53 protein-coding genes, 1 tRNA gene and 2 pseudogenes (1 of these 56 cut by a window edge) are annotated in these 55,712 nt (G+C 69.1%); 36 read left to right on the forward strand and 20 right to left on the reverse strand.

Annotated features, from left to right (window positions below; genetic code table 11):
• Nucleotides 1–114: 114 nt before the first annotated feature.
• Complete coding sequence (locus AB0M01_RS13390) at nt 115–945, forward strand: phosphotransferase (RefSeq protein ID WP_363668894.1); 831 nt, start codon at nt 115–117, stop codon at nt 943–945.
• Between the two features lie 17 nt (nt 946–962).
• Here the strand turns inward: AB0M01_RS13390 and AB0M01_RS13395 are convergent, their stop codons facing one another.
• Nucleotides 963–2,138: an MFS transporter gene (locus AB0M01_RS13395; RefSeq protein ID WP_363668896.1), complete on the reverse strand. Its 1,176-nt coding sequence runs from the start codon at nt 2,136–2,138 to the stop codon at nt 963–965.
• A gap of 90 nt (nt 2,139–2,228) precedes the next feature.
• Nucleotides 2,229–3,131, reverse strand: a complete 903-nt coding sequence (locus AB0M01_RS13400) for a hypothetical protein (protein WP_363668898.1) — start codon at nt 3,129–3,131, stop codon at nt 2,229–2,231.
• 186 nt (nt 3,132–3,317) lie between these two features.
• On the opposite strand from AB0M01_RS13400, the gene AB0M01_RS13405 reads away from it, so the two are divergent.
• A complete protein-coding gene (locus AB0M01_RS13405; protein ID WP_363668900.1) occupies nt 3,318–3,929 on the forward strand; it encodes a papain-like cysteine protease family protein in 612 nt (203 codons plus the stop codon).
• A 2-nt stretch (nt 3,930–3,931) separates the two neighbouring features.
• Nucleotides 3,932–4,663, forward strand: a complete 732-nt coding sequence (locus AB0M01_RS13410; RefSeq protein WP_363668902.1) for a hypothetical protein — start codon at nt 3,932–3,934, stop codon at nt 4,661–4,663.
• Nucleotides 4,664–4,775: 112 nt separating this feature from the next.
• On the opposite strand, the gene xylA is transcribed toward AB0M01_RS13410, so the two are convergent.
• The 4 genes from xylA to AB0M01_RS13430 are packed head-to-tail and all read right to left on the reverse strand — an operon-like array spanning nt 4,776 to nt 9,096.
• Complete coding sequence (gene xylA, locus AB0M01_RS13415) at nt 4,776–5,933, reverse strand: xylose isomerase (protein WP_363668904.1); 1,158 nt, start codon at nt 5,931–5,933, stop codon at nt 4,776–4,778.
• Between the two features lie 22 nt (nt 5,934–5,955).
• Nucleotides 5,956–6,843, reverse strand: a complete 888-nt coding sequence (locus AB0M01_RS13420) for a carbohydrate ABC transporter permease (RefSeq protein WP_363668906.1) — start codon at nt 6,841–6,843, stop codon at nt 5,956–5,958.
• 1 nt (nt 6,844) lies between these two features.
• Nucleotides 6,845–7,750, reverse strand: a complete 906-nt coding sequence (locus AB0M01_RS13425; protein ID WP_363668908.1) for a sugar ABC transporter permease — start codon at nt 7,748–7,750, stop codon at nt 6,845–6,847.
• Entirely contained in the window at nt 7,747–9,096 is a 1,350-nt protein-coding gene (locus AB0M01_RS13430; RefSeq protein ID WP_363668910.1) for an extracellular solute-binding protein, read from the reverse strand. Before AB0M01_RS13430 ends, AB0M01_RS13425 begins: the two co-directional genes overlap by 4 nt.
• 206 nt (nt 9,097–9,302) lie before the next feature.
• Between AB0M01_RS13430 and AB0M01_RS13435 the strand changes: the two genes are divergently transcribed.
• Both AB0M01_RS13435 and AB0M01_RS13440 read left to right on the forward strand, forming a co-directional pair.
• Nucleotides 9,303–11,678 (forward strand): glycoside hydrolase family 3 N-terminal domain-containing protein, encoded by a 2,376-nt coding sequence (locus AB0M01_RS13435; RefSeq protein ID WP_363668913.1) that lies wholly within the window; start codon nt 9,303–9,305, stop codon nt 11,676–11,678.
• Between the two features lie 4 nt (nt 11,679–11,682).
• Nucleotides 11,683–12,732 carry a LacI family DNA-binding transcriptional regulator gene (locus AB0M01_RS13440; RefSeq protein ID WP_363668915.1) on the forward strand — a complete coding sequence of 350 codons (1,050 nt, stop codon included), beginning with the start codon at nt 11,683–11,685 and terminating at the stop codon, nt 12,730–12,732.
• A 58-nt stretch (nt 12,733–12,790) separates the two neighbouring features.
• Here the strand turns inward: AB0M01_RS13440 and AB0M01_RS13445 are convergent, their stop codons facing one another.
• Nucleotides 12,791–13,801: a substrate-binding domain-containing protein gene (locus AB0M01_RS13445; RefSeq protein ID WP_363668917.1), complete on the reverse strand. Its 1,011-nt coding sequence runs from the start codon at nt 13,799–13,801 to the stop codon at nt 12,791–12,793.
• A gap of 115 nt (nt 13,802–13,916) precedes the next feature.
• On the opposite strand from AB0M01_RS13445, the gene AB0M01_RS13450 reads away from it, so the two are divergent.
• From AB0M01_RS13450 to AB0M01_RS13460, 3 genes are all read left to right on the forward strand, one after another.
• On the forward strand, nt 13,917–16,274 hold the full coding sequence (locus tag AB0M01_RS13450) for a polysaccharide lyase 8 family protein (RefSeq protein WP_363668919.1): 2,358 nt from the start codon (nt 13,917–13,919) through the stop codon (nt 16,272–16,274).
• 107 nt (nt 16,275–16,381) lie between these two features.
• On the forward strand, nt 16,382–16,894 hold the full coding sequence (locus AB0M01_RS13455; RefSeq protein WP_363668921.1) for a CBS domain-containing protein: 513 nt from the start codon (nt 16,382–16,384) through the stop codon (nt 16,892–16,894).
• A 3-nt stretch (nt 16,895–16,897) separates the two neighbouring features.
• On the forward strand, nt 16,898–18,184 hold the full coding sequence (locus tag AB0M01_RS13460; protein ID WP_363668923.1) for an ArsB/NhaD family transporter: 1,287 nt from the start codon (nt 16,898–16,900) through the stop codon (nt 18,182–18,184).
• Here the strand turns inward: AB0M01_RS13460 and AB0M01_RS13465 are convergent.
• Nucleotides 18,157–18,567, reverse strand: coding sequence for a hypothetical protein (locus tag AB0M01_RS13465; RefSeq protein WP_363668925.1), 411 nt, complete (start codon nt 18,565–18,567; stop codon nt 18,157–18,159). The two genes, AB0M01_RS13460 and AB0M01_RS13465, sit on opposite strands and share 28 nt — an antisense overlap.
• A 170-nt stretch (nt 18,568–18,737) precedes the next feature.
• Here AB0M01_RS13465 and AB0M01_RS13470 point away from each other — a divergent pair, with 170 nt between their 5' ends.
• The 3 genes from AB0M01_RS13470 (at nt 18,738) to AB0M01_RS13480 (ending at nt 21,271) form a co-directional block, all read left to right on the forward strand.
• The gene (locus tag AB0M01_RS13470) at nt 18,738–19,691 is read left to right on the forward strand and encodes a histidine kinase (RefSeq protein WP_363668927.1); all 954 of its coding nucleotides are present in this window, start codon (nt 18,738–18,740) and stop codon (nt 19,689–19,691) included.
• On the forward strand, nt 19,688–20,332 hold the full coding sequence (locus AB0M01_RS13475) for a response regulator transcription factor (protein ID WP_363668929.1): 645 nt from the start codon (nt 19,688–19,690) through the stop codon (nt 20,330–20,332). Before AB0M01_RS13470 ends, AB0M01_RS13475 begins: the two co-directional genes overlap by 4 nt.
• 162 nt (nt 20,333–20,494) lie before the next feature.
• Complete coding sequence (locus AB0M01_RS13480) at nt 20,495–21,271, forward strand: phytanoyl-CoA dioxygenase family protein (RefSeq protein ID WP_363668931.1); 777 nt, start codon at nt 20,495–20,497, stop codon at nt 21,269–21,271.
• 354 nt (nt 21,272–21,625) lie between these two features.
• On the opposite strand, the gene AB0M01_RS13485 is transcribed toward AB0M01_RS13480, so the two are convergent.
• Entirely contained in the window at nt 21,626–22,129 is a 504-nt protein-coding gene (locus AB0M01_RS13485) for a TraR/DksA C4-type zinc finger protein (RefSeq protein WP_363668933.1), read from the reverse strand.
• A gap of 28 nt (nt 22,130–22,157) precedes the next feature.
• Here AB0M01_RS13485 and AB0M01_RS13490 point away from each other — a divergent pair, with 28 nt between their 5' ends.
• Complete coding sequence (locus AB0M01_RS13490; RefSeq protein ID WP_363668937.1) at nt 22,158–22,463, forward strand: NIPSNAP family protein; 306 nt, start codon at nt 22,158–22,160, stop codon at nt 22,461–22,463.
• A 60-nt stretch (nt 22,464–22,523) separates the two neighbouring features.
• Here AB0M01_RS13490 and AB0M01_RS13495 read toward each other — a convergent pair whose 3' ends face one another.
• On the reverse strand, nt 22,524–22,727 hold the full coding sequence (locus AB0M01_RS13495; RefSeq protein WP_363668939.1) for an antitoxin: 204 nt from the start codon (nt 22,725–22,727) through the stop codon (nt 22,524–22,526).
• Nucleotides 22,728–22,912: 185 nt separating this feature from the next.
• Nucleotides 22,913–23,857, reverse strand: coding sequence for a class A beta-lactamase (gene bla, locus AB0M01_RS13500; protein ID WP_363668941.1), 945 nt, complete (start codon nt 23,855–23,857; stop codon nt 22,913–22,915).
• An 83-nt stretch (nt 23,858–23,940) separates the two neighbouring features.
• Here bla and AB0M01_RS13505 point away from each other — a divergent pair, with 83 nt between their 5' ends.
• The 4 genes from AB0M01_RS13505 to AB0M01_RS13520 all read left to right on the forward strand — a co-directional run bounded on the left by AB0M01_RS13505 (nt 23,941) and on the right by AB0M01_RS13520 (nt 26,383).
• Nucleotides 23,941–24,822: a LysR family transcriptional regulator gene (locus AB0M01_RS13505; RefSeq protein WP_363668943.1), complete on the forward strand. Its 882-nt coding sequence runs from the start codon at nt 23,941–23,943 to the stop codon at nt 24,820–24,822.
• Nucleotides 24,819–25,697 (forward strand): serine hydrolase, encoded by an 879-nt coding sequence (locus tag AB0M01_RS13510; RefSeq protein ID WP_363668945.1) that lies wholly within the window; start codon nt 24,819–24,821, stop codon nt 25,695–25,697. The genes AB0M01_RS13505 and AB0M01_RS13510 overlap by 4 nt, the downstream gene beginning before the upstream one ends.
• A gap of 12 nt (nt 25,698–25,709) precedes the next feature.
• Entirely contained in the window at nt 25,710–26,135 is a 426-nt protein-coding gene (locus AB0M01_RS13515; protein WP_363668947.1) for a hypothetical protein, read from the forward strand.
• 162 nt (nt 26,136–26,297) lie between these two features.
• Nucleotides 26,298–26,383: transfer RNA gene (locus AB0M01_RS13520), tRNA-Leu, on the forward strand.
• Here the strand turns inward: AB0M01_RS13520 and AB0M01_RS13525 are convergent.
• Both AB0M01_RS13525 and AB0M01_RS13530 read right to left on the reverse strand, forming a co-directional pair.
• Nucleotides 26,365–27,471 (reverse strand): recombinase family protein, encoded by a 1,107-nt coding sequence (locus AB0M01_RS13525; RefSeq protein WP_363668949.1) that lies wholly within the window; start codon nt 27,469–27,471, stop codon nt 26,365–26,367. The genes AB0M01_RS13520 and AB0M01_RS13525 overlap by 19 nt on opposite strands.
• Before the next feature lie 125 nt (nt 27,472–27,596).
• Nucleotides 27,597–28,160: pseudogene (locus tag AB0M01_RS13530) on the reverse strand (recombinase family protein); the annotation flags it as partial.
• A gap of 152 nt (nt 28,161–28,312) precedes the next feature.
• On the opposite strand from AB0M01_RS13530, the gene AB0M01_RS13535 reads away from it, so the two are divergent.
• Nucleotides 28,313–29,173 (forward strand): hypothetical protein, encoded by an 861-nt coding sequence (locus AB0M01_RS13535; protein WP_363668951.1) that lies wholly within the window; start codon nt 28,313–28,315, stop codon nt 29,171–29,173.
• A gap of 6 nt (nt 29,174–29,179) precedes the next feature.
• On the opposite strand, the gene AB0M01_RS13540 is transcribed toward AB0M01_RS13535, so the two are convergent.
• Nucleotides 29,180–29,575 carry a hypothetical protein gene (locus AB0M01_RS13540; protein ID WP_363668953.1) on the reverse strand — a complete coding sequence of 132 codons (396 nt, stop codon included), beginning with the start codon at nt 29,573–29,575 and terminating at the stop codon, nt 29,180–29,182.
• Between the two features lie 234 nt (nt 29,576–29,809).
• Here AB0M01_RS13540 and AB0M01_RS13545 point away from each other — a divergent pair.
• From AB0M01_RS13545 to AB0M01_RS13560, 4 genes and pseudogenes are all read left to right on the forward strand, one after another.
• Nucleotides 29,810–30,235, forward strand: a pseudogene (locus AB0M01_RS13545) (ferritin-like domain-containing protein); the annotation flags it as partial.
• Nucleotides 30,236–30,432: 197 nt separating this feature from the next.
• Nucleotides 30,433–30,903: a hypothetical protein gene (locus AB0M01_RS13550; RefSeq protein ID WP_363668955.1), complete on the forward strand. Its 471-nt coding sequence runs from the start codon at nt 30,433–30,435 to the stop codon at nt 30,901–30,903.
• 255 nt (nt 30,904–31,158) lie between these two features.
• Nucleotides 31,159–31,911 carry a hypothetical protein gene (locus tag AB0M01_RS13555; protein ID WP_363668957.1) on the forward strand — a complete coding sequence of 251 codons (753 nt, stop codon included), beginning with the start codon at nt 31,159–31,161 and terminating at the stop codon, nt 31,909–31,911.
• A gap of 237 nt (nt 31,912–32,148) precedes the next feature.
• On the forward strand, nt 32,149–32,307 hold the full coding sequence (locus tag AB0M01_RS13560) for a hypothetical protein (RefSeq protein ID WP_363668959.1): 159 nt from the start codon (nt 32,149–32,151) through the stop codon (nt 32,305–32,307).
• A gap of 116 nt (nt 32,308–32,423) precedes the next feature.
• On the opposite strand, the gene AB0M01_RS13565 is transcribed toward AB0M01_RS13560, so the two are convergent.
• The 3 genes from AB0M01_RS13565 to AB0M01_RS13575 form a co-directional block, all read right to left on the reverse strand.
• Nucleotides 32,424–36,146, reverse strand: coding sequence for a LuxR C-terminal-related transcriptional regulator (locus AB0M01_RS13565; RefSeq protein ID WP_363668961.1), 3,723 nt, complete (start codon nt 36,144–36,146; stop codon nt 32,424–32,426).
• A gap of 636 nt (nt 36,147–36,782) precedes the next feature.
• Complete coding sequence (locus tag AB0M01_RS13570; protein ID WP_363668963.1) at nt 36,783–38,141, reverse strand: ATPase domain-containing protein; 1,359 nt, start codon at nt 38,139–38,141, stop codon at nt 36,783–36,785.
• Between the two features lie 11 nt (nt 38,142–38,152).
• Nucleotides 38,153–38,803: a response regulator gene (locus tag AB0M01_RS13575; protein ID WP_363668965.1), complete on the reverse strand. Its 651-nt coding sequence runs from the start codon at nt 38,801–38,803 to the stop codon at nt 38,153–38,155.
• 304 nt (nt 38,804–39,107) lie between these two features.
• Here AB0M01_RS13575 and AB0M01_RS13580 point away from each other — a divergent pair, with 304 nt between their 5' ends.
• The 12 genes from AB0M01_RS13580 (at nt 39,108) to AB0M01_RS13635 (ending at nt 50,704) form a co-directional block, all read left to right on the forward strand.
• Nucleotides 39,108–39,557 (forward strand): hypothetical protein, encoded by a 450-nt coding sequence (locus AB0M01_RS13580; protein WP_363668967.1) that lies wholly within the window; start codon nt 39,108–39,110, stop codon nt 39,555–39,557.
• 5 nt (nt 39,558–39,562) lie between these two features.
• The gene (locus AB0M01_RS13585; protein WP_363668969.1) at nt 39,563–40,003 is read left to right on the forward strand and encodes a DUF1931 family protein; all 441 of its coding nucleotides are present in this window, start codon (nt 39,563–39,565) and stop codon (nt 40,001–40,003) included.
• Between the two features lie 14 nt (nt 40,004–40,017).
• Nucleotides 40,018–41,361 (forward strand): neutral zinc metallopeptidase, encoded by a 1,344-nt coding sequence (locus AB0M01_RS13590; protein WP_363668971.1) that lies wholly within the window; start codon nt 40,018–40,020, stop codon nt 41,359–41,361.
• A 73-nt stretch (nt 41,362–41,434) separates the two neighbouring features.
• Entirely contained in the window at nt 41,435–41,923 is a 489-nt protein-coding gene (locus tag AB0M01_RS13595) for a general stress protein (protein WP_363668973.1), read from the forward strand.
• A gap of 130 nt (nt 41,924–42,053) precedes the next feature.
• Nucleotides 42,054–43,946 carry a molecular chaperone DnaK gene (gene dnaK, locus AB0M01_RS13600; protein WP_363668975.1) on the forward strand — a complete coding sequence of 631 codons (1,893 nt, stop codon included), beginning with the start codon at nt 42,054–42,056 and terminating at the stop codon, nt 43,944–43,946.
• Nucleotides 43,947–43,951: 5 nt separating this feature from the next.
• Complete coding sequence (locus tag AB0M01_RS13605; RefSeq protein ID WP_363668977.1) at nt 43,952–44,506, forward strand: nucleotide exchange factor GrpE; 555 nt, start codon at nt 43,952–43,954, stop codon at nt 44,504–44,506.
• Nucleotides 44,506–45,456 (forward strand): DnaJ C-terminal domain-containing protein, encoded by a 951-nt coding sequence (locus tag AB0M01_RS13610; protein WP_363668979.1) that lies wholly within the window; start codon nt 44,506–44,508, stop codon nt 45,454–45,456. Before AB0M01_RS13605 ends, AB0M01_RS13610 begins: the two co-directional genes overlap by 1 nt.
• The gene (locus AB0M01_RS13615) at nt 45,453–45,761 is read left to right on the forward strand and encodes a chaperone modulator CbpM (protein ID WP_363668981.1); all 309 of its coding nucleotides are present in this window, start codon (nt 45,453–45,455) and stop codon (nt 45,759–45,761) included. The genes AB0M01_RS13610 and AB0M01_RS13615 overlap by 4 nt, the downstream gene beginning before the upstream one ends.
• Entirely contained in the window at nt 45,752–48,379 is a 2,628-nt protein-coding gene (clpB, locus tag AB0M01_RS13620; RefSeq protein WP_363668983.1) for an ATP-dependent chaperone ClpB, read from the forward strand. Before AB0M01_RS13615 ends, clpB begins: the two co-directional genes overlap by 10 nt.
• The gene (gene trxA, locus AB0M01_RS13625) at nt 48,376–48,810 is read left to right on the forward strand and encodes a thioredoxin (protein WP_363668985.1); all 435 of its coding nucleotides are present in this window, start codon (nt 48,376–48,378) and stop codon (nt 48,808–48,810) included. Before clpB ends, trxA begins: the two co-directional genes overlap by 4 nt.
• Nucleotides 48,807–49,070: a UBP-type zinc finger domain-containing protein gene (locus AB0M01_RS13630; protein WP_363668987.1), complete on the forward strand. Its 264-nt coding sequence runs from the start codon at nt 48,807–48,809 to the stop codon at nt 49,068–49,070. Before trxA ends, AB0M01_RS13630 begins: the two co-directional genes overlap by 4 nt.
• Nucleotides 49,067–50,704 carry an FAD-dependent oxidoreductase gene (locus tag AB0M01_RS13635; RefSeq protein WP_363668989.1) on the forward strand — a complete coding sequence of 546 codons (1,638 nt, stop codon included), beginning with the start codon at nt 49,067–49,069 and terminating at the stop codon, nt 50,702–50,704. Before AB0M01_RS13630 ends, AB0M01_RS13635 begins: the two co-directional genes overlap by 4 nt.
• 38 nt (nt 50,705–50,742) lie before the next feature.
• Here AB0M01_RS13635 and AB0M01_RS13640 read toward each other — a convergent pair whose 3' ends face one another.
• Nucleotides 50,743–51,552 (reverse strand): sigma-70 family RNA polymerase sigma factor, encoded by an 810-nt coding sequence (locus AB0M01_RS13640; RefSeq protein WP_363668991.1) that lies wholly within the window; start codon nt 51,550–51,552, stop codon nt 50,743–50,745.
• Nucleotides 51,553–51,807: 255 nt separating this feature from the next.
• Between AB0M01_RS13640 and AB0M01_RS13645 the strand changes: the two genes are divergently transcribed.
• Both AB0M01_RS13645 and AB0M01_RS13650 read left to right on the forward strand, forming a co-directional pair.
• A complete protein-coding gene (locus AB0M01_RS13645; RefSeq protein ID WP_363668993.1) occupies nt 51,808–52,488 on the forward strand; it encodes a BON domain-containing protein in 681 nt (226 codons plus the stop codon).
• A gap of 29 nt (nt 52,489–52,517) precedes the next feature.
• Nucleotides 52,518–53,126 (forward strand): manganese catalase family protein, encoded by a 609-nt coding sequence (locus AB0M01_RS13650; protein ID WP_363668995.1) that lies wholly within the window; start codon nt 52,518–52,520, stop codon nt 53,124–53,126.
• Between the two features lie 67 nt (nt 53,127–53,193).
• Here AB0M01_RS13650 and AB0M01_RS13655 read toward each other — a convergent pair whose 3' ends face one another.
• Entirely contained in the window at nt 53,194–54,120 is a 927-nt protein-coding gene (locus AB0M01_RS13655) for a hypothetical protein (protein ID WP_363668997.1), read from the reverse strand.
• A gap of 113 nt (nt 54,121–54,233) precedes the next feature.
• On the opposite strand from AB0M01_RS13655, the gene AB0M01_RS13660 reads away from it, so the two are divergent.
• On the forward strand, nt 54,234–55,289 hold the full coding sequence (locus AB0M01_RS13660; RefSeq protein ID WP_363668999.1) for a LuxR C-terminal-related transcriptional regulator: 1,056 nt from the start codon (nt 54,234–54,236) through the stop codon (nt 55,287–55,289).
• Here the strand turns inward: AB0M01_RS13660 and AB0M01_RS13665 are convergent.
• A protein-coding gene (locus AB0M01_RS13665) for a type 1 glutamine amidotransferase domain-containing protein (protein WP_363669001.1) crosses the window boundary here: on the reverse strand, nt 55,276–55,712 show its 3' portion. It continues 148 nt past the right edge of the window; the window shows 437 of its 585 coding nt (coding positions 149–585); its start codon lies off the right edge, out of view; the stop codon is at nt 55,276–55,278. The two genes, AB0M01_RS13660 and AB0M01_RS13665, sit on opposite strands and share 14 nt — an antisense overlap.

A 55,712-nucleotide genomic window follows, 5' to 3' on the forward strand; every position in this document is an offset into this window, starting at 1 on the left:
AACCACACCCAGATGGTTGTGTTCGCCGCCGGGGGCCCCAAACCGCCCCCCCGGCTACCCCGATCCCTTAGAAAAGACATCGATCTCCGTGGTGGTTGCGGGCAGGATGGCTGGATGGGTGAGTGGGAGCGAGTGGAACGGCTGGACTCCGCGTGGGCGGCTGCGGAGGTTGCTCGGCTGACCGGGGTGGAGCTGGTTGTCGAAGGGCCTTGCCGGGGTGGTGAGGTCGGCGCCGCCTTTGTGCGGTGGCCGGACGGGCATCGATCGGTGTTGAAGTGGCGGCCGGGGATTCGGGTGGCGGAGCTCGAGCGTGGGCCGCTCGCGGTGGTCGAGGTGTTGCGGGCCGTGGGGTACCCGGCGCCGCGGACCGAGCTGGTGGTGCAGGTCGGCGATGCCGTGGTGACCGTGCAGGAGTTGATGCCTGGGGCAACCATCAAGCGATGGGACGACGAGCTGCTCGATCAAGTTCTCGAGCTGAACGCCTTGCAGGCGGGAGTGCTGGCGGGCACCGAGATTCCGGCGTTGCCGTTGTACCTGCACAGTGACGGGCCCGGGTTCTGCCTGCACGAGCCGCTCAGGCAGCGCGATGCGCGGACGGCCGCGCTGGAGCGCCGGATCGCGGCGGTCGAAGTCGAGACGCTGGCGGGCGACGATGCCGTGCACGTGGACTTCCACCCCGGGAACCTGCTGCAGACCGACGGGAAGCTCACCGGCGTGATCGACTGGGACGGCGCCGGGCGGGGGCATCGCGGCTTCGATCTGGTGACGCTGCGGTTCGGGATCAAGGAGAGCAAGCGGCTCGACGGCCTTCTCGACGAGCTTCCGTACGACGTACTGCAGGCCGCGTGGGCAACGATGAGCCTGCGGATGGTGGATTGGGCGATCCGGCACTTCCCGCCCGGCGAGGTCGACTACTGGGTCGACCTCGCCGAGCAGCGGATCTGAGAGCACCCCACGCGAGATCAGACGGCGGCGAGCTCCGACGCCGCAGGAGAGTGCCGCCGATCGAGCGCACCCGAGATCAGCGCCAGCACCAATGCACCCGCAGCCATCGCAGCCCCGGCCCAGTTCGTCGCCGCGTAGCCGTACCCGGCCGCGATCACCAGCCCGCCGAGCCAGGCCGCCAGCGCGTTCCCCAGGTTGAACGCCCCGATGTTCACCGCGGATGCGACGGTCGGCGCGGACGACGCGCTCGCCAGCGTCCGCAGCTGCAGTGGCGGTGTGGTGGAGAACGCGAACCCGCCGAGCAGGAACAGCGTGATGATCGCCGGCACCGCCCAGTGCGCTGTGAACCCAAAGACCACCAGCACCAGCGCCAGCGCGCCGAGCGAGGTGTAGAGCGTCGGCATCAGCGCGCGGTCGGCGTACCGGCCGCCGAGCAGGTTCCCGAAGACCATCCCGATCCCGAACAGGACCAGCAACCACGAGATCGCCCCCTCCGGCAGCCCGGCCTCCTCGGTCATCATCGGCGCGACGTAGGTGAACGACGCGAACACGCCGCCGAACCCGAGCACCGTCGTCCCGACCGCGAGCCACACCTTCGCGCTCCGGAACACCGCGAACTCGGCCCGCAGGTTCCCGCCTGCCGGACGCGCGATCTCGGGGACCAGCGCCGCGATCCCGATCAGCCCGAGCACGCCGAGCCCGGCGACCACCCAGAACGTCGCGCGCCAGCCGAGCCCCTGGCCGATGAACGTGCCCATCGGGACGCCGAGCACGTTCGCCACGGTCAGCCCGGTGAACATCAGCGCGATCGCGCTCGCCTTCTTCTCCGGCTTCACCAGGTCGGACGCGACCACCGCACCGACCCCGAAGAACGCGCCGTGGCAGAGCGCGGTGACGATCCGCCCGGCCATCATCACGCCGTACGACGGCGCGACCGCGGACAGCACGTTGCCCGCGACGAAGATCGCCATCAGCAACAGCAGCAGCTGTTTGCGGCGCATCCGGTTCCCCAGGGTCGTCATCGGCAGCGCGCCCACCGCGACGCTCAGCGCGTACCCGGTGATCAGCCAGCCGGCCGCCGGGATGGACACGCCGAACTCGGTCGCCACCTCCGGCAGCAACCCGGCGATCACGAACTCCGTGGTCCCGATCCCGAACGCGCCGATGGCCAGCGCGAGCAGAGCGAGCGGCATGACAAGGCCTCCTGATGACTACGACGATTACCAGCGCCGACAATACTTGCACACGCCGACTAAAACCAAACGCCGCCTATCAGGAAGGGGTCAGTCCCACTCCCAAGCGATCCCGATCAGCCCCGGATCGGTGGTCGGGGCGACGACGTGGACCCGCCCGTCCGGGCTCATCATCAGGTCCTGGTGCACGAGATCGGGCCCGGTCGAGTGCCGCCGCCGGAACTCGGTGACCCGGACCGGCATCGCGTCGGGGTCGAACTGGACCTCGAGCACGTGGTGCGTCCCCGGCCACTCGTGGAAGCGGTAGTACTGCGTCGACGGCATCCCGCTGCGGTCCTCGATCGCGTAGTGCACGACCGCGGTGTCGCCGGGGTGCAGCGTGCGGTCGAGCAGCAGCTCACCGAGGATCGCGCCCGCGTCGGGGTCGCGCGCGACGCGGCCGGTCCGGCAGCCGGTCAGGCCGTTCGGCTTGATCAGCGCGACGTCGCAGCCCGGTTCGCCCTGGTGGACGATGATCTGGCGGTCCACCTCCTTGATCGCGACGACGGTCTGCAGCACGCGCTTCGACCGCAGGCTGCGGTCCGCGCCGATGACGATCTCCTCGACTACCGTGACGCTGCGCAGGCGCCCGTGGGCGTCACCGCGGACGACCTCCAGCAGCCGGGTCAGCGTCGCCGCGTAGTCGACCACGGCGTACGGGCGGTGCGTGACCGCGGTCTCCGGGCGCGCGGGCGGGATCCGTACGGCGAGCCAGCCGGCCGGCAGCTCGAGAAGCTCCTCCAGCGCCGTCACCACGGCCAGTGACCCGGCGCGGGGGAGTCGCCGGCCGCTCTGCCAGGTGCTCAGCGTGGCGATGCCGACGTGCAGCCCCCGCTCGGCCAGCCGGGCCTGGATCCGGTTCAGCGCGAGCCCGCGGTCGGCGATCGCGATCCGCAGCGCGTCGGCGAACGGCGTCTCGGGTCCGATGTCCGGTACGTGAAAACGCGTCTGCATCCAGTCCGACCCTCCTGGGCAGCGAGTGTAAACGTTCACAGTCCGCGACCGCAGCACCGCGTACGGTGCTGTTCACCCCGTGGACCGCGTTCACACCGTGTACGCCGGGCCGCCCGGACCGCTTGCTCCGGTGTGAGCAGGTGATCACGATGAGTGGCCTCACCCCGCCCCAGAGAAGGAGGCCCCATGAGGAGGGTCAGCACGCACCGCCGCTGGTCATGGCTCGTGGCAACGATCGCCGGGTTGGCACCGCTCGTCCCGATCACGGCGGCGGCCGCCGCGCCGGTCCCGGTCGCCCCTGTCGCGCAGCAGGTCGCCGCCAGCCGCTACCTCGACGTGAACGGCCAGGCCCAGGAGAAGTCGAACTGGTGCTGGGCCGCGACCGGCAACAGCATCGCCAAGTACTACGGCAAGACCTACTCGCAGAACCAGTTCTGCAACATGGCCTTCGGCTACAACCAGAACGCCGCCTGCCCGAACGACCAGGCCACGCTGGCCAACGACCAGCGCGCGTTCCGGACGATCGGGATCAGCCAGGGCAGCTACGTCAGCAGCACGCTGAGCTTCGCCACCCTGCAGACCGAGATCAACGCCAACCGCCCGGTGATGACGCGGATCGGCTGGAAGTCCGGCGGCGGTCACATGATGGACATCATCGGGTACGACTCGTCGAACTCCACGATCGAGTACTACAACCCGTGGGGCTCGGACCCGCGCTACAACACCTCGACCTACAACTGGTACCTGAACAACTCGCAGTTCCAGTGGACGCACTCCCTCTACCGGATCGGAGCCTGAGGATGAGGAAGCTTCGGTGGGTGGGCGCGCTGGTCGGCGGACTGGTGCTCGCGGCAACAGCAGCCGGTACGGCGGGCGCTGCTGCGCCCGGTCCGGACCTGGCGGCGGCGAAGGCGGCGGCGCACTCGGCGCAGGCCGGTCAGCTGATCGCGAAGGCGGCGCAGCGGTTGCCGCAGGCCGCGGCGAAGGCCGGCACGGTGGTGCAGCAGGACGCCGTACCGGTGTACGCGCTGAACCCGGACTTCGTTGCGGGCAAGTCGGGTGAGGTGGCCTCGCTCTGGTACGTCGCGACGTCGGCGTCGAAGGGCGGGGCGGCGATGACCGTCTACACCGCGCCGGACGCGAGCGGGACCTGGTCGGCGGTGAACGTTGCCAGCGGCAACACTGAGTCGAGGATGGCGGGCGCGGCGAAGGGCGCTCAGCTGTTCACCGAGCCGCAGATCGGAGCCTGGTACGCGCTCTCTGGCGATCAGGTCCGTGCGTTGAACTCGTCGGCGACCGAGGCGATCGGCAGCAAGCCGGTCAGCCTGGGCACCTACCAGCAGAAGGTCGCCGATCGGTACGCCGACAAGCAGCCCGGCAGCCAGTACGACGCTCGAGGCACCGCGGGCGGGTACGACGTGACGACCGAAAGCAACTCGACGGTCAACCTCCCGCTGCTCGTCGGAGGCGGCGCGGCCGTCGTCATCCTCGGTGCCTACACGCTGGCGGTCTACCGGCGCCGGCACGCCTGATCCTCCCCTGAACCCCGGCGAGTCCGCGCCGGGGGAGTGCAAAAGACCGGGCCCCGCGGCAGCGCCGCGGGGCCCGGTCGGGTGGAGGGAGGGTCCACTCGAAGCACCAGGGTCAGGACCTGGTGCCGTACAGGTGCTCGATCGCGAGCTGGTCGAGCTGCTCGAACGCCATCCCACGGCGCCCGGCCTCCTCCGGGTCGAAGTCCTCGGCGCGCAGCGTCGCCAACGACTCCCCGGCCGCGAGCGTCGGCTGCGCGAGCTGGTCCAGCCGCGCGTCGAGCAGCGCCTGCTGCACCTCCGGGTCGTTGCGGAAGGCACGGACCTTCGCGCGCAGGATCAGGTAGTTCCGCATGCACCCGGCCGCCGAAGCCCAGACCCCGTCCAGGTCCTCGGTCCGCGGCGGCTTGAAGTCGAAGTGCCGGGGCCCGTCGTACCCGCCGTGCTCCAGTACGTCGACCGTCCAGAACGCACCGCGCGCGTTCCCGGCGCCGAAGCGCAGGTCCTGGTCGTAGCGCGGCCCGTTCTGCCCGTTCAGGTCGGCGTGGAACAGCTTCCCGTGCCACAGCGCCTGCGCGATGCCGTGCGCGTAGTTGAGCCCGGCCATCTCCTCGTGCCCGACCTCGGGGTTCAGCCCGACCCGCTCGGAGTGCTCCAGCGACTCGATGAACGCCAGCGCGTGCCCGATCGTCGGGAGCAGGATGTCACCGCGCGGCTCGTTCGGCTTCGGCTCGATCGCGAACCGGATGTCGTAGCCCTGCTCGACGGCGTACGAGCCGAGGATGTCGAAGGCCTCCTTGTACCGGTCCAGCGCCGCCCGCACGTCCTTGGCGGCCCCCGACTCGGCGCCCTCGCGACCGCCCCACGCGACGAACGTCTCCGCGCCGAGCTCGGCCGCCAGGTCGAGCTGGTCAGCGGTCTTCCGGATCGCGTACCGGCGTACGTCCCGGTCGTTGTTGGTGAAACCGCCGTCGCGGAAGACCGGGTGCGAGAACAGGTTGGTGGTCACCATCGGGACCTTCAGCCCGGTCTCCTCCAGCGCGGCCCGGAACGGCTTCAGGTGTGCGTCGCGCTCGGCCGCCGTACTGCCGAACGGGAAGACGTCGTTGTCGTGGAAGGTGATGCCGTAGGCACCGAGGTCGCTGAGCTTGTGCACCGCCTCGGCCGGGTCCAGCACCGGGCGGACCTCGCCGCCGAACACGTCGACGCCCTGCCAGCCGACCGTCCACAGCCCGAACGAGAACTTGTCATCCCGGGTGGGCTCGAAATCCATGGTGTTCCTCTCAGAAGGTGGGTTAGCGGCTGAAGCCCGCGGTCAGACCGCTGAGCAGCTGCCGGCGACCGATCGCGTACAGGATCACGATCGGCAACGTGGTCAGGACGACGGAGGCGAGCACCGCCGGCACGTTGACGGAGTACTGGCCCTGGAAGGTCCACAGCGCCAGCGGAAGGGGACGTTTGTCGGGGCTCTGGGTCAGGATCAGTGGCAGCAGGAAGCCGTTCCAGACCCCGAGGCCGTTGTAGATGGCAACGGTGACCAGCGCCGGCCGGGTCAGCGGCAGCGCCAGGCTGCGTAGCATGCCCCACTCGCTGGCGCCGTCGACGCGCATCGACTCGAACAGCTCCTTGGGCACGTCGCGGATGAAGTTGGTCAGCACCAGCACCGACAGCGGGATCGAGAACGCGATCGACGGCAGGATGATCGCCAGCAGGCTGTCGTACAGGTGCATCTTGATGATCAGCAGGTAGACCGGGATGATCGTCGCCTGCAGCGGGATCGCCAGCCCCATCAGGAACAACCCGTTCACCCCGGCCAGGAACCGGCTGCCGGCGCCACGGACGATCGCGTACGCCGCCATGAAGGCGATCGCGACCGCCGGGACGATCGTGCCGGCGGTGATGATCACGCTGTTCAGGAAGTACCGCGGGAAGTCCGACGCGATCACCAGCCGGTAGTTCTCCAGGGTCGGCTCGGCCGGGATCGCGAACGGGTTCTGGCTGAAGAACGCGCTCTGGTCCTTGAACGAGGAGACCACGATCCAGTAGACCGGCACGATCACGATCGCCAGCCACACCCACCCGGCGATCCCGCCGAGCCAGTTCAGCCGGAGCAGCTTGCGCCCGTACGACGTACTGCCGCTGACCGGCCGAGCCGTGGCCCGGGTGCTCGTCACCACCGCCATCTCACGCACCTTCCTGCTGGCTGGCCGTCGTGCTGCCGCCGAGCCGGCGCAGGATCAGGGCCAGCGCGAGTCCGATCAGCACCAGCAGGACCGCGATGACGCTCGCCGGTCCCATCAGGTTGGCCTGGAATCCCCGTTTGTACATGTCGAGCGCGAGCACCCGGGTCGCGTCGCCCGGACCGCCCGCGGTGAGCACGAAGATCAGGTCGAAGAAGGTCAGCGACCCGACCACCATCAGCGTCGACGACGTGATGATCGTGTACTTCAGCTGCGGCACCGTGATCGAGAAGAACTGCCGGACCCGCCCGGCGCCGTCGATCGCGGCCGCTTCGTACATCGTGGTCGGGATCTGCCGGACGCCGCCCTGGTAGATCAGCGAGTGGAACGGGATGAACTGCCAGGAGACGACGAAGATCACCACGCCGAGCGCGAGGTTGTCCTTGCCGAGCCAGTCCTGGGTGAGGAAGCCGATGTGCAGGCCGGCGCCGAGACCGAAGTTCGGGTCGAGCAGCGCCTTGTAGGTGATCGCGATCGCGGCCGAGCTGAGCAGCAGCGGCACGAAGTACAGGACGGCGAGGAACGCGCGGTAGCGCTGCCGGCCGGCCAGGAAGACGCCGAGCAGCAGGCTCAGCGGGGTCTGCACGAGCCAGGACAGGATCATGATCTCGAACGTCACGAACAGCGCGTGCGGCAGGCCGGGATCGCTGAGCACCGTGCGCCAGTTCGACAGACCGGCCGGGTTGATCGCGCCGAGGCCGTCCCACTGGGTGAAGCTCAGCACCAGCACGCCGACCAGCGGCACGACCCCGAAGACCGCGAACATCAGCAGCGCGGGCAGCACCATCCACACGACCGGACCGCTCCGCCCGACCTTGCGCGCGGAGGCCGGGGGAGCGGCTGTGGTCACTTCCCGATCACCGCGTTCATGCTGTCGGCGAACTGCTGCGGGCTGATCGAGAGCTGGAAGAGCTTGGCGATGTTGTCCAGCAGCGCCTCGGCCTGGGTCGGGCTGAGCGCCTGGTCCCACGACTGCCCGAAGTACTTGGCCTTGCTGGAGGTGTCGTAGACGAACTTCAGCCACTCGGCGTCGTTCTTGTCGGTCACCGAGGCGAGCTTGGCCTCGGCGCTCTTGACCACCGGGATGTTGCCGGCGCCGACCCAGGCGTCGACGGAGGCGTCGTCCAGGGTGTTGTTGGCCAGGAACTTCTTCGCCGTCTCCTTGTCCTGGTCGCTGGCCTTGGACGAGATCGACAGGTACGCCGCCGGGTTGCCGACCGAGTTGCTCGGGTCGCCCTTGCCGCCCTCGACCGGCGGGAAGTTCATGTAGCCCAGGTGGCCACCGGTGACGAAGTCGCCGCCGTCGGCCTTCATCCCGCCGTAGGTCCAGGCTCCGTGCAGCATCATCGCGGCCCGGCCGGTGTAGAGCAGCGCCTGGTCGGCGTTGGAGTCGGCGGTGATCGAGGAGAAGCCCTTGATGAAGCCGTTGGCCTTGACCAGTTTCTGGACCTCCTCGAGCGCCTTCAGCGACGACGGGTCGGACCAGGCGTTCGGCTTGCCGTCGAAGATGTTCTGGAACACCTCGCTGCCGCCGATCCGGTCGTAGAGGAACTCCAGCCACATCATGTTGGTCCAGCGCGACTGGCCGCCGAGCGAGAACGGCGCGATCTTGGCCTCGTTGAACTTCGGGACCAGGTTCATGATGTCGCCCCACGACTTCGGCGGCTCGGCCCCGACCTTCTCGAACACCTTCTTGTTGTAGAACAGCACGATCGGCGTGGTCGCCTCGACCGGCATCGCGTAGATCTTGCCGTTCACGGTCGCGGCCCCGAAGGCGGACGGGAAGATTCCGTTCTTCAGCTCGGCGTTCTGGCCGAACCAGCTGGTCAGGTCCTCGACCTGGTTGGCGTCGACGTAGCTCTTCAGGCCACCGCCGCCCCAGCCCCAGATCAACGTCGGGCCCTGGCCGGCGCCGATCGCGGTCTTGATCTTCTGCTTGAACGCGTCGTTCTGGAACTGGTTGGTCTTGATCTGCGAGCCTGAGTTCGCGTCGTTGAACCGCTTGACCTGCGCGCCCCGGATGCCTTCCTGCGGCTGGCCGGTGAGGAACCAGTACGTCGTGGTGCCGGCTGCGCCGTCACTGCTTCCGGTCGCGCCGCCGGAGCTCTGCGGACCGGAGGTGCCGCAGGCGGCCAGCCCGGCCGCGACGGCGCCGGCGCCGGTCAGACGGAGGAACGTACGCCGAGAAGTCGTCATGGGATCCACCCTGATCTCCGAAATCCTGGCCGCGATGACTTCACGGCGGTTAAGACTGTGTTTCGTAACGTAGGTTTCGGTGATGTGGCTGTCAAGGTCTTGAAACTTTCGACTTTCAGGCTGCAATCTTAGCGATACATGCCGATCGAAACAGCGAAATGTTTCGAGATCTGCACCGACTTTGATCGATCAAGAAGGAGACTTTCGTGGCAGCTCGAGACGATCGGCCGTGGCTGGACACTGCGCTCACGGCGGAGGAGCGAGCCGGGCTGCTGCTGGCGGCGATGACGCTGCCGGAGAAGGTCGCGCAGCTCGGCAGCCGCTGGATCGGCAACGACATGGCCGCGGCGCAGGAGCTCCCGGCCGAGGAGACGCTGAACAACGTGGCGCCGATGCAGGACGTGTTCGCCGAGGGCGGCGCGGTCTCGCTGGAGGACGCGAGCCGCAACGGGCTCGGTCACCTGACGCGGGTCTGGGGCAGCGTCCCGCTGACCGCCGCGGAGGGCGCGGCCGAGGTCGTCCGGCAGCACCGGATCGTGCTCGAGGGTTCGCGGCTCGGCGTACCGGCGCTGGTGCACGAGGAGTGCCTGACCGGGTTCACGACGTACGGCGCGACCGTCTACCCGACGGCGCTGGCCTGGGGTGCGACGTTCGATCCCGAGCTCGTCGAGCGGATGGCGAGTGCGATCGGGCGCGACCTGGCCGCGGCGGGGGTGCACCAGGGGTTGTCGCCGGTGCTCGATGTCGTGCGCGACTACCGGTGGGGTCGCGTCGAGGAGTCGATCGGGGAGGACCCGTACCTGGTTGCGATGGTCGGGTCGGCGTACGTGCGCGGGCTGCAGAGCTCCGGGGTCGTTGCCACGCTCAAGCATTTCGCCGGGTACTCGGCGTCGCGGGCCGGGCGCAACCACGGGCCGGTGTCGATCGGGCGCCGGGAGCTGCTCGACGTCATCCTGCCGACGTTCGAGACCGCGATCGCGACCGGTGGCGCGGGGTCGGTGATGACGTCGTACTCCGACCTCGACGGGCTGCCGGCGGGGGCGGATCCGTGGCTGTTCACGGAGCTGCTGCGCGAGGAGTGGGGGTTCGACGGGACGGTCGTGTCGGACTACTGGGCGGTGCCGTTCCTGGCGACGATGCATCGGGTTGCGGAGGACACCGACGCGGCCGGGGTGCTGGCGCTGACGGCTGGTACTGATGTCGAGCTGCCGGACACGATCGGGTTCGGCGAGGGGCTGATCAAGCGGGTCGAGTCTGGTGAGGTGCCGGAAGAGCTGATCGATCGCGCGGCTCGGCGGCTGCTGGTGCAGAAGGTGAAGCTCGGGCTGCTCGATCCGGAGTGGACGCCGGAGGGGTCGGTGCGGGCGGTCGAGCTGAACTCCGCTGAGAATCGTGAGTTGGCGCGGGAGGTCGCCGAGCGGTCTGTGGTCCTGCTGGACGCGGGTACGGCGCTGCCGCTTGGATCGTTCGCTGGAAAGGTCGCGGTGGTCGGACCCTGCGCGGCCGAGCCCAAGTCGTTCATGGGTTGCTACGCGTTCCCCAACCACGTGCTCCCGCGCTACCCGGAACGTGCCCTCGGCATCGAGGTCCCCTCGGCACTCGATGCCCTGCGCAACGAGTTCCCGGATGCGGAGTTGCTGCACGCCCCTGGTTGCGAGGTGCAGGGCAACGATCGGTCCGGCTTCGCTGCCGCGGTCGAGGCCGCGCGTGACGCCGACCTCTGCGTGGCGTACGTCGGTGACCTGTCCGGCCTGTTCGGTCACGGCTCGTCCGGCGAGGGCTGCGACGCCGAGGACCTGCGGCTGCCCGGCGTACAGGCTGAGCTGCTGGAGCAGTTGCTCGACACCGGTACGCCGGTGGTCGTGGTGGTTGTCTCGGGCCGTCCGTACGCGCTGGGCGATTTCGCGGATCGTGTTGCCGGGCTCGTGCAGGCGTTCATGCCCGGGCAGGAAGGTGGCGCGGCGGTCGCTGGTGTGCTGAGTGGGCGCGTGATGCCCGGCGGCAAGCTGCCGGTGCAGATCCCGCGGCACGTCGGTGGGCAGCCCGGTACCTACCTGCAGCCCGCGCTCGGGAGCGCGGAGAGCGCGGGGATCAGCGGGCTGGAGACCGTGCCGCTGTTCCCGTTCGGCTTCGGGGCGTCGTACACGAGCTTCTCGGTGGGGGAGCTGCGGCTGAGCGACACCGAGATCCCGACCGACGGCGAGCTGACCGCGACCGTCCGGGTCCGCAACACCGGCGAGCGGGCCGGTGACGAGGTCGTGCAGCTCTACCTGCACGACCTGGTCGCTCAGGTCGCGCGGCCGCTGAAGCTGCTGATCGGGTTCGCGCGGGTGTCGCTCGAGCCGGGTGCTGCCGTCGACGTGACGTTCCGGGTCGACGCCGACCGGACGGCGTACACGGGACCGGACCTGCGCCGGATCGTCGAGGCCGGCGACATCGAGCTGCTCGCCGGAACCTCCTCGATCGACCTGCCCGCGCGGGGTACCGTGCGGGTCACGGGGGCGACCCGGGTGATGGGGCACGATCGTACGATGGTCACCCCCGTCGGCCTGACGCCCGTCAGCGCAGCAGGAGGAGAGTGAGCAGGTGCCGTCGTTGAGAGGCCGGGTCACGCTGGCCACCGTCGCGGCCTCCGCCGGGGTCTCGGTCGCGACGGTCTCCAAGGTGCTCAACGGACGCAGCGACGTCTCCGAGTCGACCCGCGCGAGGGTGCAGGAGGTGCTCCGCGAGCACGAGTACGTCGGCCGCCGGCCCGAGCCCGCGGTCGAGCGCGCGGCGGTCGAGCTGTTCTACCAGGGTGTGCTCAACAGCTACTCGCTCGAGGTGATCCAGGGCGTCGTCGAGGCCGGCCAGGCGGCCGAGGTCGACGTGGTGGTGAGCGCGCACCCGCAGCGGGCGCAGGGACGGACCACGTCGACGCCCGGCCGCGCGGCGCCGTGGATCCGGGAGATGACGGCCAACGGACGGCGCGCGGTCATCGGGATCACCTCGGAGCTGACCGCGGCCGACGTGGCCGCGCTCTCGCGGGCCCGGTTGCCGCTCGTCGTGGTCGACCCGATGAACGTCGTACAGCCTGAGGTGACGAGCGTCGGGTCGACGAACTTCGCGGGTGGGATGGCGGCGACGCAGCACCTGCTGTCGCTCGGGCACCGGCGGATCGCCTATCTGGGTGGGCCGCCGACGTCGGGGTGCAATCAGGCGCGTCTCAGTGGGTACCGCGGTGCGATGGATGCGGCCGGAGCTGCGGTGCCGAAGGAGTACGTGTGGCTGCGGGAGTTCCTGTACGACGACGGGCTTGCGGGTGGGGCTGCGTTGCTCGATCTGCCGGAGCCGCCTACGGCGATCTTCGCTGGCAGCGACGAGGTGGCGCTCGGCGCGATGGAGGCCGCGCGAGCGCGGGGGTTGCGGGTGCCGGAGGACTTGAGTGTGGTCGGGTTTGACGACACGCAGGTGGCGCGGTTGGCTTCGCCGCAGCTGACGACGGTGCGGCAGCCGATCCGGGAGATGGGTGCGGTGGCGCTGCGGACGGCGTTGCAGTTGGCGGCGGGGGAGAAGGTGGACTCGCATCACGTGGAGCTGGCGACGCAGCTGATCGTGCGGGACTCGGCGACGGAGCCTGCGCGGGTCAGCTCGTAGGCGCGCGAGCTGGAGGGCGCGAGTCGGAGGCTGCGAGCCGGAGTCGCCGGGCCGCCTTCTAGCGCGGCGCGGGGCCGGTCGACTCGCGGATGATCAGTCGCGGGACGAGCGAGATCTGCTGACGCGGCGCCTCCGGATCCTTCAACCGCGCCCGGAGCACGTTCACCGCGAGCCGCCCGACCTCCGACTTCGCCGGCGACACCGCGGTCAGCGGTACGTCGGACAGATCCGCGACCTCGTCGTCGTAGCTGATCACCGACAGGTCCTTCGGGACCTGAATGCCCCGCGTGAGCGCCGCGGTGAGCAGCAGGTTCGCCTCCCGGTCGGCGAAGCAGATCACCCCGGTGATGCCCTCCGCGACCAGATCGTCCAGGAAGCGATCGGCATCCGCGGTGGTCCAGCGCTCGGCCGACCTGGTCAGGGCGACGTCGTCCTTCAGCCCGGCGTACACCTGCGGGGCTGTGTGCGGACCGGTCCGTTCGAGGTACCCGATCCGCGTGTGGCCGAGCTGCCGCAGATGATGTACGGCGGCGCGCGCCCCGGCCGCGTGGTTGGAGCCGACGAACTCGTGCACGGTCGCCGGATCTTCGAGCCCGCGCTCGACCAGTACGACCGGAAGCTCGAAGTCGTCCACTGGCTCATCCGGTGCGACGATCAGACCGGCGACGCCCGCAGTCACCAGGCTCTCCAGCGCTCTGCGCTCCTCCGCCTGGTCCCACTCCGTGCTGCGCAGCATCATCTGCCCGCCGTGCTCGGCGAGCTCGCGCTCGATGCCGACGATGATCCGCGGGAAGTAGTACGTCATCGACGGCACCGCGACGCCGACCAGCGGCCCGACCACCTGATCCGCGATGTACATTCCGGAGCCCTGCCGGCGGTACACCAGTCCGTCCTGGACGAGCAGGTCGACAGCACGCCGTACGGTGTTGAGGCTGACGCCCTGCTCGTCAGCGAGCTGCTGCTCGGTCGGCAGCTTGCCACCCGGCCAGCGCAGACCGGCGATGCCGCGGCGCAGCTCGTTGGCGAGGTGCCGCGCCTTCTGTCCGCGCGCGATCGGCTCTGTGGTCACGGAGGCGAGCCTAGCGGCGCCGTACCGGAAAGTCATTAGAATGAATCTCTTGCCAAAGAGTATGACCAGGGCCAGACTCATTCGACAGTGATCCCGCCGACCCCGAGGAGACACTGTGCGACGCCGGACCTTCCTGACCCTCTCGACCGCCACCGCCGCGGTCACCACGCTGAACCTGTCGACCGCCTCCGCCGCCTCGGCCTCCGCCTTCGCGGTGACGGCCGCCCCCGCCGACTTCGCCGCGCTGCGGACCAAGTGGGCGACCGCCCTCACCGGCCGGGACGTCATCGACCCCGCCGACCCCGACTTCAAGGCCGCCCTCGGCCGCATCGACACCGCGGTCGCGTCCTCGCTCACCAAGCTCGACCGGTCCACCGGGCGGAAGCTCGTCTTCACCGACCAGCCGCTGACCGCCGATCCGTCGGTCGCGAACACCTACGTGCGGCTCGAGCAGATGGCGACCGCGTGGGCGACGCCTGGTTCGGCGTACCACCAAGCGCCGGCGCTGCTGGCCGACGTACTGGCTGCTCTGGAGTCGATGAACACCCTGATCTACAAGGCCGGATTCGTTGAGTTCGGCAACTGGTGGTCGTGGGAGATCGGCGCGACCCGGCCGCTCGCGTCGACGATGGTCTTGCTGTACGACGAGATCCCGGCCGAGGCGCGGGCCCGGTACTGCGCGGCGATCGACCACTTCGTCCCTGACCCGTACTACATGTTTCCGCCCGCGCGACGCGCTCTCTCGACGGGCGCGAACCGCGTCGACCTGTGCCAGGCGATCATCGTGCGCGCGCTCGTCACCGAGGACGAGGCGATGCTCGTGCACGCTCGCGACGGCCTGAGCGACACCTGGCAGTACGTGACGACCGGCGACGGGTTCTACCGTGACGGCTCGTTCGTGCAGCACACGTGGGTCGCCTACACCGGGACCTACGGGCATGTGCTGCTGAGCGGGATCGGCCGGCTGCTCGGGCTGCTGGCCGGGTCGCCGTGGGAGGTGACGGACCCGAAGCGGCAGATCCTGTTCGACTCGGTCGCGAAGGCGTACCTGCCGGTGGTGCACGACCTGCGGATGACCGACTTCGTCCGCGGCCGCGCGGTGTCGCGCTCGAACGCGTCCGACCACGACGACGGGTACACGGCGGCCGAGGCGATCCTGCGGCTGGCCGGCGGGGTCGACGCGGCGCTGGCCGCGCAGTGGCGGTCGGCCGTCGCCGGGTGGGTGCAGCGCGACACCTACGGGAACATGTTGACCGGAGCAACGATCCCGCGGGTGGCGCTGGTGAAGTCGCTCGCCGGCGTGACGCCGTCGGCCGAACCGGACGGCCACACGCTGTTCGCGAGCATGGACCGGTCGATCCACCGGCGTCGTGGTTGGGCGTACGCGATCTCGATGGCGAGCAAGCGGATCGCGTACTACGAGGCCGGCAACGGCGAGAACGATCAGGGTTACCACACAGGCTCGGGCATGACGTACCTGTACGACCGCGACAACGGCCAGTACGCCGACGCGTTCTGGCCGACGGTCGACCGCTACCGGCTGCCCGGCATCACGGTCGACAAGCTCCCGCTGCCGCCGAAGGCCGGCGGCGAGTGGGGCGCGGCGCGACCCACTACCTCGTGGGTCGGCGGCTCCACGCTCGCCGGCTACGCCGCCGTCGGCCAGGACTTCGAGGGCCCGGTGTCGCCACTGCGCGGCCGCAAGTCGTGGTTCTGCCTCGACGAGTACGTCGTCGCGCTCGGCGCCGGAATCACCGGCTCTTCGGGCCATCCGGTCGAGACCGTCGTCGAGAACCGCAACCTCCACGCCGCCGGCACCAACCGCCTGATCGTCGACGGCCGAGTCGAGGTCCCCTCATTGGGTGATAAGGCCTCCATCAACCGCGCCCGCTGGGCCCACCTCGAAGGAGTCGGCGGCTACGTGTTCCCCGGAGGGAGCGCTCTCCAGGTTCTCCGCGAGTCCCGCACCGGCTCCTGGCGCGACGTGAACACCGGCGGCGCGACGACGCCGATCACCCGCCGCTACCTGACGCTGTACGTCGACCACGGCGTCGACCCGGTCGACGCGTCGTACAGCTACCTGGTGGCTCCCGGCGCCACGCCCGCCCGCACCCAACAACTCGCCCGCTCCACCAGCGTCCGAGTCCTCGCCAACACCTCCGACGTACAGGCGGTCGCCGACACCAACCTCCTGCTGGCCAACTTCTGGCAGCCCACCCACGTCGCCAACCTCTTCGCCGACACCCCGCTCTCCGTCATCCAGCACCGCCGCGGCCGAGACCTCGAGATCGCGCTCTCCGACCCAACCCAACTGGCCAGCACCATCCGCCTCCGCGTGCTTCTCCCAGGTGCCCGCGTCGTGCGCGCCGACGAGGGCATCACCACCCGCCGCACGCTGGTGGGCCTGGAGATCACGGCAGCAGTCACCGGAGCGGCGGGCGCCACGCGAACACTCACGGTCCGCCTGCCGTAGATGGGGTCTGGACCCCATGGTCCAGCAGCAGGCACCCGACAAGACTCGTCGGACAAGGTTTGTTGCCGTCGGCCTCCACACCGGCGGGACGAGAGTCGAGGTGACTGATGTCCGCACCGCTGGTGATCGACGGGAAACGGGACGGTGTCATGCAGGCAGGTGATATCGCTGTCGGGGTGCCGACCGTGACCGTGAGCGATCCGGTGGCCAAGGCGGTGCGGATGATGGCGGTCGGGCGACTTCCGGGGCTGATCGTCGTGGACGACCGATCCCGGCCAACCGCCGTGCTGCCGGGCTCGCAAGTACTACGGCTGGCGATCCCCGGATCCTTCCAGGAGGACCCGATGCTCGCGCGGACGGTCGACGAGGCGAGCGCCGACTCGTTCTGGCGCGAGCTCGGCGGCCTCACCGTTGGCGACTGCTTGCCTCGCCAGCCGTTGCGCCCAGCAACAGTCTCCCCGGACGCGACGTTGCTGGAGATCGCCGCGCTGATCGCCCGCCTGCGCAGCCCGCTGGTCGCGGTCGTCGGGGCGGACGGCGTACTGCTGGGTGCGATCACGCTGGAGCGATTACTGACCAGCTTGGCGGTGACAGGTCCCGGCGAACCGCCGCCGGTCTGACCTGTGCGGCCGTACGTAGCGCTGGCGATCTTCGCGATCGCCTTCTTCTTCATCGCCACCGAGAAGGCGAACAAGGTCAAGGTCGTCCTGCTGGCGGCCGCCGCGATGGTCCTGCTCGGGCTTGCCCCGGGCTCGGAGGTGTTCTTCTCCGAGCACGAGGGGATCGACTGGAACGTCATCTTCCTGCTGCTTGGGATGATGATCATCGTCGGGATCATCAAGCAGACCGGCGTCTTCGACTACCTTGGTATCTGGGCCGCCAAGCGTTCCCGCGGCGAGCCGTACCGCCTGATGGTGATGCTGATGGTGATCACCGCGATCGCCTCGCCGTTCCTCGACAACGTCACCACGATCATGCTGGTCGCGCCGGTCACGGTGGTCGTCTGCGACCGGCTGCGGATCCCCGCCCAGCCGTACCTGATCGCCGAGGTGCTCGCCTCGAACATCGGCGGCGCCGCGACCCTGATCGGTGACCCGCCGAACATCATCATCGGCAGCCGCGCCGGCCTGACCTTCAACGACTTCCTGGTGCACATGGCACCGATCGTCGTTGTCGTGTTCGTTGCCTTCGTCATCCTGACCCGGTTCCTGTTCCGCAGGTCGTTCCAGTACAACCCTGCCGAGGTCGCCGCGGTGATGGCGCTGCAGGAGCGCCGCGCGATCAAGGACGGCCCGCTGCTGGTTCGTTGCCTGATCGTCCTGTCTCTCGTCGTCGCGGGCTTCGCCCTGCACTCGGTGCTGCACCTGGAGCCGTCGATCGTCGCGCTCGTCGGCGCCGGCGCGATGGTGCTGGTCTCGAAGGTCGACGTACCGGAGGTGCTGCGCGAGGTCGAGTGGTCGACGCTGGTCTTCTTCATGGGCCTGTTCGTGATGGTCGCCGGGCTCGTCCACACCGGCGTGATCGAGACGATCGGCCGCTGGGCGGTCGAGCAGGTCGGCGACAACTACCTGGTCGCGGCGACGGCGCTGCTGTTCGGCTCCGGCGTACTGGGTGCGTTCTTCGACAACATCCCGTACGTCGCGACGATGACGCCCGTGGTCGAGGGAGTCGTTGCCGAGGCGCCCGATCCGCAGACGGGGGAGTCGCTGTGGTGGGCATTTGCCCTCGGCGCCGACTTCGGCGGCAACGGTACGGCGGTTGCCGCCAGCGCCAATGTGGTTGCTCTCGGCATCGCGTCGCGGACCGGGCACCACATCACGTTCTGGCAGTTCACCCGGTACGGGATCGTCGTGACCGCGCTGAGCATCGCGATGGCGTGGGTCTACGTCTGGCTCCGGTACTTCGCGTGAGGCGCGATGATCCCGTCGAGGATCAGTTCCTCGACGACAACGCCGTCCTCGGTGTGCCAAGTGGTTTCCTGCAGACTCATCAGCTCGTTGAAGTCCATACCTGCGACTTCCTGGAGAACCTGGTTGTGCACGCGGGCGACCGCCGTACCGATCGGGTCAACCGGTGCGGGACCGACCACCCGCAGGACAGCTGTCACGAGCAGCTCGACCTCGACGCCGTCGCGGGTCACCGCGACCACTCCGATCGGCACCCGCCGCTGACCGCGGCGCCGGCGTCGCAAGACCGCCCCGATCAATGCGGTCGCCCCGAGCGCCCCCGCGATCACCGCGCGATCCGTCCCGTCGGCCGGCGGCAAGCTGACGATGAGGGAGTAGACACCCACCGCTCGCTCCTTCCGCTGTGTACGCGGTTGGTGCGGCGGGACGGCCGGAGTCCTGGGCCGTCCGCCGCACCTCCAGTCTCCCCAAGCGCCCGAGGCAAGACCATGAGTGCTACCACCCACCTCCGGCGGGCTGCGTGGACACAACCGGCGCACTGGGCGAAGGTGGAGCGATGACGTCTGGGATGCGGTTACCCCTCTACTGGCGCGTCTGTCTGATCAACGGACTGCTGTTCGTGGTCGGCACGATGGCGCTCGCCTTCCTGCCGGTCACCGTCTCCGCGCGCGTCCTCGTCTCCGAGGCGATCGTGCTCGTCCTCGGCCTGGCGGCGATCGTCGGCCTCAACTCGCTGCTGCTCCGCACCAGCCTCGCGCCGCTCGACCGCCTGGTCCGCACGATGGACGAGGTCGACCTGCAACGCCCCGGCCACCGCCTCCCGGAGGGGCGCAGTGGCGTCACCACCAAGCTCATCCACAGCTTCAACGCGATGCTCACCCGCCTGGAGACCGAGCGCAGCACCAGCAACGCCAAGGCGCTCGCCGCCCAGGAGGCCGAGCGGCACCGGATCGCGCAGGAGTTGCACGATCAGATCGGGCAGAGCTTGACCGCCGTACTGCTCGGACTCAAGCGCCTGTCCGACCGCGTCCCCGACGACCTCGCCGAGGAGTTCCGGATGATCCAGGAGACGACCAGGACCGGCCTCGACGAGGTCCGCGAGGTCGCGCGCCGCCTGCGGCCCGGTGTACTGGAGGACCTTGGGCTGCACAACGCCCTGGCTGCGCTCGCGACCGAGTTCTCCTCGCACGGGATGCGCGTTCGCCGCGTGTTCTCGCCCGGCCTGCCGGCGCTCGCCCCGGAGACGGAGCTCGTCGTCTACCGGGTGGCGCAGGAGGCGCTGACCAACGCCGCCCGTCACTCGTCCGCGACCGAGGCCGAGATCGCCCTCCGCCGCCAGGGCCGGTACGTCGTGCTCTCGGTCGAGGACAACGGTCGCGGCGGCCGCGGCCCGATCGCGGAGGGCGCGGGCATCCGGGGAATGCGAGAACGCGCTCTCCTGGTTTCCGGCGAGATCTCGGTCGGCCCGGGGCCGCGCGGGGGAGTGCGGGTGGAGCTGAAGGTCACGTGATCCGGATCCTGCTCGCCGACGACCACGCGCTCGTCCGCCGGGGAGTCCGGCTGATCCTCGACAGCGAACCCGACCTGACCGTGGTCGCCGAGGCCGGCGACGGCGCGGAAGCGGTCGAGATCGCGCGCACGACGCCGATCGATCTCGCCGTACTCGACGTCGCGATGCCGCGGATGACCGGGCTGCAGGCTGCGGTCGAACTGTCCCGCCGCCGGGAACCGCCGCGGATCCTGATGCTGTCGATGTACGACCACGAGCAGTACTTCTTCGCGGCCCTGAAGGCCGGCGCCTCCGGCTACGTGCTGAAGTCGGTCGCGGACCGTGATCTCGTCGACGCCTGCCGGGCCGCCGGTCGCGGCGAGTCGTTCCTGTACCCGGGCGTGATGAGCACGCTCGTCCGCGACTACCTCGACCGCGTACGCCGGGGCGAGCGGCTCCCCGGCCAGGTGCTGACGCCGCGCGAGGACGAGGTGGTGAAGCTGATCGCCGAGGGGCACTCGTCGAAGGAGATCGCCGTGGCGCTCACGATCAGCATCAAGACCGTCGAGCGGCACCGCGCGAACATCCTGCAGAAGCTCGGCATGCGGGATCGTACGGAGCTGACGAGGTACGCGATCCGCGCGGGGCTGATCGAGCCCTGAGCGGACCGCGCTCGAGATCGCCGGAGAGCGCTCCCTCCGGCGCTCCTGTGGTCGGCGGCGCCGGCCGCCGACACCGGACCGGTCGCGGGCGGGCCGTCGTACCGGCAAGCTTGGACGCACCGCGGAAATCCTTTTCCCATCCTGTGCTGAGAGGACCGACCGATGCTCGAGCCTGTCGTCGACAAAGGCCCGCTGACCGACACCGACCGCTTCATCTTCGAGTCGTGGGGCTACTTCCTGATCCCGAACGTGCTGACCAAGGCCGAGGCCGCCGAGGCGTACGACGTCTCAGAGCGGCTGCACACGAGCCGGGAACGCGAGTTCGGCCAGATCGGCCGGACGTACGAGAACGAGCCGGTCCTGGAGCGGCTGATCGATCATCCCGACGTCCTGCCGAAGGTCCAGGGCCTGCTCGGTGACCGGTTCGTGCTGCAGGCCGGCTGGAACACCATGCAGCCCGCGCACGCAGGCAACGGCCGCTGGCACCAGGACGGTTCGTCGGCGTTCGACTTCAAAGACCTCGGGTACCCGGTACCGCTGCTGCAGATGCGCGTGTCGTACCTGCTCACCGACCAGACCGTGCCGGGGATGGGGAACATGGAGCTGATCCCCGGCAGCCACCGGTCGCGCGTCGACCTGCCGGCGTCGATCCGGGAGGTGAACGACGACATCGCGATCGGCCACGTGGTGTGCGCTGAGGCGGGGTCGGCGCTGGTGTTCCACAACGGAGTGTGGCACCGGACGTTCCGGCACGACGGCGATGTCGATCGGTACACGACGCACTACGTCTACAGCCCGCCGTGGGTGCGCGCGGCCGATCGGTTGAGCAACGACCAGGAGTTCCTGGAGCGTACGACGCCGCTGCGGCGGGCGCTGATGGGGGAGTTCGCTCGCCCGGACGCGCCGTTCGGGGCGAACTACGACCCGCTGCCGATCTGAGTGGATGCCGGCCGCGGGTTCACCAGTCCGCAAGTGCGGACGGCAGCTCGGGCGGACCGGCGGCGGCCGGTGCGGTCAGGCGAGGTCGAGCACGCCGTCCACGCCGGCGGGGCCTCCGGCACCCGGTGTGACGGCCCGCCGAGGAGGTCGCCGAGCTGCAGAGCCAGCCGATCGCAGTCGTCGTGTTCGTCCGCGTTCGGCGCGCCGACCACCTCAGGCCCGGCGGCGAGGTGGTCGGTTCGCGGCGTCGCGTCCTGCTTGGGCGCGCGACCGCCTCGGGTCGGGCGGTGTGGTCGGTCGCGGCGTCGCGTCCTCCTTCGGTGTGCCACCGGCTCGGGCATTGCGGCGCGGGGGTCAGGTCGCGCAGTTGATGCACGTTGTCGCCGTCGGCCTGGCTGCCAGTCGCTCGGCCGCGATCGGCTGTCCGCAAACGCGGCACACGCCGTACTCACCGGTCTTCACTCGCGCAAGCGCCTCATCCAGCTCGGTGAGGCGCTTGCGCGCGTCCTCCAGCAGCGTCGCGGTCTGGGACCGTTCGAACGCGATCGTCGACCCCTCCGGATCGTGCTCGTCGTCGGTGGAGACCAGCCGGGCCGCCTCCACGATCGCCTCGAGATCACGGGAGAGCGCGATCTCGCGTTCTCGCGTGATCTCGCGCTCGGCGGCGAGCAGCTCGCTCGGCTCCGGCTCCACCGCGGCGCTCGGCTGACGCTCCACCGCAGCGGGCAGCTCGCTCGGCCCCGGCTCCACCGCGGCGCTCGGCTGACGCTCCACCGCAGCAGGCAGCTCACTTGGCTCCGGCTCCACCGCGGCGCTCGGCTGACGCTCCACCGCAGCAGGCAGCTCGCTTGGCTCCACCGCACCTCCTCGTCAGTACTGTGCGCCCATGATCACCTGCGTCGTCGAATACGTCATCGACCCGGCCAAGATCGCGCAGTTCGAGGAGTTCGCGCAGCGCTGGATCGAGCTGGTCAACCGCCACGGCGGCACCCACCACGGGTACTTCCTGCCGTCGGAGGGTTCCTCCGACAAGGCGATGGCTCTGTTCAGCTTCCCGAGCTTCGCGGCGTACGAGGAGTACCGGCAGCTGTTCGGTGTCGACCCCGACTTCGTCGCCGCCGACCGGATCCGCGACGAGTCGGGCTGCGTGCTGCGCTACGACCGCTCGTTCATGCGCCCGCTGCTGCCCTGACCCGAACAGGCGGACGGGCCGCCGGCATGACGCCGACGGCCCGTCCGAGAGGTGGTCCGGTTACTGGATGTCGTCGTCCTGACCGTCCAGTCCGTCCAGCTTGTCCTTGGCGAAGTCGGTGCCCTTGTCGATCTTGTCACCGTGCTCGCCGCCGGTCTTCTCGTTGGCCATGTCACCGGCCTTGTCGAGACCGTCGCTGACCTTGTCGCCGTGGTCGTCGACCGCGCCGGTGGCCTTGTCCTTGAGGTTGTCGAAAACGCCCATGTCGCCGGACTTCCTTTCCTGAAGGTTGTCGCGCCTCACGGTCCATCGCCCCCTCCGCAGGGCACGTGACCGAGGCACTTTCTGACAGGTCGTACGCCGCACTGGTGCCCATCGCGCTCGTTGCCAAACGCCCGTACATGGTTGCCTGATCACCTTGTCTGGTGGGCAGATTGTTGCCTGCGCACTCAAGAAAAGGTGGACGCGACAACCTTCGCGGCGGCCGCGACGAAACGGTTGTCCGGTTCGGCGTCCGGGGCGTTGCGGTGCGAGAACACCGCGATTACCAGCGGCGCCCGCCCCGGCGGCCAGATCACCGCGATGTCGTTGCGGCCGCCGTAGGTGCCCGCGGTGCCGGTCTTGTCGCCGATCACCCAGCCCTTCGGGAACCCGGCGCGGATCAGCTCGGCCCCGGTCGTGTTCGCCTTCAGCCAGGCGGTCAGCTGTGCGCGCTCCGGCGCGTCGAGCGCGTCGCCGAGCACGAACGCGCGCAGATCCTTCGCGAACGCGCGTGCCGTACTGGTGTCGCGGGTGTCCTTCGGGTCCCACTCGCTCAGCGCCGGCTCGACGCGTTCCATCCGGGTGACGTCGTCGCCGAGGTCGCGCAGTACGCCGTCCAGCGCCTTCGGCCCGCCGAGCTCGGCGAACAGCAGGTTCGCCGCGGCGTTGTCGCTGTACCGGATCGCGGCGTCGCAGAGCGCCGCGAGCGTCATCCCGGTCCCGACGTGCTTCTCGGTGATGGGGGAGTTGGGCAACAGATCTGCCGCGGAGTAGCGGACCAGCTTGTTCATCCCGGCGAGCTTGCGTTGGCGTAGAACGGCGCCGGAGGCAAGCGCTTTGAACGTCGAGGCGTAGGCGAACCGCAGATCGGGGTTGTAGGCAACTTCCTGTCCGTTGCCGGTGTCAACGGCGTACACGCCGAGGCGACCGCCGAACTGCTGCTCGAGCGCGCGGAACTGCGCGGCGTACGGCGCACTGATGGTTGTCGTCGGCGGCGCGCCAGTTGTGATCGCCGGCGGCGTGCTGGCTGTGGTCGGCGGTGGTGCTTCCGGCGCCGTCGTCTCCTTGGCGGTTCCGCACCCCGCGACCGCGAGCGCGACCATGACCGCAACGACCCCACGCTGTCTTCGCATGTGACCACTCCACCCGCCCGGACCCATGCACGTCCAATGCGCGAACGGGCGTTCCGATGCCGATCCGGCATAGCATCGACCGGGTGGATCTTTTGGGAGCCTGCCGAGCGTTCGTCAGCGTCAGCGACCGGGGAAGCTTCACGATCGGCGCCGCCGCGCTGCGGATGTCGCAGTCCGTCGTCTCGCGCCGTGTCGCCGCCCTGGAGGACCGGTACGGCGAACGCCTCTTCGAGCGCACTCCACGGCACGCTGTGCTGACCCCGTTCGGGCAGGATCTCCTCCCGGCGGCGCGCGAGCTGATCCGGGCGGCCGACGTACTGGATCATGCGGCGGAGGTTGCCAAGCGGCGGCCGTGGCGGCTCGCCGTACCGACGACCTGCGCGACGGCGGAGCTGGCGCATCTGATCGCCGAGGCTCTTCGCCACGACGTAGTACTGGAGGTGCAGCCGGCCCTCGACCGCGCGCACCTGCTGCAGACCCAACAAGTCCAGGCGGCGCTGCTACCCGCGCACCCCGACGAGTCGCACTGGTCCATACCGCTGGGCCTGGCCGGTGACCTGACCGTCAAGCGCGTCCACATCGCCAGCCTCCGCCCGAACCGCGGTACGTCCGGGGCCCGGCGCATCTGGATCCAGCCCGAGGACGACGTACCGCACATCCGTGACCCGTTGACCCGGCTGCGCGACGCCGCCGGCCTCCGGCCCACTCAGGTCGCGGTCGCCGCCGACCTCACCACCGCCGCGGCGCACACGCTCGGTTCGTGCGACCTGCTGCTCTGCTCCCAGGCGCAGGCCGACGAACTGGGCCTCACCTGGCGCCCGATCGGCGACCTCACCCTCGCCCGCGGTCTGACTCTGACCCCAGCGCCGGGCGTCGATGCCGGCCTCTTCCACACCCACTTGTCCGACGCGGCGGCCCGCTGCCTGGGAGCCGCGGGAACGCGCTCTCTCGGAGCCCGCCGATGACCGAATCCCTGATCCGTTCGCTCCGCCAGAACCTCGCTGACGGGGGACTCGAGGCGAGCATCCTCGTCCGCGACCTCCAGACCGGCGCCGAGCTGGGCATCGATCCCGACGTGCAGCTCCCGTCGGCCTCCCTGGTCAAGATCCCGCTCGCGCTGGCGACCCTCAACCGCATCCACCACCACGAGCTCGACGGTTCCCAGCCGGTCGACATCGCCCCCGGTCGCATCACCGCGCCCGGCCCGACCGGCCTCAGCCGCTTCCGGCACCCCGCCCGGATCGCGATCGACGACCTCGTCTACCTCAGCACCTGCCTCAGCGACGGCACTGCCGCCGACGCACTCTTCGCGCTCACCTCACCGGCGTACGTCACCGAACTCCTGCACACCTGGGGCCTCGAGGGCATCTCTGTCCGCCACCCGCTGCGCGACCTCACCGACACCCCCGCCGACCGGCTCACCGAACCCGCGCTCGCCCATCACCTGGCGATAGATGCCGCCAGCAACATTCCCCAGCTCGACCCCGACCGGGCCAGCTCCGGCAGCGCCCGCGCGTACACGAATCTCCTCGAAGCCCTCTGGACCCCGTCCGCGATCCCCGCTCCTGTCGCGGCAAGCGTTCGCACCCTGATGTCCCACAACCTGCACCGCCAGCGCCTCACTCCCGACTTCCGCTCCGACGCCACCACCTGGTCCTCAAAGACCGGCACCCTGCTCAACCTCCGCCACGAGATCGGCGTCGCCACCCACCCCGACGGCTCGTCGTACGCCGTGGCCGTCCTGACGCGTTCCACCGTCCCCGCCGCCACGCAACCCGCTGCCGACGCCCTGATGTCGACCACCGCCCGCACCCTCCACGACCACCTCCGCCAGCACTGAGAGAGTGTCCGCATGAGACTCCCGTTGCGCGTGGTCCTCTGGCTCTACATCGCGTTCAACCTGCTGCAGGCCGTGGTCCTCACCTTCGACCCCGCCCTCACCGACCGCGCCTACCGCGGCGGCGAGATGACCCCCACCCGCCACTTCCAGTGGTACGCCGTCGCCGGCTACCACGTCCTGATCATCGCCGTCACGATCATCACGATGACGCTCCAGCGAGCCACCGACCGCCGCAAGTTCATCATCGTCAACGCCCTGATGTACCTGCTCTGGGACGCCACCTCCCAACTGGTCTACTGGGGCCCCGAGATCGGCATGGCCACCACCGACCTGATCACCAACGCCGGCGTCAGCATCGTCACCGCGGCCGTCCTCTTCGCGGTCGCTTACTTCGACCGGGACCCGGTGTCGACGCCCGCGACCCCAGTCGGCCCGTAGTCGAAATCCCGCCGTACAGAAGCCGCCCAACCCCTCGATCCCACCCGCCCCACCAGCCCCAATCCACCCCTCGCGACACCCCCGACCCCCCGATGTGAATTTCCCCCACAACCTTTGCTACTGTTCTCCGGTCGGCGCCGCTGAGAAGCGGCCAGACCACCTGTCCGGGTGGCGGAATAGGCAGACGCGCTAGCTTGAGGTGCTAGTGCCCTTTACGGGGCGTGGGGGTTCAAGTCCCCCCTCGGACACCGACCTTAACCACACGCGGGCTGATGGAGACATCAGCCCGTTTTTCTTTGTCGTCGTAGGTGATCGCCAGCCCGAGCGCCTTGTAGAGCTCGGCCAGGTCTTCCCGATCGGCGCTGTCCAGCACGCGGGCCATGTCACCCAGCTCGGCGATCATCTTCGTCACATCGCCGGCCGTCAGCCGCTGGGCCGGCTGAATCGCGGCCATCGCCGCCTCAGCCGCCCGCTTGTCCAGGGCAGCGGCGTTGTACTGACTCGTCAACCCGTCCGGATCCCAACCGGCCTCCAGCGCGCGCTGTAACCGCTTCATCGTCGCTTCCGCCTCAGCGATCCGCCGACGAGCCTCAGCCGCCTGCGCCGCGCTCTCGTCCTCCTCTTCGGCTCCGACGAGAGCATCCACGGTGTCCGCCAGGTGCGCAGGACTGAACAGCCGAGCGATCCACTTGTTCACCGGCCGCGTGAGGTGGTCCTCGCGGACGTACACGGTCGGCGGGTGCTCGAGTGCCACCTTGGCCTCCGGCAATAGGCTCCGAGCGGCACACCGGTAGAAGATCGCGTGACTCCTCGGAGCAGCCTCCATCTTCCGACCACACCGCGAGCACCGAATCGTCGACCGGAAGACACAGACCCGCTTCTCAGCGACCCGGGTGCGCTCGCGCTTCGAGAAGTTCGTAGGCCCGGCTCCACGCCGCGACCGCATCACCAGCTGGACGCGGGTGAAGTCCTCGACCGAGACGATGGCGGGGTGAGCAGGCTCCCGCGACCGTACGATCTTGGCCTGCGCCGACCGCCGGAACCGCACGACGTGGCCGGCCGCGACATCATCCGGGTCAAGCAGCTCCTCGACCTTCTGCCATCGCCCGTAGATCGCGTATCCGGTGTAGCGGGGGTTGTCCAAAATCGCCCGCACCGTGCTGTGCTGCCAGCCGTCCATCTTGCGATGCCGGTTCTGCGACGGCGTGTGCGCCGACGGACACGGCACACGCTCAAAGTTGAGCACCGCGGCGATCGCTTTGATCCCCAGCCCCTCCAGATACAGCCCGAAGATCCGCTCCACCACTGGCGCCGCGATTTCATCGATCGCCAGCACCCGCAGCCGGTACCCCTCCTGCGCCTTCCGCGGATCGGATGCGGCCCCGCGTCGACCACGACGTACCCGTACGGCGCGCGCCCACCCTGGTGCTTCCCATCGATCAGCACCTGTGCAGCCATCGCGGCCCGAGTCCGCTTCTGCACATGCTGCCGCTCACTCTTCGACAACCCACCGGTGATCGTCATCGCCATGTCGTGCACCGTGTTCTCAGGGTCGAACCGACCCCCAAGGCTCGGAATCCACAACGAAGCCCCGAACCGATCGAACTTCGGCCACGTCAGGCTGAACTGGTTTCCGAACCAGCACCGAGTCGCCTCACCGACGACCAGCCCATCCCACTGCCGCCGCGGATCCTTCAGCGCCGCCAGTACCAACGAGGCCTGCGTCCGCCGTTCCCAGGGCAGCGACCGAGACTCCCCGATATCGAAGTACTCCGCAACGATCGTGCCGCCCAACGGCTCGACAAACCGCTGCGCCTCACCCAACTGCCAAGCGTGCGAAGTCCGCGGATCCTGGTTGTCCTCGGTCGAGCACCGCCCATAGAACGCCAGCCGCCCGACCCCTTCCCCAACCGCCGGCGCCGCCTCGATGGCCTCCAGCCCCAACAGATCATCCAGCGTCTGCCACTGCCCGCCGTCCCCGTCGCTCAAGATCCGCTGCCCTCCGTCCACCTTGCCGTCCCGCACGTCTGCCGGACTCCCAACTTCCTACAACAATCCGGCACAGCACGCGAGCCGCCTGTGGACAAAGCGCAGGGACCTGCTCTGGCAGTCGCACATCGAGATGTGCTCCGTCGCCGTCAGGTGCCAGGTGCCCCTCCGATCTGAGGTTGAGTTCCATGACTCTTCAACGTCTGGGCGTCCGGGGCATCGAGCGGTGGGATTCGCCGTGGCTTGCCGACGGGCCGCCCCTGCATGCCATACCCTGCGAGACTGAAGAGGTGAGCAATCGGTGGCAGCGAGCCGTGAGGATGATTGTCGGCGGAGCCCTCGTGGCCGCTGTAGGCGCGGCGCTGAGGGGTATCGCACGAAGGCCACGCCCACTGGAACCTGCTGGTTCGTCCCAGCATCCGATCGAAGTGAGTCGGGACTCAGAGGTTGAAGCTCTCGCCGCGCTGTACACCGCAGAGCGTGCGGATGCGACAGGGCTGTCCAGCCAGGCTGTCAACGAGCTGTCAATGGGGCTTGCCTACATCGCCGCAACGCTGGTCCTGCTCTCTGGTAAGGCGGCGGAGAAAGCGTCTGCCTGGGTCGTGGCATTTGCGCCCCTGCCAGTCTGTTTTCTGGCTGCGCATTGGCTCAGCCTCAGTATCGCGACCGGTGCGCGGACACAATCTGCTCATCGTCTCGAAGGTCTCCTGTTCGCGCGCATCGGCGCCGATGAAAAGGAGGCGCTTGCCTCCGAAAAGATCGGAGTCGAGGCGACCGAGCCGATCTTGAACGTCGGAGTTGCCAACTGGTTTGTCAAGCCTGGAATTGTTCTGCCGCAGCTCGGACTGCTCGGCCTTCTGGCCGCGCATGGTTGGGTGATGCTGAATCGCGCTGCCGCGCTTCCTGGAAATGGCACGAACCCGGTTCGTGCCGGCCTGATTACCTACGCGGTAGTTTTCACGGTTCTGGTGATGATGACCGTCACGTTACTGGTCAGACACAGTCGCGACACGGAGGCTGCGCAAGAAGGTAAGCGTGTGCAGAACTGATGTCGACTAGTTCGGTTTCTCGATTTCGTTCAGGAAGCTGGTCGCGAGCTCAATCCACTCGTCAGGTCGAGCACCCTCGACCCAAATCTCGAGGTATTCAGCCGGTGATAGTCCAATCGGGGTCTGCGGGAGGGGGTCTGTTGCATGGCTGTAGAACGGGGATGTGCGCTTGAGCTGCCAAAGCATTTCTCGAGCTTGTGATGTCGAACCGTGACCGCCTACCTTGAACTGCGGAAAAACGCCAGGTTCCGCCTGCTGCTGAGGTAGCCAGTCCCGCCAGACACGGTAGAACGGCAACTCCCAGTCGAGGTGCCTCCAGCGCCACGGCCCGCGGAATCCGCTGGCGACCAGGCCGCCCATGAAACCTTCGGCGGTGTTGCGGAGGCGCTGTTGCTTGTTCACTTCAGCACGGTATCGCCAGCGGTGGACATTCTGCGGAATGAGACCCGTTCGACGTCAGGCGTCGGACAAGCTGAGTCGAGGGCTCGTCTCGACTCCGGCGTTCGCAGCGGCTGACGTCGATGGGTGGCTATCGCGCCACCGACCACTTCGGCGAGGTCCGCAACCAGTGCGACGAGCTCGGCTTGGCCCCACAGACCGGGTTGATCAAGCCGGGGGCAGAAGTTCGACGCCTGCGCCAACGAGAACAACTTCCTGCTGGCGGCGTACGTGTTCGAGGACGTCGGTGTCACGGCGTACATGGGCGCTGCTCCGCTGATCTCGAACAAGACCTACCTGGAGGCGGCGGCCGGGATCCTCGCGGTTGAGGCGTACCACGCGGCGAACATCCGGACGAGTCTGGTCGCGGCGGGCCTGGAGGTCCCCTCGGTGGCCATCTCCAACGCCCGCGACAGCCTCGACGGCAAGACCGACCTCGACCAGGGCGTCACCTTCAAGGGCAAGACCAACATCGTCCCGACCGACGCGAACGGCATCGCGTTCAGCCGCGGCGCCGACCAGGTCCTGAACGTCGTCTACCTGACCCCGAAGAAGGCCACCAAGGGCGGCTTCTTCCCGGCCGGCGTGAACGGCTCGATCAACACCAGCCGCGCCAACGGCTGACCTACGTAGTGAACGGCTGAGCACCGACTCGCACAGTCGGTGCTCAGCCGCGTGGCCACTGGGCGCTCGTGACGGTCGGTGTGCAGGCGATTGTGCAGAGTGCGGTAGCGTGGCCGCGAACGGTTCTTCGGACCGTTCGAAGCAGCCGTTCAAGCCACTGGGCGGCGCGGCGATGGATAACCCTCTGGGTGTGTCTCATGCAGTTGAGTGGTCAACAGTCCGGCTCTGTCGGTGCCGGCAGCGAGGACCGTACGGCGATCGCAACGCAGATCTGCGATGAACTGGGCGCGGAGTTGTCCGATCTCGCGAGCGCCTTCGTCGGTCAGTGCCACGACACGGTGGAGATTGTTGCCGAGGTCATCAGCAGCCATCTGCTGTCCGACCATCACCAGGCGTCGTTGTCCGTACGGCGCGCCGCCCTGTCGCGTGACCTGTACCGGCGGTGTCGCAGCTCCGAGGATCGCGTTGCCCAACATCAGGGTGAGATCGCGCTGGCGCTGATTCGGTCCGGGCGGTTGACCTATCGTGAGGTCGCCGGGGTGATGGAGCTTCCGGAGTGGACCGTGGCGGCAATGCTGCGCGCGGTCCTGATGTCGGGGAGCACACACCGAACGGGCGGGCATCTGGCCGTGAACGCATCCTCCGCGACAGGGCACGGGTTCAGCTGAGCTGTGTCGTCAGGCCCATCCGAACCGTCGGCGGCCTCGAACAGGCAATGTCGCTCGTGGTCTGATGATCCTGCGAGTGACCCCGGTCGTGGTCGCGGAGTCCTGACACGAGGCTCGGCGGCCGCGACCGGTGTCGATGGCCTCTTTCAGCGACCCGACCTGTCTCGCTTCTTCAGGTTCAAGGCAGGACTCCTGGATTCAGGATTTCCGGTTCTTCGGGATCGCTCCAGAGCGCCGGTCTCCACCGCGGGGCGGATGATAGAAGCCCACGCGGAGGCCGTCCGGTTCTACCGCGGGGAGCTGCTCATGAGGCGCAACCACTGGGCGAAGGCGCGTCTGCAGGTTCGTGGACTTGGGCAGGTGCTGGAGCCGGGTTCTCGGTGGAAGGTGGGGTACGCACCGGAAGCGTGGTCGCACCTCATCGAGCACATGCGGGAGAAAGGATTCGAAGACCGCGAGCTGGTCGAGTCCGGGTTGGCTGTACTCACGCGCAACGGCTACCTGATCGATCGGTTCCGCGATCGGATCATCAGAGGGTGCTGGTCGGCAAGAAGTTCATCGACGCTAAATGAGTGTTGCCCTGGGCACCGGAAAGTGCCCGCCACCCCGGCGCACCAGGCGCAGGCGGGTCCGGTGCGGCCGGGCGGGGAGCCTCGCTTTCGCCCGGCCGCCTGGAGATGCCGATGCATGGTGATGGCGGTGTCTCGGGTCAGTGACCATTCGTGGTGCCGGCTCGTTGGCAGTGTGCGGTTCAGTCTCGAGCTGCGACCTGTGAACAGATGTCAGGACGTGCACATGAGCGTCTCGAGAGTGATCCCCGTGATGACGGCCAGGTGGCGCAGGCCGCGCCGCCGGTGCACCCAGTGCCTCACGGCGGTGCCGCGATGGAGCCCCGAGTACCGCTGGATCGAGTTGAGTGGTCAACCGGTCGACGCCCAGCACATTCTGTGCGCCGGCTGCGCGGACGACAGCTTGGAGATCGTCGTTCACCCGATGAGGAGGCGCTGAGGGTCATCGGCCGGGATCGAGACTGCCCGCCAGAGCCCTGCTGACTCGCGCTGATGCGAACCCCGCTGGTCAGCGAGGCCGGACCGGTGCACGCGAGTCTGGATAACCGGGCCGTAGGGCGCAGCTCACCAGACCGAACTGGCCTGGGCGTCGGCTATAACCTCCTGGATGCGCGACTATTTGAGATTCAAGGCTCCTTGGTGGCTCCTCGTGGTGTGGGGTGGTGGCGTGTGCTTCGTGTTGAGTCTGATCGGCAGAGCGCTGCTGCCGTCGTACTTTCCGTCCTCGGTCTGGGGCTCGGTGATCTTCAGCGTCCTCGTCGGTCCGTGCATCGCCCTGTCGATCCGTGCACCGTTCAGCCCTCGCGGAGGCTCGGGCAAGTCCGACGAGAGCTGACACGAGTCGGACTGCCCTGTCGGTAGATTCGGTGAGATACGTACCGAGGGGCAGAAGATCGTGAGTGACGCAGGCTGCGTTTGCTGTCGATCGTCCCGGTTTCTGCGGTGGCTCGATCAGGTGTCGGTGATCGGCTCGTGCTCGACCACGATGCGGGTCAGTTCGACGCGGGACCTGATGTCGAGCTTGTGGAAGGAGTGCCGAAGATGGGATTCCACCGTGTGCGGGGACAGTGAGAGCTCGTCGGCGATCATCCGGTTGGTGAGGCCGTCGGCGACCATTCGGACGACTCGCAACTCGGCTGCGGTGAGAGCGTTCCAGCCGGATGAAGGTCGTGAGGCGATGTGGCCGCCCGGCTTGCGTGTCGCCTCCAGCTCGGCTCGTACCCGCTGGGCGTGGGGGAGCGCGCCGGCCCGGTCGTAGTCGGCCACGGCCAGAGTGAGCTGGGCCGTCGCTTCCGGCAGATACTCGTTCCGCCGAAGCGCTCGCGCGGCGTCCTCAGCGGCCAGCGCGCGCGTGAGCGGCCGGGCGCTGGCGCGGAATGACTCAGAGGCAGCGACGAGGCGGTCGGTGTCGCCGTCGAGCAGTCCCTTTGCCTGGAGGGCAGCGGCTGCCAGCGAGGTCACTCCCGGGTTGGTCTCGCTCAGGTACTCGACCAGGTCGGTGGCGACGGCCGCCCGACGGCGGTCGCCGGCTCGCAGTGCGATGGACACCAACCGAGGGCCGACCATCGGGTTCATCGCGAGCAGCTCGATTCGCCCGGGCGACGTTTCGTACAGGTCACGAGCCAGGTCGAGGACATGACCGGATCCGTCGCCCGATCCTTCGGCGGTCGTCGTGGAGGCCCAGGCGAGTGCTGCGCGCGCGAAGGGATCTCCGCGACCAGCCAGTGCGAGTCCACGGCGCAGATGACCACGCGCTGCCTCGAACTGTCCACTGAAGGCAGTTGCTTCCGCGAGGATCGCGGAGAGCTTCGTCACCTCGACCTCCGAGCCGAGACTGTCCGCTGCCCGAAGACCGATGCCGCCTTCGGTGATGGCCTCGTCGAGGGCGCCCTGGTACAGGTTGAGCGCAGCTCGGCAAGCATGACCGGAGACCGCCGAGGTGGTTCTTCCGTACTGCTCGACCTGATGTGTCACGGCAGCCAGGGCGGCCGACGCCTCGTCCAGACGATCGAGCGCGATCAAGGTGCGTCCGCGAGACCACAACGGTTCCAGTTCCTGCGGCCCGGCGGGGGAGCTGGACGCCGAGAGCACGAACCGGTCGATGAGTTCGAGCGAGGCCTCCAGGCGTCCCAGCATCCGTTCAGCAGCCCCCATCGACGCCAACGCCTGCCGCTTGGCCGTGGCTGCCCTCGTCATCGCCTCCGCGGATGCGGTGGCACCCGCAGCGCTGTGCGCTTCCGAGGCGGCTCGGAGAGCAGTGCCGGGGTTGCCTTCGAACAGTTGGGCTGTTGCCTCGACGACGAGGAGATGGGCCCGGGTCGCGGTGTCGGCGATCGGGAGGTCGAGCGCGATCCGGGCCTGCCGCAGTGCTTCACCGGACCGGCCGTCGACCCCCAGTGCCTCGGCGACCTGGGAACGCAACCGGACCTCGAGGTCGATCGGGTGTGCTGCCCGGAGCGCGGTCTCGCCCAGCACCACCGCCTCCTGAGCACGGCCCGCCCGCACCAGCGCTTCGAGCGTGTCCAGGGTCCGGTGCGGTCGGTCAGGGGCGTCCGAAGGCATCAGCTCCACCGCGCGCAGCAGGAGGTCGGCGGCCGTCCCCGGCCTGCCGGCAGCCACCCTGCTCGCGGCGTGAACGATCGCTTGCACCGGATTCGCGGTGTCTTCCTCGGCACCGGTGATGAGATGAGCCACGACCTCGGCGGCGTCGCCACCGGTCGTGAGGAGGGCAGCCGCGGCTTCACGGTGCAGCAGTGCGCGAGCGCTCACCGGTATCGCGGCGTACACCGCCTCACGGACCACTGCGTGCCGAAAGCCGAGCCGATCGCCCTTCTCGACGAGCCACTCGGTCTCGAGAGCCTCGTGGACAGCGGGCAGCAACTGGGCGACGGTCCGGCGCAGGACCTCAGCGACACAACTCACGTCGAACGACATACCGAACGTCGACGCCACCTCGATGAACTCACGGGTCAGCGGACACACTGCCGTCAGACCGGTGCTGAACCGTTGGTACAGGTGTCCGGAGGTGCCGCTCGGCAGGAACCGGGCGTCGGTGGTGTCGATCACGAGGTCGTCGCGATCGGCCATGGATCGGAGCAGTTCGGTCACCAGATAGGGGTTGCCGGAACACTTGGCCAGGACGGCCAACAGGGCATCGTCCGGTGCCCTCCCGAGCAGATCCTCCACCAGATCGCGAACCGCGCCGGCCGTCAGAGGTTCCAGGTCGAAGCTGGTCGCACCCTCGGCGGCGAGCGCGGAAAACATGCTGCGCAGGACGGGGGTGGAGGGGGTGGGCCTTCGGGTCAGCAGCCACATCACCGGGCTGTCGTTCATCCGCTGGACGACCTCCTGGATGCCGAGCAGCGTGAGCGGGTCCGCCCGGTGAAGGTCGTCGAGACTGACCAGCACCGGATTGCGCCGGGCGCTGTCCTGGAGTGCGACCGTCAGTTCTTCGGACAGGCGCTCCGGGTCGCGGGACGGCCGGCCGGCGGTCTCGAACGTCGGGTCGCCTCCGTGCGACTGCCGGCTCCTGGACATGGCGTCCCGGAGAGGGGCCAAGGGCAACAAACAGTTCGACTCGTCGGTCCGGCCGGCCGCAACGTCCATCCCGGCGCCGCCGGCCATCCTGGCCGCCGCGCCCAGCAGTTCGCTCTTGCCCAGACCCGCGCCCCCTTCGATCAGGCCGACGCTGCTCCGGCCCGCTGTGGTTGCCGTGATCAACTGTCTGAGACCGCGCAGCTCGCTCTGGCGTCCCCGCAGTGAGGTGGAGGACGGACTGCTCGTACTGGTGTCGATGCCGGTGCTTGTCATGGTCGGTGACATCTGGCCTTTCTGTCCAGGTGGTCGTGACGGTGAGGGTGCGGATGGCGGACCCGGCGTGGGCGAACCGCCCCGCTCGTGTTCCGTGGCGAGCCGGGTCAACTCCACGCGAGAGGTGATGCCGAGCTTGCGGTAGACCTTGCGCAGATGAAACGAAACGGTGTGCGGGGAGAGGAACATCCGCTCGGCGGCCTGCCGGTTGGACAGACCGTGGGCCACCAGATCGGCGACCGTCCGCTCCGAATCGGTGAGTCGGGCCCAGCGATCGTCGTGGCGAGAGGCCCGAACGGTCCCGCTGAAGGACCGACTCGCCGCGGGCGCCGGACCAACGGGGCCCCAGCCGTTGTCCATGGCCTGTCGGCGCAAGGGCGTGGAGACCGCCTCCGGAACCCCGCGGGTGATGTGCTGCCGGACCAGGTCGTGCTGGAAGGTCAGCGTGACGTCGCGGCCGACGGTCAGCAGGCCGGCTCCGACGTTCTCGTCGATGGCCGGTACCAGATCCTCCGGTCGGCAACCGAGCTGCACGGCGAGCTCGTCCCGGGTGAAGAAGGCTCCGAGGAATGCAGCCACCTCGAGCAGGGTGAGAGCCGGACCGCTGACCTCGTCCAGCCAGACAGCGATGGTCTCCTCGACCTGTCGGGGCAGTCGCGCGGACAGTAGGCGCGCCGTTCCGTCGCCCACCGCAACAGCTTCTTCCTGGCGAAGTCCGTCCAGAAGGGTGGCCAGGAGCCCGGGATTGCCGCCCGTCCCGTCCGCCAGGGCCAGTAGGGCATCGTCCGGTCGCGCGTCGAGCGCACCGGCGACGAAGTCGACCATCGCCGCCGCGGGCAGCGGTCCGAGATTGATCCGGTTCACCTCCGGCGCCGTCCACTCGTCCAGCAGGCCTTCGATGGTCGGCTCTCCTGCTCCCGGGCGGCGAGCGATCAGCCAGCCGACCGGCAGGGACGCCAGCCTCTTCGGCAGGTCCCGGAGTACGACAACCGCCGCGACCTCGGCAGCCTGCACGTCGTCCAGCGTGATCAGGGTGGGAACTCCCGAGGCCCGCTCGGCGATCCGCACCGCGGCCTCCTCCACTTCGTGACACCCGATCCTGCTGATTCGGATGCAGGCGAAGCCGCGCTCGAGAGCTGTGTCCTCGGTCGCGGTCAGCAGCGCGGTCTTGCCGGTGCCTGAGGCCCCTTCGACCACGAGGACCGCTCGCTGCCCGGCCGCAGTGCGCTCGAGCAGCCCGAGAGCGGCCTGCCACTCGGTGGACCGGCCGTGCAGTCTGCTCGCGGACACGGAGTACATGTCTAGTGCGTCCCCGCACTCGATCTCCCGCCACGACTGCCGGGAGACCCCACGTGGCCGGTGGACATCGCGCTCCTGCCTGATGATCGGTGAGCAGTCCTGTACCTTCCGAGACTGCACCCGTCCGGTGGCCGATCTCCAGCTTTGGCGAGGTATTGGCGAAGGCAACGATCGTGCGGAGCCGGTGAGGACCCCTTCCGGTCAGCCGGGTGGGACCAGCGCCAGGCCGTCCAGGGTGATCTCGAACTGCCGCATCTCGGCGTGGTGCCCGGAAGCCCTTGTCTTCAGCAACATGACGGTGCGGGTCAGCTTGCTGGCCTCCTGCTCGTACTGCAGCAGTACGACGTCGTCCGCCAGGTCCGAGGCCGAAGCCTCGGGGAGCTTCGTGACTCCGAACAGTTGCGGGAGCTCGTAGGTCATCATCAGGCTGGTGCCGTTGTGGGCGGCCCGTTGGAGCAAGGAGTACAGGTACTCCCGGAACCGGGTTTGGTTCAGGGACGCCGTCCGCAGGTCACCGAGGCTGTCCAGCAGTGCCCGCTTGGCCTTCGAGCCTCCGACCTCGTCCAGCAGTTCGTCCACCCACTCGTCGACGTGGAGGTCGACCGGGCTTCGGTACATGACGGTGAGGCCGGGGGTGTCCAGCGTCCACCCGAAACGCGCGACGGACCGCTCGAGGTGCGCCGGGTCCTCCCGCATCGTGATGATCAGTGCCGGTTCGCCCTGGTCGAGCCCCCGGAACAGGTAGTGCAGCCCCATCAGCGTCTTGCCGATGCCGGTCGGCCCGGCGACGAGCGTCGACGTGCCCGGCCAGTGGCCGTGGCCGAGCATGTCGTCGAGCGCCTGGACGCCGGAGGCGCTGCGTTCGGTGCCGAGCTGACCGGGCATGCCGACCGGTTCCGCGGGCCGGAGGAAGACCTTCATGCCGTCGGCGGAGAGGCGATAGGCGTGCTTACCGGCCAGGTAGCCGCCACCCCTGAGCTTGTGGATCTGCAGTGCCCGCGTGGTGCCCGACCCGGTGTGCTCGGTCTCCATCGAGACGATCGCGTCTGCCACCGCGAACTCCGGGCCGCGGCGCAGAGAGTCGTCCTCGTACTCCCCGAGCCACAGCGACGTGACCGGGAAGGCGCTGACGGTGCCGGCCAGGTCGTGCAGGAACCGGCGGAACCCGCCGGTTCGATCGGCGTACGAACTCATCGCGCGGAAACTGTCGATCACCATGATGCTCGGCTGGTACGCCTGGATCAGTTCGCGCAGCCGGTCCAGGACCCCCAGGAGTCCGCTGTCGCGCAGCGTGATGCCGAGGTCCTCGTAGACGACCCGCTTTCCGACCGCATGACTGTCGAAGAACGACAGCGTTTCGCCGTACCGCAGTACTTTCTCCAGCGGCTCGCTGCCCGTTGTCAGGAAGAGGGCCGGGTGGTCCGAGGTGCCGTTGGCGAACACCGTTTGTTGAGCCAGCAGCGTCTTTCCCGAGCCCGGAGCCCCGACGAGCAGGACGATGGCGTCGCGTGGCAGACCACCGCCCAGCACCAGGTCGAGTGCCTCCGATCCAGAGGGCATTCGCTCCGTCATCAATGCGGCCTCGCGGTCGGCCGGGTGCCGCGGCTCAGCAGAGCCTGGACGGTGGACACCAGTCGCCGGGGTTGCAGCGGCTTGTCCAGGAACGCGCTCGCGCCGGCCGCCAGCGCGTCGTCGCGAAGGTCCATGGTCGACGTCGCCAGTACCGGCAGGTCGAGTTGCTGGTGGAACCGGGTACACAGGCGGAGTCCCTGTCCGCCCGAGATCATCAGGTCGACGACCGCGACATCGGGGAGGTGCCGAACCGTCTCGGCCAGTGCCCGCTCGACGCTCGGCGCAACGGTCACCCCGTACCCTTCGCTGGTCAGGAAGTGCTCGCAGAACGAGGCGGCGTACGGATCCCGCTCGACCAGCAGCACCAGTGATCCCAGTCCGGCCGGAAAGGGGCTGTCGCGCTGGGTCATTCCGGTGACAGCGCGTTCGCGGAGCAGCCGGTGGGCGTCAGCGGGCGAGACGCCGGAGCTGACTTGGGCGCTGACGAAACGCAGCTGCTCGACCTGGAGCCGCGAGTAGAGCCGGTGGCCGGCCGGGCTACGGCCCGGGACGACGACCCCGTACCGCTCCTCCCACGTGCGGAGCGTCGCAGCAGGGATCCCCAGGGTGCGGGCAAGGATCCCAATGCTGTAAACGGAGAGGTCTGGCACCGTCATACCCCCGGCCGGTCGACGTGGAGCAGCAGCTCCGGCGCCGACGGACATGCGCCGGGTACGGCGTGGCTGTCCGTCGGACCTACGAACGGCCAAGCATGGAAAGCAGTGGCGAACTGTCGGTTGATGGAACGTTACACCCGCTGGGTGTACAGGAACGACTACGTGATCGAGGGATGCTCGGCCCGCCGACGGCTGGAAGGCTCGAACTCCCAGCCCTCGATCGGCAGGAGACAGCGATGTTGGTGGACCGGAGTCGAGTGACCTGCGACCGCGGCGTTCTGACCGCGGGAGGTTGATCGTGGGCCTCCAGCACAAGGCCTGGCAGATCCCGTTGCGTCTTGGCGCCGGTGTCTTCATCCTCGGCTCCGGCCTGGGCAAGGTGACCCAGGATGCCGCGACCGCCGACCAGACGCACGGGTTCGCCGTCACCGCCTATCCGATGCTCGGAAAAGTGGAGCCCCGGCTGTTCCTGCGGGCCCTGGGCGCCGGTGAGTTGGCGCTCGGCACCGCCCTGTTGATCCCCGTCGTGCCGACCGCGCTGGTGGGTCTGGGACTGACCGCGTTCTCGACCGGCCTGCTCGGGCTCTACCTGCGTGGTCCAGGTCTGCGGCGAGAGGGAAGTCTGCGACCGACGGAGCAGGGCATGGGCATCGCAAAGGATGTCTGGCTGCTGGCGATCGGTGCCGCCTTCGTGGTCGACGAGCTCGAGCAACGGCGACGCGACGGACGGCGCGGGCGGCGGCGATGACCGTCATGGCGGTACCTCGTTTCCAGCGGTTCTTCCGCGTCGTCGCGAGCCTGAACGTCGACAAGGACGACCTCAAGCGGTACAGCGACTTCGTGTCCACCAACCTGTACGACCTGCTCCTGATCGCCCAGGGGACCGCGAAGGCGAACGGCCGGGACGTCGTCGAGCCGCGCGATCTGCCGATCACCAAGGGCCTTCAGGAGTGTGTCCACGAGTTCCGCCGGCTCGACGACGACCTCGAGCTCGCGCCGATCCTGGAGCAGCTGGCGACCTGGCCACCGTTGGACGTGACCCTGAGCGAGAAGACCGAGGCTCGCCTGGCCGAGGTCGTCGGCGGCCTGAGTGTCGGGCTGGCCCGGACCTTCAAGATTCTCGACCAGGACGCGACGAACCCGTCGAGCGACGACTGGGAACGGGCCTTTCGCCTGTTCGACCTGCTGCTCTGAGAGGACGACCATCGATGAGTTCTCCGCGAGGCTCCAGGGGCGTCGCCGGAGCGGCGACCCTCGTGCTGATGGCGGTCGTCGTGGCCGTGGCGCTGATGGTCGGTGCCGCGGTGGCGAACCGTACCGGCGACGACGACGTCCGTCAGGTGAACCTGGGCCGGGAACGCGCTGCGCTGGACTCGGCGGCGACCGCGACGCAACGGAGTCTGCTGGACTTCTGGGACCGCGAGTTCCCGGCGGTCTACGACGGATCTTTCGAGCAGTTGCGTGGTGGCTTCCAGGCCAAGACCCCGCAGAGCCCGCCTTTCACCTGCGCCGGTCGACGGCAGACCTACGACGATCTCAAGGGGAACGCTTTCTACTGCGGTGGTCCCGACGACGACTACATCGCCTACGACGCCGCGCAGCTGTTTCCCCAGCTGAACAACGAGTTCGGCGGGATCGCCCCGGCCGTCGTACTGGCCCACGAGATGGGCCACGCGATCCAGCGCCGGGCGGAGGTGGACGCTCCCTCGGTGGTGACCGAGCTGCAGGCCGACTGCTTCGCCGGCGCCTGGCTCCGGTACGCCGAGAAGACGCCCGACGACCCGGTCGACCTGTCCGACGGCGCGCTCGACACCTCCATCGGTACGATCCTCGTCCTGCGGGACCAGCCCGGTACGCCGGCGACGAACCCGCAGGCCCACGGTCTCGGGTTCGACCGCGTGAACGCGTTCCAAACCGGCTACGAGCGCGGTACCGGCGAGTGTGCCGCTCTCCCCGACGGGCGTGCGGTGACGACCGAACTGCCGTTCCGGACGGTCACCGAGGCGCGGACAGGCGGGAACCTGCCGTTCCGGGAAGCGGTCCGGGTACTGTCCACCTCCCTGGACGCCTACTGGACCGAGGCACTGGCTCAGGTCGCTCCAGGCGAGACGTTCGACCGTCCCGCCCGCAGATCGGTCGACCGTCGCCCGGAGGCAAGCTGCGTCGTCGAGCTCGGCGCCGGCTACTGCTCCGGCGAGCGGACTGTGGTCCTGGTGATGCCCGAGCTTCTCGAAGGCCACCAGCGAATCGGCGACCTCGCCACCGGTGCCGCGCTCAGCGACGCCTGGGGACTCGCGGTGCAGTCCCAGGCGGGGTGGCCGTCGTCGGGCAAGGCGCCTGGGCTGCAGCGGGACTGCTTCACCGGGGCGTGGATCTCCGCCCTCGCCGGCGACGGGCTGGAAGGGACGTCGCTGTCACCGGGCGACGTCGACGAGGTGCTGGCCAGCATCGTCGGTGGCAGTGCCGGTCCGCAGGCCGACCGAGGTGGTGCCTTCGAGCGAACCGCGGCGATGCGCCGCGGGCTGTTCGAGGGCGTCGGAGCCTGCGTCTGAAACCCCACGAACCAGGGATGCGGCCGCGCGACGGAGGGCGGAAACCTGGTGGAACCAACCAGAAGGGAACGTCATGACGATTCCGCAGGAGCAGCCGACCGCACTCGTCAGCGGGGTGTCCGTCGGCGCGTTCAGCAGCTACGCCGACGCGCAACGCGCGGTCGACTACCTGTCCGACAACGGGTTCCCGGTGGAGAACCTGACCATCATCGGCTCGGATCTGAAGCAGGTCGAGAAAGTCGTCGGCCGGGTGACCAAGTGGAAGGCGGCTCTGGGCGGGGCGGGCACCGGTGCATGGTTCGGTGCCCTGGTCGGCCTGTTGCTGTCGCTGTTCGCCGAGTCCGGAACGCAGATCCTGGTCGTGATCGCCTGGGGCCTGCTGTACGGAGCGATCTTCGGTGCGGTCTGGGGATTCGTCGCCCATCTGTTCAGCTTCGGCCAGCGCGACTTCGCCACGGTCGGGGCCACGGTGGCGAGCCGCTTCGACGTGTACTGCGAGCCCGCGCATGCCGATCGCGCCCTCGCGATGCTCAGCCGCATGTCCCCTCGTCACTCCGCCTGATCCGGCCGGGCTCGGCGGTTGACGACTACCTGTTCGCGGGATGTGCGCAGCCCGGTGCCGGACGAGGGTTTTGCAGTGTCTGACCTCATCGGGCAGACCAGCAGCCAACAGACAGCACAAGGAGGTCATCATGGCCAAGGCCGTCGGCATCGACCTGGGCACGACCAACTCGGTGATCGCCACGATGGAAGGTGGCCGGCCCGTCGTCGTCCCGAACGCCGAGGGATCGCGGACCACACCGTCGGTGGTGGCGTTCACCGACAACGGCGAGCGGCTCGTCGGGCAGCTGGCGCGACGACAGTCGGTGCTCAACCCGAAGGGCACCATCTCCTCGGCCAAGCGGTTCGTCGGCCGCAAGTTCGACGAGGTCGAGTCCGAGCTGTCCACCGTCTCGTACGACGTGGTGGCCGGCCCGGACGGCGCCGTTCGGTTCAAGATCCGGGACAAGCTGCACGCGCCCGAGGAGATCTCCGCGCTGGTGCTGCGCAAGCTCGCCGAGGACGCGGGCAAGTTCCTCGGTGAGAAGGTCACCGAAGCGGTCATCACCGTCCCGGCGTACTTCAACGACGCGCAGCGCCAGGCGACCAAGGACGCGGGCCGGATCGCCGGGCTGGAGGTGTTGCGGATCATCAACGAGCCGACCGCGGCGGCGCTGGCCTACGGCATGGACAAGCTGGAGAACGAGACGGTCCTGGTGTTCGACCTCGGCGGCGGGACCTTCGACGTCAGCATCCTGACCGTCGGCGACGGTGTGGTCGAGGTCCGGTCCACGGCCGGTGACACCCATCTGGGCGGCGACGACTTCGACCGCCGGATCGTCGACCACCTGGCCGACGAGTTCGCGAAGGACACCGGTGTCGATCTGCGGCAGGACGCGCAGGCGCTGCAGCGGCTGTTCGAGGCCGCGGAGAAGGCGAAGATCGAGCTGTCCTCGGTCACCCAGACCTCGATCAGCCTGCCGTTCGTCACGGCCACCGCGAACGGGCCGCAGCACCTGAACATGACGCTGATGCGCTCCACCTTCGACCAGCTGACGGCCGACCTGGTCGAGCGCACGATGGGTCCGGTCCAGCAGGCGCTGTCCGACGCCAAGGTGACCGCGAACGACATCGACGAGGTCATCCTGGTCGGTGGGTCGACCCGGATCCCGGCGGTTCAGCAGCTGGTCCGCCGGCTGACCGGCGGCAAGGACCCGAACATGACCGTCAATCCCGACGAGGTGGTGGCGATCGGTGCGGCCGTCCAGGCCGGCATCCTCAAGGGTGAGGTCAAGGACGTTCTGCTGCTCGACGTCACTCCCTTGTCACTGGGGCTGGAGACGATGGGCGGCGTCATGACCAAGGTGATCGAACGCAACACCACCATCCCCGCCCGCCGCACCGAAACCTTCAGCACGGCCGAGGACAACCAGACCGCGGTCGACGTGGTGGTCCTGCAGGGAGAGCGCGAGATGGCTGCCGACAACCGCCAGCTGGCCCGCTTCCGGCTGGAGAACATCCGGCCGGCACCCCGCGGCGAACCGCAGATCGAGGTCACCTTCGACATCGACGCGAACGGCATCCTGCACGTGTCCGCGAAGGACAAGGACACCGGCACCGAGCAGCAGGTCACGATCAGCGAGACCTCCAACCTCGACCAATCCGAGATCGAGCGGATGGTGCAGGACGCGGAGGCGCACCGCGGCGAGGACGCCCAGCGGCGCGAGCTGGTCGACGCCCGCAACGGCCTCGACGCGGCGGCGTACCAGGTGGAGAAGTTGCTGGCCGATAGCGGCGACGCCGTACCGGAGCACGAACGGTCGCGGGCGCAGGTGCTGGTCGGTGACGCGCGGCAGGCTCTGGAGAACCAGGAGACGCCGATCGAGCGGCTCCGTGAGCTCACCGGGGACCTGCAGTCGCTGGCCCAGGCGCTCAGTGCGTCCGGTCGGTCCGCGGGAGGCGGTCAGGGCGGGCAGACCGGAGGGTCGCCGGGTGGCGGTGAGAACGACGACGACGTGATCGACGCCGAGTTCTCGACGAGTTGATGGCGATGGGTCAGCGGGCCGAGTCCCTGGACAGTGGTGCCCAGGGCAACGAAGACGAGTCGCGGAAGAAAGATGCCCAGGGCAACAAGGATGGAGACTCCGGTACGCCGGACCCGCTGGCCGAAGCTCGGAACCAGGTGACGGAGCTGACGGACCGCTGGCGCCGGACCGCGGCCGAGCTGGACAACTTCCGCAAACGCTCGGCGCGCGAGAGTGCCCAGCAACGCACCGACGAGCAGGCCCGCGTGCTCAGCGTCTGGCTGCCGGTGCTCGACAACCTCGAACTGGCCCTCGAGCACGCCGGATCGGCGCCGGACGGCTTCGTCGATGGCGTCCGGTCGATCCGCGACCAGGCGCTCGCCGTGGTCGACGGGTTCGGCTACCCGCGGGTCGACGACCGGGGCGAGCAGTTCGACCCGAACCTGCACGAGGCGGTCGGTACGGTGCCGACCGCGGACCACCGGCCCGGTACGGTCTTGCACGTCGTTCGGCCGCGGTACGGCGAGAAGGATCGGGTACTGCGGCCCGCGGCCGTGATCGTGGCGGCGGAGCAGCGCTGATGGCGTCGGACTTCTACTCGGTTCTGGGTGTCGCGCGGGACGCGAGTCCCGACGAGATCCAGCGCGCGTACCGCAAACTCGCGCGGGCCAACCACCCGGACGTGAACAAGGACCCGGACGCCGAAGAGCGGTTCAAGCAGATCTCCGAGGCGTACGACGTACTGTCCGACCCGAAGACCCGCCGGCGCTACGACGCGTTCGGCGAGGACTTCCGCAGGGTGCCCGACGACGTCGATCCGGCGACCTGGAACAGGTCCCGGGCGGGGGCCGGAGCGGGTCGCCGAGCCGGCGCCGACCCGTTCTCCGAGGGGGTTCGGTTCAGTACCGGTTCCGCGGACGGCATCGACCTCGACGACCTGCTGAGCGGATTGTTCCGTGGCGGCGGCCGGGAGCGGCGCGGCTGGGGCCCCATCCCGGGCTCCGACCACGAGGTCGAGGTGGAGGTCACGGTCGAGGAGGCCTACCGGGGTGGTAGCAAGACTCTCGAGGTGGCCGGGCCCGACGGCGCCCGCACGATCACCGTCAAGATTCCGGCCGGTGTGGTGGACGGTCAGCGCATCCGACTGCGCGGTCAGGGTGGCCAGGGCACCGGTGGCGCGGCGGCCGGCGACCTCTTCCTCGTGGTCCGCCTCGCCGACCACCCGCGGTACCGGCTGGACGGCCGTGACATCTCCGTCGACCTGCCGCTGACCGCGTGGGAAGGCGCCCTCGGTGCGTCCGTGACGATCGGCACGCCCGGTGGCGAGGCCACGGTGAAGGTCCCGAAGGGCACCTCCACCGGTCGTCGGCTGCGCCTCAGGGGACGAGGTCTGCCGAACCCCCGGGGGAGTGCCGGCGACCTGTACGCCGAGGTGAAACTGATGGTGCCCCGGCGCCTGAACCCTGAAGAACAACGGCTGTTCGAGGAGCTCGCGGGCACCTCGAAGTTCGATCCGAGGAGACGTCGATGACCTATTCGCTGGCCAGGCCGGCCCGGCTCGGGCTCGAGGACTTCGCCCGGCTGGCCGACATCCATCCGGAGCTCCTGGGCCGCTTCGTCGTCCTGGGCCTGGTGGATGCGTCCACCGACAGCGACGGCACCTTGTGGTTCCGGCCCGGGCAGTTGGCCAGAGTGTCCCGGATCCGCCGTCTCCGAGCCGGTCTGGCGCTGAACTACGCGTCGCTCGGGCTGATCCTCGACCTGCTGGATCGGATCGCCGTACTGGAGGCGGAGCGCCGGCGCTTCGCCGGAAGAGGAGCCAGGCCATGGAGATGAACCGGCTGACGCAGAAGTCGCAGGAGGCTCTGCACGACGCGCAGACGAAGGCCCTGAGGTTCGGGCACAGTCAGGTCGACGGCGAGCACCTGCTGCTGGCGCTGCTCGATCAGCCCGACGGTCTGGCGACCAGGCTGCTGGCGCAGGCGGGCGCGGACCCGGACGCGCTCCGGGAGCGGCTGGAGCAGGAACTGTCGCGGCGCCCGAAGGTCAGCGGGCCGGGCGCCGAGCCTGGGCAGGTGATGATCACCCAGAGACTGTCCCGGCTGCTCGACTCGGCCGATCGGGAGACCCGGCGGCTCAAGGACGAGTACGTCTCGGTCGAACACCTGGTGGTCGCGCTGCTGGACGAGGGCCGCGAAACGACCTCCGGCCGTCTGCTGGCCGAGCAGGGGCTGACCCGCGACGGTTTCCTCACCGCGCTGACCGCCGTACGAGGTAACCAGCGGGTCACCTCGGCGATGCCGGAGGCGTCGTACGAGGCGCTGGACAAGTATGGCCGGGACCTGGTGAAGGAAGCGGCCCAGGGCCGGTCCGACCCGGTGATCGGCCGGGACAACGAGATCCGCCGGGTGATCCACATCCTGTCCCGCAAGACCAAGAACAACCCCGTGCTGATCGGTGAACCGGGGGTCGGGAAGACCGCGATCGTCGAGGGGCTGGCCCAGCGGATCGCGAACGGCGACGTGCCGGAGGGACTGCGCGGGCGGACCGTCTTCGGGCTCGACCTGGCCGCGCTGATCGCCGGCGCGAAGTACCGCGGAGAGTTCGAGGAACGGTTCAAGGCGGTGCTGAACGAGGTGAAGGCGGCCGAGGGCCAGATCCTGCTGTTCGTCGACGAGCTGCACACCGTGGTCGGCGCCGGGGCGACCGAAGGTGCGATGGACGCCGGGAACATGCTGAAGCCGATGCTGGCCCGGGGCGAGCTGCACATGATCGGCGCCACGACGCTGGATGAGTACCGCTCGCACATCGAGAAGGACGCGGCCCTGGAGCGCCGCTTCCAGCCGGTGGTCGTGGACGAGCCGTCGGTCGAGGACGCGACCTCGATCCTGCGCGGGCTGCGCGAGCGGCTGGAGGTCTTCCACGGGGTGAAGATCGCGGACAACGCGATCGTCGCCGCGGTGGTGCTGAGCCACCGCTACATCTCCGAACGGTTCCTGCCGGACAAGGCGATCGATCTGGTCGACGAGGCCTGCGCGATGCTGCGCACCGAGATCGACTCGATGCCCGCCGAGCTCGACGAGCTCACCCGACGGGTCCGCCGGCTGGAGATCGAGGACGCCGCCCTGGCCGCGGAGGAGGATCCCGCCAGCCAGGCCAGGTTGAAGGAACTGCGGCGGGAGCTGGCCGACCTGCGCGCCGAGGCCGACGCGATGCGGGCGCAGTGGGAGACCGAGCGGCAGGCGCTGCGCAAGGTCCAGTCGCTGCGCCAGGAGATCGAGCAGGTCAAGCAGGAGGCCGAGCAGGCCGAGCGCGACTACGACCTGAACCGTGCGGCCGAGCTGTCGCACGGGCGGCTGCCGGACCTGGAACGCCAGTTGCGCGCCGAGGAGGAGCGGCTGGCCGGCAAACAAGGTGCTCAGCGGCTGCTCCGCGAGGTGGTCACCGAGGAGGAGATCGCGGCGATCGTGTCGCGGTGGACCGGGATCCCGGTCAGCCGCCTGCAGGAAGCCGAACGGACCAAGTTGCTGCGTCTGGGCGACGTACTGCACGAGCGGCTGGTCGGTCAGGACGAGGCGGTCCAACTGGTCTCCGACGCGATCGTCCGCGCCCGGTCCGGGATCAAGGACCCCCGCCGGCCGATCGGGTCGTTCATCTTCCTCGGGCCGACCGGTGTCGGGAAGACCGAGCTGGCCAAGACGCTCGCGGCGGCGCTCTTCGACACCGAGGAGAACCTGATCCGGATCGACATGAGCGAGTACCAGGAGCGGCACACCGTCAGCCGACTCGTCGGTGCACCACCCGGCTACGTCGGGTACGAGGAAGGCGGTCAGCTGACCGAGGCGGTCCGGCGCAAGCCGTACTCCGTGGTGCTGTTCGACGAGATCGAGAAGGCGCACCCGGACGTCTTCAACACGTTGCTGCAGATTCTGGACGACGGCCGGCTGACCGACGCCCAGGGCCGGACGGTCGACTTCCGCAACTCCGTGGTCATCATGACGTCGAACATCGGCTCGGCCGACCTCCTGGACGGCGTCACCTCCGATGGGCAGATCAAGGACGACGCGCGCGACGCCGTGATGGGCGAGCTGCGCCGGCACTTCCGGCCCGAGTTCCTCAACCGGGTGGACGAGATCGTGCTGTTCAAGCCGCTCACCCAGGCCGAGATCGAGCGCATCGTCGATCTCATGTTCGACGACCTGCGGACCCGGCTGGCCGACCGCCGGATGACCCTCGAGCTGGACCCCGAAGCGGCCCGGTTCATCGCGGGGCAGGGCTTCGACCCGGTCTACGGCGCGCGGCCGCTGCGGCGGTTCATCGCCCGCGAGGTGGAGACCAGGATCGGCCGGTTGCTGCTCGGTGGCGAGGTGGCCGACGGCGCGGCCATCCGGGTGAGGGTGAACAACGGCGAGATCGAGATCATCCACGACAACCCGAACGAGGCGGCGGCATGACCATCGTGACCTGCTCGAACTGCCAGCACCGCAACCGGATACCGGCAGCAGCCAGGGGCGTTCCCCGGTGTGGGAAGTGCCGGCAGCCGTTGCCTTGGATCGTCGACGCCGGGGATCAGGACTTCGCCGAGGTGGTGGAGCAGGGCACGATGCCGGTGCTGGTCGACATCTGGGCCCCGTGGTGCGGTCCGTGTCTGCTGATCAGCCCGGTCCTGGAGGAGCTCGCCATCGAGAAGGCCGGCGAGGTCAAGCTGGTCAGGGTGAACGCCGACAAGGCGCCGGACGTGTCCCGGCGGTTCAACGTGACCTCGATCCCCACCCTGCTCGTCCTGCGCGACGGGCAGGTGGTGGCGGAGCGGATCGGCACCGCGTCGTCCGATGCGCTGCGGCCCTGGCTCAGGGACGCGATCACCAAGGCTCCGGCGACATGACCACCGCCATGGATCCCCATCTGTCCTTCGTCAGACCGGTTCGGCCGCGGACGCCGCAAGGCTGCGAGGAGTGCCTGGCGCTGAACACGCCCTGGGTGCACCTGCGGCTGTGTCTGAGCTGCGGGCACGTCGGCTGCTGCGACTCCTCGCCGCTGAAGCACGCCCGCGCCCACGCGGCCCACGACGGGCACCCGATCGTGCGCTCGCTCGAACCGGGTGAGGACTGGCGCTGGTGCTACGTCGACGAGGCCTTCGTATGAACGACACCCCGGGTTGGGTGACCGAGGAAACCCCCGACCTGTACGGCGCCTACCCGCGGTTGGAGGACTACCAGATCGTCGCCCTGACCGCGGTGGGCCAGCGGCGCCGGTTCGTCAAGGGACAGACGCTGCAGCGGGCGGGGGAGCCGGCGGACGAGTTCCTCGTCGTCCTCGAGGGCCGGGTCCTGGTGCTCCAGGACAACGGCTCGGCGCCGCACGTGATCGGCGTCCACGGCGCGCGCCGCTTCCTCGGCGATCTCGGCCTGCTGACCGGGCAGCCGTCGTTCCTCACCTCGGTGACGGAGGACGCGGGGCAGCTGCTCGCGATCCCGGTGGAGAAGTTGCGCGAGGTGGTGTCCAGGGACGCGGGCCTCGCCGATCTGATGCTGCGGGCGTTCCTGGTTCGGCGCTCGCTGCAGCTCACCCTCGGCGCGGGCTTCGCGATCATCGGCTCGCGGTACTCGGCCGACACCCGCCGGCTGCGTGACTTCGCCGCCCGCAACCGGCTGCCGCATCAGTGGATCGATCTGGAGAACGACACCGATGCCGAGCGCCTGCTGCGCGAGCTCGGGGTCGACCGCGCGCAGACGCCGGTGGTGCTCTGGCGAGGCGAGGTGCTTCGTAACCCGGACAACGAACAGCTGGCCGAGCTGGTCGGCCTCCGCCCGGCCTCCCCACCGCGATCGGTCTGCGACCTGATCGTCGTCGGCGCCGGTCCGGCCGGCCTGGCGGCCGCTGTGTACGGCGCGTCGGAGGGTCTCGCGACGGTGGTGGTGGACAGTGTCGCCACCGGTGGCCAGGCGGGCACCTCGTCCAGGATCGAGAACTATCTCGGTTTCCCGACCGGCATCAGCGGGAGCGAGCTCGCGGATCGAGCCGTGGTGCAATGCAAACGCTTTGGTGCGGAGCTCGTCGTACCGGCTGGTGCGTGCGGGCTCGGGCACCAGGACGGTCAGCACGTCGTCCGGCTGGAGGGAGGGGAGAAGGTCTGCGGACGGGCGGTGGTGATCGCGTCGGGTGTGCACTACCGCCGGCTGGAATTGTCCGGGCTCGAGACCGTCGAACCGACCAGCGTGTACTACGCCGCCACCGAGTTCGAGGCGAACCTGTGCCAGGGCGACCCGGTGGTCGTGGTGGGTGGGGGCAATTCTGCCGGGCAAGCGGCCGTCTTCCTGTCGCAGTACGCCGGCCAGGTCACGCTGGTTGTCCGCAGCAACGATCTCGGCCGTGACATGTCCCGCTACCTCGCCGACCGGATCGAGGGCATCGACCGGATCCGGGTGCTGGTCCACAGCGAGGCGCGCGCCGTCCGCGGCCAGGGGGTGCTGGAAGAGGTCGTGGCCGAGGACCTCGGGAGCGGCGAACGGCACTCCTTGCCGGCGAAGGCGCTCTTCGTCTTCATCGGCAGCGTGCCGCACGTTCGCTGGCTCGGTCAGCAGATCGAGCTCGACGACCACGGCTACGTCCGGACCGGGCCCCAGCTGGGGCCCGGATGCCGTCTGCTGGAGACGAGCAGGCCGGGGATCTTCGCTGCGGGGGACATCCGCAGCGGGTCGGTCAAACGGGTGGCCGCCGCGGTCGGCGACGGCGCGCTGGCGGTGCGTCTGGTCCACGAGTACCTGGCCGGATCCTGAACGCACGCCGTACGCCGGCCCGGCGGGCCCCCGAACGGCTAGGCCGACAGCGCGGTTCTCAGCACGCCCAGGATCTGGTTGAGGTAGCGGGAGACCTGCATCTGGCTGCGGCCGATCTCCCGGCCGATCTCGGCCTGGGTGCGGTGCTCCACGAAGTAGCGGCGAAGGATCAGCTGATCCCGTGCGGACAGGTTCGCGACAGCGGGACGCAGGGCCTCGAGGTGGTCCACCAGCCGGTAGGTGTCGGCGTCGTGCGTGATCTGGTCCGCCAGGGACGGCGCCGCGGAGGCGCTCGACATCGCGTCCAGTGAGACCGCGTGGAAGCAGTTCCGCGCACCCTGCGCGGCGACGACCTGCTCGACCGGGACACCGAGCGCTTCGGCGAGTTCCTCGCAGGTCGGCCACCGGTCCAGCCGGGCCGAGAGCGTGGTCTCGATGCCGTTGATCGCGGTCTGGAGATCCTGGATCCGCCGGGGTGGCCGCACCATCCACGCGTTGTCACGGAAGTGCCGGCAGATCTCGCCGCGGATGGTCGGGACCGCGTACGACCGGAAGTCCCGCTCCGGACTGGGAACGTAACCCTTGACGGCCTTGACCAGACCGACGCTGGCGACCTGGTCGAGGTCCTCGGCGTCCACGCCGCGGCCTCGGTACCTCGAGGCGAGGGTGTGGGCCAGCGGGATGCCGAGGACGGTCGCACGTTCGTACAGCTCGGTTCGTCGCGGCTCCTCCGCCTCGGTGGCCTCCGTGAGCAGGCGGTCGATCTCGGCCGCCAGCCGGTCGCGGAGACCCTGCACCGTCTCGGGGGTGGTGGAATCGAGCTGGGGAAATGACGCGGTCGTGGTCATCGGGTCTCCGATCGGCGAGGTGGGGTACGGCCGCAAGCCGGTGCGCAATGACTACCTGGGCTCGAGCCCCGGAACGTCCCTCATTCGTGTAGTCCGACGGGACCAAGCGCGACACGACGGCCGAGGGGTCGCGATGGTCGGGAGAACTGCACAGACAGGGGATGCGCCCAGTGGCCGGCCGCTGGAACGTTGACGTCAGCTCTCGGCGTACCTGCGTCGAACCGGCTCGGACCCAGCGCTTTGGAGGGACCCCTGATGGCAACGACAACCACGACGCGACGCGACGACGAGATCCAGCAGGAGGTCTTCGCCGAGCTGGCCTGGGACGCCCGGGTGCAGCCGCACGAGATCGGTGTCTCGGTGCGGGACGGCATCGTCACGCTGACCGGATGGGTGGACTCGTACGTGAAGAAGTGGGCTGCCGAGCAGGCCGCCCACCGGGTCCGCGGAGTGGTCGCGGTGGCGAACGATCTCGAGATCCAGTTGCCGACCTCGGACGAACGAACCGACGCCGACATCGCGGCCGCGGCGCTGCAGGCGCTGGAGTGGGACGCCGGCACGCCGGTTCAGAAGCCCAAGGTGACCGTCGCGAAGGGATGGGTCACGCTGAGCGGCGAGGTTGAGTGGCAGTTCCAGAAGGCCGATGCCGAGCGGGTGGTTCGGCGGCTGGCCGGAGTCCGCGGCGTCACGAACCTGATCCAGGTCAAGCCGCGGGTCAAGCCCTCACCGGGGGTGCTGAAGACCAAGATCGAGGACGCCCTGGTGCGCAGCGCCGAGACCGATGCCGATCGCATCCAGGTCGAGGTCGACGGCGGCAAGGTGACACTGAGGGGCACCGTCCGGTCCTGGGCCGAGAAGCAGGAGGCCGAGTACGCCGCCTGGTCGGCACCGGGTGTCGCCTCGGTCGACAACCAGATCGTCGTGCGGATTCCGTGACCACGGCCGCCCGTCCCGAGGATCAGTTCATGTTCAGTCATCGCCGCGACCTGCAGTTCACGTCCACTCCCCGGCAGCCGGACGCCCTGTACGCCTGCCGTCTGGAGCAGGTTCTCGCAGGTCAGTACGACGAGATCGCCGTCGCCATGCACTACATGTCGCACGCGTGGGACATGCGCGTTCCCGGCCGCTACCGCGACCTGGTCTTCGATGTCGGGTCCGAGCAGGTGGCCAACATCGAGATGCTGGCCACGATGATCGCCCAGCTGCTGCGCCGCGCGCCGGCGAAGGTGCTCGACACAGCGGTCCGGCTCGATCCGGCGGTCGCTGCGGTGATCGGCGGCTCCGACCTGCAGCGTGCCATCGCCGGCGGTGCCGGATCCTCGGTCGCGAGCAACCCGTGGCAAGTTGCCTCCGGCAACGTCAGCGGGAAGCTCGCGGCCGACTTCCGGACCGGCGCCGTCGCGGAGCGGGATCGCAGGGCGCAGCTGGCGCGCCTCTATCAGCTGACCGACGATGCCGACGTCCGGTACCTGCTCTCCTTTCTGCTGGCCCGGGCCGCGGCGCATCAGCAGTTGTGGCGGTCCGCCGCCGCCGAGGTGAAGGAAGAAGACGCTGACCGCGACACCGACGGCTGAACCGGCGGCCCATGGCCCGACCCACAGCTGTCGCCGGAGGAGCTGTGGACCCAGGCCCGGGACAGGATCAGTCGTCGCCCGCGAGGCGCTCGCGCCGGTCCTGCTCACGCTTGGAGTACGCCGCGGCGCGGATCGCCTCGTCGGACTCCAGGCCGGAGCCGAGGCCGCCACCGACGGTCGCGGCCGACGCGACGAACCAGGCCAGGACGAACAGGTCACCGTGGCCGATCGGGACGTCGACGTAGCCGCCCATCACACTGGGGTCGAGGACGAAGTAGGCCCAGGCGAGGTTGACGACGTACAGGGCGGCGTAACAGATGAGTACGCCGACCGTCAGGGTCAGCAGGGTGGATGCGTTGTAGAGGCGCGATCGTTGCTTGGCCTGTGGGGAGTCGTCGTCGGGGCGGTCCCACAGTTCGCCGTCGATGACCAGCCAGCCGACGACGAGCGAGATCGAGGCGATGGTCGCGACGACCAAGCGCCACCACGACATCGATCCGGCGAGCAGCCAGACGGTGGAGTTGACGGTGGCCACCGCGCCGGTGGCCAGCGCTGCGACGAGCGCGGATTTGAGTCCGGGCACCAGCAGCCACGGGCGGTTGGCGAGCACCATTCCCAGGAGCAGGCGCCAGCGGCCGCGCAGCCGTGGAAGGGCGACGTGGCGTTCCCCGTCGGTTGCCGGGTCGGCCATGCCGCTGACCAGTGACCGCACGGCCCTACGGGCGCGGGAGTGCATTCGGAGCCCGCCCAGCGCGGGGAGCGAGAGCACCGCGGTTCGTTGGTCGGGATCGGTCTCGACGAGCAGGTGCCGGCCTTCGTGGTCGTGGAGGGGGAGTTCGGTCAGGCCGATCACGAGGTCCCAGTGCTGTTCGTGGGCACGGTCCTGCAACCGGTTCACCGCGGCCTCGACCTCCTCGGAGCCCGTGGTGAACGGCTCACTCACCACGGTGATGTCCCAGATGTCCCCACCGTCGAGCGGTCGCAGGTCGGTCATCCTCCGAGCGACGTCGGTCGGTGCGGCCGGATCTGCTACGAGCCCAACACGGATGGAGTTCATGAGAGCCGAGTACCCAATAACGCCGACGCCAGCCATCGAAGGGAACCACCATGCGGGACGATCCTCCGGCCACCGAGATCATGGAGATTGTTGCCTCCAGCACTTCCCTGCCCGATCGTGCCGGCGCCCTCCTGGAGGGACTCGAGCGGTGGGTGCCGTACGACGCGGCCTGGCTCGCGCTGACCGATCCACGGTCGAACGTCTACGCGCCGATCGGCAGCTCCGGGCTGGATCGATCCGTCACCACGTACCTGGACCGGCCGGCGGTCGCGCGGGAGATCGAACTGACCGGCCTCAACCGCGCCGGGCCGCCGAGCAGCCTGGCGGACCTGCCGGTCCCCGTCGAGCAGCTGCCGACCTGGACCGAGTGCCTCACGCCGGCCGGCTTTCGTGAAGGTCTGGGGGTTGCCCTGTTCGAGCCGTGTGGTCGCCATGTGGGGTTCCTCGGCCTTCTCTACTCCAGTGGTGAGCAGCCGGCCCCTGAACTGCGGGACCGCCTCGGGGAGCTTGCGCCGTTGATTGCCCGGGCACTGTCGCCGACGCGGTGGCTGCTGAGCACCGCGCGCATCGTGCAAGGCGCCGTAGCGGGGGCCGTCCTGCTGCGGGACGGCACCATCTGCGCGCTTCCGGGACTCGACGACCACGCGCTCCTGGTCGCCGAGTCGCCGACCGTGGAGATTGCCCGGCGCTCGCTCGTGGCCGGTCAGGTCTACCGGTCGTTCCTGTGGCCGACGGACAGTGGATCCGAGGGAACCGGTCACGTCCGGATGACCGCGCTGGCCGCGACCGAGCTGCCGGCGTTCGTGCTGGGCGCGCTTTTGGTGACGCCCGGCGGTGACTGCCTCGGCCTCACCTCACGCGAGCTCCAGGTGCTCGGCCAGCTGGTGGAGGGCCGCTCCAACCAGCAGATCGCCAGGCGGCTGGCCGTGGCTCCCCGTACCGTGGCCACGCACGTCGAGCACCTGCTGAACAAACTGGACGCGCCGACGAGGACGGTGGCCGCCGTACGGGCGGAGCGGGAGGGTTGCTATGTGCCTTCCGCTCCGCTGTCTACTCATCCACCCGGACGAACCCGGCCGTCGTCCTTGTCCTTCAGTCCGTTCTAGAGCTTCCCGCCCCCGCGGACTGCGGGGCGTTGGCGAACTCCTGCACGATGCGTTCGCAGAAGGCCGGCAGGTCGTCCGGCGACCGGCTCGTGGTGATGTTGCCGTCGGTGACGACCTCCTCGTCCACCACCTCCGCTCCGGCGTTGCGCAGGTCGGTGCGAATACTTGGCCAGGAGGTCAGCCGGCGACCACGCGCGACGTCGGCCTCGACGAAGCTCCACGGACCGTGGCAGATCGAGGCGACCGGCTTGCCCGACCGGACGAAGCTCCGGACGAACTCCACCGCGGCCGGATCCATCCGCAGCTTGTCGGGGTTGACCGTGCCGCCCGGCAGCAGCAGCGCCTCGTAGTCGTCCACCGACACCTCGCCGACCAGCCGGTCCACCGCGAACGTGCCGGCGTCCTCCAGGTCGTGGTCGCGGG

It is taken from the genome of Kribbella sp. NPDC051770, from assembly GCF_040681455.1.
GTDB lineage: Bacteria > Actinomycetota > Actinomycetes > Propionibacteriales > Kribbellaceae > Kribbella.

What these genes read in the sequence shown, in the direction of transcription:
- AB0M01_RS13630 (WP_363668987.1), top strand. Translation starts at nt 48,807, where the DNA reads ATGACCACCGCCATGGATCCCCATCTGTCCTTCGTCAGACCGGTTCGG.
- AB0M01_RS13480 (WP_363668931.1), top strand. Translation starts at nt 20,495, where the DNA reads ATGCTCGAGCCTGTCGTCGACAAAGGCCCGCTGACCGACACCGACCGC.
- bla (WP_363668941.1), bottom strand. Translation starts at nt 23,857, where the DNA reads ATGCGAAGACAGCGTGGGGTCGTTGCGGTCATGGTCGCGCTCGCGGTC.
- AB0M01_RS13455 (WP_363668921.1), top strand. Translation starts at nt 16,382, where the DNA reads ATGTCCGCACCGCTGGTGATCGACGGGAAACGGGACGGTGTCATGCAG.
- AB0M01_RS13550 (WP_363668955.1), top strand. Translation starts at nt 30,433, where the DNA reads ATGCAGTTGAGTGGTCAACAGTCCGGCTCTGTCGGTGCCGGCAGCGAG.
- clpB (WP_363668983.1), top strand. Translation starts at nt 45,752, where the DNA reads ATGGAGATGAACCGGCTGACGCAGAAGTCGCAGGAGGCTCTGCACGAC.
- AB0M01_RS13610 (WP_363668979.1), top strand. Translation starts at nt 44,506, where the DNA reads ATGGCGTCGGACTTCTACTCGGTTCTGGGTGTCGCGCGGGACGCGAGT.
- AB0M01_RS13640 (WP_363668991.1), bottom strand. Translation starts at nt 51,552, where the DNA reads ATGACCACGACCGCGTCATTTCCCCAGCTCGATTCCACCACCCCCGAG.
- AB0M01_RS13390 (WP_363668894.1), top strand. Translation starts at nt 115, where the DNA reads ATGGGTGAGTGGGAGCGAGTGGAACGGCTGGACTCCGCGTGGGCGGCT.
- AB0M01_RS13605 (WP_363668977.1), top strand. Translation starts at nt 43,952, where the DNA reads ATGGGTCAGCGGGCCGAGTCCCTGGACAGTGGTGCCCAGGGCAACGAA.
- AB0M01_RS13595 (WP_363668973.1), top strand. Translation starts at nt 41,435, where the DNA reads ATGACGATTCCGCAGGAGCAGCCGACCGCACTCGTCAGCGGGGTGTCC.
- AB0M01_RS13395 (WP_363668896.1), bottom strand. Translation starts at nt 2,138, where the DNA reads ATGCCGCTCGCTCTGCTCGCGCTGGCCATCGGCGCGTTCGGGATCGGG.
- AB0M01_RS13510 (WP_363668945.1), top strand. Translation starts at nt 24,819, where the DNA reads ATGACCGAATCCCTGATCCGTTCGCTCCGCCAGAACCTCGCTGACGGG.
- AB0M01_RS13470 (WP_363668927.1), top strand. Translation starts at nt 18,738, where the DNA reads ATGACGTCTGGGATGCGGTTACCCCTCTACTGGCGCGTCTGTCTGATC.
- AB0M01_RS13655 (WP_363668997.1), bottom strand. Translation starts at nt 54,120, where the DNA reads ATGACCGACCTGCGACCGCTCGACGGTGGGGACATCTGGGACATCACC.
- AB0M01_RS13400 (WP_363668898.1), bottom strand. Translation starts at nt 3,131, where the DNA reads ATGCAGACGCGTTTTCACGTACCGGACATCGGACCCGAGACGCCGTTC.
- AB0M01_RS13615 (WP_363668981.1), top strand. Translation starts at nt 45,453, where the DNA reads ATGACCTATTCGCTGGCCAGGCCGGCCCGGCTCGGGCTCGAGGACTTC.
- AB0M01_RS13410 (WP_363668902.1), top strand. Translation starts at nt 3,932, where the DNA reads ATGAGGAAGCTTCGGTGGGTGGGCGCGCTGGTCGGCGGACTGGTGCTC.
- AB0M01_RS13420 (WP_363668906.1), bottom strand. Translation starts at nt 6,843, where the DNA reads ATGGCGGTGGTGACGAGCACCCGGGCCACGGCTCGGCCGGTCAGCGGC.
- AB0M01_RS13590 (WP_363668971.1), top strand. Translation starts at nt 40,018, where the DNA reads ATGAGTTCTCCGCGAGGCTCCAGGGGCGTCGCCGGAGCGGCGACCCTC.
- AB0M01_RS13660 (WP_363668999.1), top strand. Translation starts at nt 54,234, where the DNA reads ATGCGGGACGATCCTCCGGCCACCGAGATCATGGAGATTGTTGCCTCC.
- xylA (WP_363668904.1), bottom strand. Translation starts at nt 5,933, where the DNA reads ATGGATTTCGAGCCCACCCGGGATGACAAGTTCTCGTTCGGGCTGTGG.
- AB0M01_RS13405 (WP_363668900.1), top strand. Translation starts at nt 3,318, where the DNA reads ATGAGGAGGGTCAGCACGCACCGCCGCTGGTCATGGCTCGTGGCAACG.
- AB0M01_RS13515 (WP_363668947.1), top strand. Translation starts at nt 25,710, where the DNA reads ATGAGACTCCCGTTGCGCGTGGTCCTCTGGCTCTACATCGCGTTCAAC.
- AB0M01_RS13555 (WP_363668957.1), top strand. Translation starts at nt 31,159, where the DNA reads ATGATAGAAGCCCACGCGGAGGCCGTCCGGTTCTACCGCGGGGAGCTG.
- AB0M01_RS13535 (WP_363668951.1), top strand. Translation starts at nt 28,313, where the DNA reads ATGACTCTTCAACGTCTGGGCGTCCGGGGCATCGAGCGGTGGGATTCG.
- AB0M01_RS13650 (WP_363668995.1), top strand. Translation starts at nt 52,518, where the DNA reads ATGTTCAGTCATCGCCGCGACCTGCAGTTCACGTCCACTCCCCGGCAG.
- AB0M01_RS13585 (WP_363668969.1), top strand. Translation starts at nt 39,563, where the DNA reads ATGGCGGTACCTCGTTTCCAGCGGTTCTTCCGCGTCGTCGCGAGCCTG.
- AB0M01_RS13570 (WP_363668963.1), bottom strand. Translation starts at nt 38,141, where the DNA reads ATGCCCTCTGGATCGGAGGCACTCGACCTGGTGCTGGGCGGTGGTCTG.
- dnaK (WP_363668975.1), top strand. Translation starts at nt 42,054, where the DNA reads ATGGCCAAGGCCGTCGGCATCGACCTGGGCACGACCAACTCGGTGATC.
- AB0M01_RS13495 (WP_363668939.1), bottom strand. Translation starts at nt 22,727, where the DNA reads ATGGGCGTTTTCGACAACCTCAAGGACAAGGCCACCGGCGCGGTCGAC.
- AB0M01_RS13490 (WP_363668937.1), top strand. Translation starts at nt 22,158, where the DNA reads ATGATCACCTGCGTCGTCGAATACGTCATCGACCCGGCCAAGATCGCG.
- trxA (WP_363668985.1), top strand. Translation starts at nt 48,376, where the DNA reads ATGACCATCGTGACCTGCTCGAACTGCCAGCACCGCAACCGGATACCG.
- AB0M01_RS13645 (WP_363668993.1), top strand. Translation starts at nt 51,808, where the DNA reads ATGGCAACGACAACCACGACGCGACGCGACGACGAGATCCAGCAGGAG.
- AB0M01_RS13430 (WP_363668910.1), bottom strand. Translation starts at nt 9,096, where the DNA reads ATGACGACTTCTCGGCGTACGTTCCTCCGTCTGACCGGCGCCGGCGCC.
- AB0M01_RS13635 (WP_363668989.1), top strand. Translation starts at nt 49,067, where the DNA reads ATGAACGACACCCCGGGTTGGGTGACCGAGGAAACCCCCGACCTGTAC.